This is a genomic window from Borrelia duttonii Ly, from assembly GCF_000019685.1.
Classification (GTDB): Bacteria; Spirochaetota; Spirochaetia; order Borreliales; family Borreliaceae; genus Borrelia; species Borrelia duttonii.
In genome coordinates this window covers 865,071-922,741 of the sequence record NC_011229.1, presented here as the reverse complement: position 1 = coordinate 922,741, position 57,671 = coordinate 865,071, and the positions used below count along the sequence as shown (strand labels likewise).

The 57,671-nt window shown below is 27.0% G+C and carries 42 protein-coding genes and 1 pseudogene (2 of these 43 cut by a window edge); 13 read left to right on the top strand and 30 right to left on the bottom strand.

Features of this window, described 5'->3' with window-relative positions; all coding sequences use genetic code 11:
- Together BDU_RS04255 and BDU_RS04250 are read left to right on the top strand one after the other, a co-directional pair.
- Positions 1–725: the end of a hypothetical protein gene (locus BDU_RS04255; protein ID WP_012538580.1), read on the top strand. It extends 850 nt beyond the left edge of the window; 725 of the gene's 1,575 nt are visible here — the last part of the coding sequence; its start codon lies beyond the left edge, outside the window; the stop codon is at positions 723–725.
- Between the two features lie 6 nt (positions 726–731).
- Positions 732–1,325 carry a ribonuclease H family protein gene (locus tag BDU_RS04250; protein ID WP_012538579.1) on the top strand — a complete coding sequence of 198 codons (594 nt, stop codon included), beginning with the start codon at positions 732–734 and terminating at the stop codon, positions 1,323–1,325.
- A 147-nt stretch (positions 1,326–1,472) separates the two neighbouring features.
- Here the strand turns inward: BDU_RS04250 and BDU_RS04245 are convergent, their stop codons facing one another.
- The 3 genes from BDU_RS04245 to uvrB are packed head-to-tail and all read right to left on the bottom strand — an operon-like array spanning position 1,473 to position 9,718.
- Positions 1,473–4,931, bottom strand: coding sequence for an LPS-assembly protein LptD (locus tag BDU_RS04245; protein WP_012538578.1), 3,459 nt, complete (start codon positions 4,929–4,931; stop codon positions 1,473–1,475).
- Complete coding sequence (gene uvrA, locus BDU_RS04240) at positions 4,886–7,726, bottom strand: excinuclease ABC subunit UvrA (RefSeq protein ID WP_012538577.1); 2,841 nt, start codon at positions 7,724–7,726, stop codon at positions 4,886–4,888. Before uvrA ends, BDU_RS04245 begins: the two co-directional genes overlap by 46 nt.
- Positions 7,727–7,753: 27 nt before the next feature.
- Positions 7,754–9,718: an excinuclease ABC subunit UvrB gene (uvrB, locus tag BDU_RS04235; RefSeq protein WP_012538576.1), complete on the bottom strand. Its 1,965-nt coding sequence runs from the start codon at positions 9,716–9,718 to the stop codon at positions 7,754–7,756.
- 115 nt (positions 9,719–9,833) lie between these two features.
- Here uvrB and BDU_RS04230 point away from each other — a divergent pair, with 115 nt between their 5' ends.
- Genes BDU_RS04230 through BDU_RS04215 form a run of 4 tightly spaced genes read left to right on the top strand, consistent with a single transcriptional unit; the run spans position 9,834 to position 17,725 of the window.
- Positions 9,834–11,543 (top strand): phospho-sugar mutase, encoded by a 1,710-nt coding sequence (locus BDU_RS04230; protein WP_012538575.1) that lies wholly within the window; start codon positions 9,834–9,836, stop codon positions 11,541–11,543.
- A gap of 16 nt (positions 11,544–11,559) precedes the next feature.
- Entirely contained in the window at positions 11,560–13,794 is a 2,235-nt protein-coding gene (locus BDU_RS04225; RefSeq protein ID WP_012538574.1) for an AAA family ATPase, read from the top strand.
- On the top strand, positions 13,779–16,913 hold the full coding sequence (gene ileS / locus BDU_RS04220) for an isoleucine--tRNA ligase (protein WP_012538573.1): 3,135 nt from the start codon (positions 13,779–13,781) through the stop codon (positions 16,911–16,913). The genes BDU_RS04225 and ileS overlap by 16 nt, the downstream gene beginning before the upstream one ends.
- A complete protein-coding gene (locus BDU_RS04215; RefSeq protein WP_012538572.1) occupies positions 16,901–17,725 on the top strand; it encodes a hypothetical protein in 825 nt (274 codons plus the stop codon). Before ileS ends, BDU_RS04215 begins: the two co-directional genes overlap by 13 nt.
- A gap of 68 nt (positions 17,726–17,793) precedes the next feature.
- On the opposite strand, the gene BDU_RS04210 is transcribed toward BDU_RS04215, so the two are convergent.
- From BDU_RS04210 to sbcD, 4 genes are read right to left on the bottom strand one after another with little or no spacing between them, the layout of a single operon-like run.
- Entirely contained in the window at positions 17,794–18,423 is a 630-nt protein-coding gene (locus BDU_RS04210) for a copper homeostasis protein CutC (protein ID WP_012538571.1), read from the bottom strand.
- Positions 18,424–19,362 (bottom strand): ROK family protein, encoded by a 939-nt coding sequence (locus tag BDU_RS04205; RefSeq protein ID WP_041177758.1) that lies wholly within the window; start codon positions 19,360–19,362, stop codon positions 18,424–18,426.
- A 47-nt stretch (positions 19,363–19,409) separates the two neighbouring features.
- Entirely contained in the window at positions 19,410–22,265 is a 2,856-nt protein-coding gene (locus BDU_RS04200; protein WP_012538569.1) for an SbcC/MukB-like Walker B domain-containing protein, read from the bottom strand.
- Positions 22,252–23,484, bottom strand: coding sequence for an exonuclease subunit SbcD (gene sbcD, locus BDU_RS04195; RefSeq protein WP_012538568.1), 1,233 nt, complete (start codon positions 23,482–23,484; stop codon positions 22,252–22,254). Before sbcD ends, BDU_RS04200 begins: the two co-directional genes overlap by 14 nt.
- A gap of 76 nt (positions 23,485–23,560) precedes the next feature.
- Between sbcD and topA the strand changes: the two genes are divergently transcribed.
- From topA to BDU_RS04170, 5 genes are all read left to right on the top strand, one after another.
- Positions 23,561–26,098, top strand: a complete 2,538-nt coding sequence (topA, locus tag BDU_RS04190) for a type I DNA topoisomerase (protein WP_012538567.1) — start codon at positions 23,561–23,563, stop codon at positions 26,096–26,098.
- A gap of 3 nt (positions 26,099–26,101) precedes the next feature.
- A complete protein-coding gene (locus tag BDU_RS04185; protein ID WP_012538566.1) occupies positions 26,102–28,588 on the top strand; it encodes a helicase-related protein in 2,487 nt (828 codons plus the stop codon).
- Positions 28,589–28,678: 90 nt separating this feature from the next.
- Positions 28,679–30,115, top strand: a complete 1,437-nt coding sequence (locus tag BDU_RS04180; RefSeq protein WP_012538565.1) for a PTS transporter subunit EIIC — start codon at positions 28,679–28,681, stop codon at positions 30,113–30,115.
- An 81-nt stretch (positions 30,116–30,196) separates the two neighbouring features.
- The gene (locus BDU_RS04175) at positions 30,197–30,709 is read left to right on the top strand and encodes a hypothetical protein (RefSeq protein ID WP_012538564.1); all 513 of its coding nucleotides are present in this window, start codon (positions 30,197–30,199) and stop codon (positions 30,707–30,709) included.
- The gene (locus BDU_RS04170; protein ID WP_012538563.1) at positions 30,702–31,511 is read left to right on the top strand and encodes a phosphodiester glycosidase family protein; all 810 of its coding nucleotides are present in this window, start codon (positions 30,702–30,704) and stop codon (positions 31,509–31,511) included. The genes BDU_RS04175 and BDU_RS04170 overlap by 8 nt, the downstream gene beginning before the upstream one ends.
- Here the strand turns inward: BDU_RS04170 and BDU_RS04165 are convergent.
- Positions 31,483–32,031 (bottom strand): TDE1717 family outer membrane beta-barrel protein, encoded by a 549-nt coding sequence (locus BDU_RS04165; RefSeq protein ID WP_012538562.1) that lies wholly within the window; start codon positions 32,029–32,031, stop codon positions 31,483–31,485. The genes BDU_RS04170 and BDU_RS04165 overlap by 29 nt on opposite strands.
- A gap of 77 nt (positions 32,032–32,108) precedes the next feature.
- Here BDU_RS04165 and BDU_RS04160 point away from each other — a divergent pair, with 77 nt between their 5' ends.
- The gene (locus tag BDU_RS04160) at positions 32,109–32,465 is read left to right on the top strand and encodes a hypothetical protein (protein WP_012538561.1); all 357 of its coding nucleotides are present in this window, start codon (positions 32,109–32,111) and stop codon (positions 32,463–32,465) included.
- Between the two features lie 155 nt (positions 32,466–32,620).
- On the opposite strand, the gene miaA is transcribed toward BDU_RS04160, so the two are convergent.
- From miaA to panF (BDU_RS04095), 13 genes and pseudogenes are all read right to left on the bottom strand, one after another.
- On the bottom strand, positions 32,621–33,523 hold the full coding sequence (gene miaA, locus BDU_RS04155; RefSeq protein WP_012538560.1) for a tRNA (adenosine(37)-N6)-dimethylallyltransferase MiaA: 903 nt from the start codon (positions 33,521–33,523) through the stop codon (positions 32,621–32,623).
- On the bottom strand, positions 33,510–33,707 hold the full coding sequence (locus tag BDU_RS04150; RefSeq protein ID WP_404801585.1) for a DNA-directed RNA polymerase subunit omega: 198 nt from the start codon (positions 33,705–33,707) through the stop codon (positions 33,510–33,512). The genes miaA and BDU_RS04150 overlap by 14 nt, the downstream gene beginning before the upstream one ends.
- A 22-nt stretch (positions 33,708–33,729) precedes the next feature.
- Positions 33,730–34,269: a (d)CMP kinase gene (gene cmk, locus BDU_RS04145; protein WP_012538558.1), complete on the bottom strand. Its 540-nt coding sequence runs from the start codon at positions 34,267–34,269 to the stop codon at positions 33,730–33,732.
- Complete coding sequence (locus tag BDU_RS04140; protein ID WP_012538557.1) at positions 34,266–35,135, bottom strand: YicC/YloC family endoribonuclease; 870 nt, start codon at positions 35,133–35,135, stop codon at positions 34,266–34,268. Before BDU_RS04140 ends, cmk begins: the two co-directional genes overlap by 4 nt.
- An 11-nt stretch (positions 35,136–35,146) precedes the next feature.
- Positions 35,147–36,553, bottom strand: a complete 1,407-nt coding sequence (gene murC / locus BDU_RS04135) for a UDP-N-acetylmuramate--L-alanine ligase (RefSeq protein WP_041177798.1) — start codon at positions 36,551–36,553, stop codon at positions 35,147–35,149.
- A 1-nt stretch (position 36,554) separates the two neighbouring features.
- Entirely contained in the window at positions 36,555–37,487 is a 933-nt protein-coding gene (locus tag BDU_RS04130) for a hypothetical protein (RefSeq protein WP_038366664.1), read from the bottom strand.
- Positions 37,465–38,439, bottom strand: coding sequence for an RluA family pseudouridine synthase (locus BDU_RS04125; RefSeq protein ID WP_012538553.1), 975 nt, complete (start codon positions 38,437–38,439; stop codon positions 37,465–37,467). Before BDU_RS04125 ends, BDU_RS04130 begins: the two co-directional genes overlap by 23 nt.
- Before the next feature lie 4 nt (positions 38,440–38,443).
- Positions 38,444–39,865, bottom strand: coding sequence for a sodium/pantothenate symporter (panF, locus tag BDU_RS04120; RefSeq protein ID WP_012538552.1), 1,422 nt, complete (start codon positions 39,863–39,865; stop codon positions 38,444–38,446).
- Between the two features lie 114 nt (positions 39,866–39,979).
- A pseudogene (locus BDU_RS07980) lies at positions 39,980–40,195 on the bottom strand (YicC/YloC family endoribonuclease); the annotation flags it as partial.
- 11 nt (positions 40,196–40,206) lie between these two features.
- Entirely contained in the window at positions 40,207–41,613 is a 1,407-nt protein-coding gene (gene murC / locus BDU_RS04110) for a UDP-N-acetylmuramate--L-alanine ligase (protein ID WP_041177798.1), read from the bottom strand.
- A 1-nt stretch (position 41,614) separates the two neighbouring features.
- Positions 41,615–42,547, bottom strand: coding sequence for a hypothetical protein (locus BDU_RS04105; protein WP_038366664.1), 933 nt, complete (start codon positions 42,545–42,547; stop codon positions 41,615–41,617).
- Positions 42,525–43,499 carry an RluA family pseudouridine synthase gene (locus tag BDU_RS04100; RefSeq protein WP_012538553.1) on the bottom strand — a complete coding sequence of 325 codons (975 nt, stop codon included), beginning with the start codon at positions 43,497–43,499 and terminating at the stop codon, positions 42,525–42,527. The genes BDU_RS04105 and BDU_RS04100 overlap by 23 nt, the downstream gene beginning before the upstream one ends.
- A 4-nt stretch (positions 43,500–43,503) precedes the next feature.
- The gene (panF, locus tag BDU_RS04095) at positions 43,504–44,925 is read right to left on the bottom strand and encodes a sodium/pantothenate symporter (RefSeq protein ID WP_012538552.1); all 1,422 of its coding nucleotides are present in this window, start codon (positions 44,923–44,925) and stop codon (positions 43,504–43,506) included.
- A 242-nt stretch (positions 44,926–45,167) separates the two neighbouring features.
- Between panF (BDU_RS04095) and coaBC the strand changes: the two genes are divergently transcribed.
- Positions 45,168–46,343: a bifunctional phosphopantothenoylcysteine decarboxylase/phosphopantothenate--cysteine ligase CoaBC gene (coaBC, locus tag BDU_RS04090; RefSeq protein WP_041177797.1), complete on the top strand. Its 1,176-nt coding sequence runs from the start codon at positions 45,168–45,170 to the stop codon at positions 46,341–46,343.
- On the opposite strand, the gene BDU_RS04085 is transcribed toward coaBC, so the two are convergent.
- The 9 genes from BDU_RS04085 to truB form a co-directional block, all read right to left on the bottom strand.
- The gene (locus BDU_RS04085; protein ID WP_012538550.1) at positions 46,337–47,770 is read right to left on the bottom strand and encodes a HEAT repeat domain-containing protein; all 1,434 of its coding nucleotides are present in this window, start codon (positions 47,768–47,770) and stop codon (positions 46,337–46,339) included. The genes coaBC and BDU_RS04085 overlap by 7 nt on opposite strands.
- Entirely contained in the window at positions 47,767–49,290 is a 1,524-nt protein-coding gene (gene murJ / locus BDU_RS04080) for a murein biosynthesis integral membrane protein MurJ (protein ID WP_012538549.1), read from the bottom strand. Before murJ ends, BDU_RS04085 begins: the two co-directional genes overlap by 4 nt.
- Positions 49,283–50,410, bottom strand: a complete 1,128-nt coding sequence (tgt, locus tag BDU_RS04075) for a tRNA guanosine(34) transglycosylase Tgt (RefSeq protein ID WP_012538548.1) — start codon at positions 50,408–50,410, stop codon at positions 49,283–49,285. Before tgt ends, murJ begins: the two co-directional genes overlap by 8 nt.
- 17 nt (positions 50,411–50,427) lie before the next feature.
- Positions 50,428–51,495, bottom strand: a complete 1,068-nt coding sequence (locus BDU_RS04070; RefSeq protein WP_041177757.1) for an LptF/LptG family permease — start codon at positions 51,493–51,495, stop codon at positions 50,428–50,430.
- The gene (locus BDU_RS04065) at positions 51,492–52,781 is read right to left on the bottom strand and encodes an LptF/LptG family permease (protein WP_012538546.1); all 1,290 of its coding nucleotides are present in this window, start codon (positions 52,779–52,781) and stop codon (positions 51,492–51,494) included. Before BDU_RS04065 ends, BDU_RS04070 begins: the two co-directional genes overlap by 4 nt.
- Positions 52,756–54,267 carry a hypothetical protein gene (locus tag BDU_RS04060; protein ID WP_012538545.1) on the bottom strand — a complete coding sequence of 504 codons (1,512 nt, stop codon included), beginning with the start codon at positions 54,265–54,267 and terminating at the stop codon, positions 52,756–52,758. The genes BDU_RS04065 and BDU_RS04060 overlap by 26 nt, the downstream gene beginning before the upstream one ends.
- Positions 54,268–54,276: 9 nt before the next feature.
- Positions 54,277–56,430: a polyribonucleotide nucleotidyltransferase gene (pnp, locus tag BDU_RS04055; protein WP_012538544.1), complete on the bottom strand. Its 2,154-nt coding sequence runs from the start codon at positions 56,428–56,430 to the stop codon at positions 54,277–54,279.
- Between the two features lie 13 nt (positions 56,431–56,443).
- Positions 56,444–56,710: a 30S ribosomal protein S15 gene (gene rpsO / locus BDU_RS04050; protein ID WP_014696616.1), complete on the bottom strand. Its 267-nt coding sequence runs from the start codon at positions 56,708–56,710 to the stop codon at positions 56,444–56,446.
- A 296-nt stretch (positions 56,711–57,006) separates the two neighbouring features.
- Positions 57,007–57,671: the 3' portion of a tRNA pseudouridine(55) synthase TruB gene (gene truB, locus BDU_RS04045; RefSeq protein WP_012538542.1), read on the bottom strand. Its footprint extends 181 nt past the window's final position; 665 of the gene's 846 nt are visible here — the last part of the coding sequence; its start codon lies beyond the right edge, outside the window — the gene reads right to left on this strand; its stop codon occupies positions 57,007–57,009.

The window sequence follows — 57,671 nt, the reverse complement described above, 5'->3', positions numbered from 1 at the left end:
AATTAAGATCTATTTTATCACATGGAGACATATTATTAATAAAACCAAAAATAGACTGGACTGACTTCTTTTATTTCTGGCAGCACACAGGAGTATTTGATGCTGACAAATATGATAATACAAAAAAAATCGCATTTGCAGGAAAAGATAGTTTTGATATAAAATCAGTAATTACAAGTAATCAAATTAAATTTGATACAGCTTCTGTCCAAGGATCGGGATATGAAAAACTCTCAACCTATATACAGTCAAGAATACTAAAAATATTCTCACCCATAACAAATAAAAGAACTATTCAAAAAGCAATGAATTTTGCTAGAAATAGATATATTGACAATAATTTTGGATATATGGTTCCCCTTTTATCTTCTAATATGTGGACTGATTCAATTAATCTTGAGGACATTTACCATAAAACTTACTGTTCCTTAGTAGTTGATAGAATATACAGAATAGCCGGTCTTAATGTTTCACGAAATTATGAAATATCTGGAATAATAACCCCCGGAGACATAAATGCAGCTGCCTATGATTTTTATATGTCATATACAATAGCAGGCATATTTCCCAGCACCTTACCAAATAGAATCATCAAGCCAACTCTTAGAGAAAAATTTATTGGATATAGCAAAGCAATAAAAGAATCCATAGAAACACAAAATGCAAATGAAAAAAAATTTGGTAAGTCTTGTAATATAACTAACCTCTGGTGCTTAGGGAGTTAAATTAATATGAAAAAATACTATGCATGCATATTAAACGATAAAAACGAAAAATTCATTTTTACATCTTGGGAAGAATGCAAAAACAAGATTATAGGACAAAAAAATAAAATAAAAAGTTTTAAAACAAAAGAAGAAGCAAATAAATGGCTCCTAGAAAACGGAAAAATTAATACTTGTCACCCAAAAGGTATATATTTCGATTCCGGCACAGGCAGAGGACAAGGAGTAGAAGTTAGAGTTGTCAATGAAAAAGGAATATCAATAATAGACAAAGTAGTAAAACAAAACTTTATTAACGATTATAACAACTACTATGTCAAAAATTTTAACGGAATTAGTAATAATTATGGTGAACTTTTGGGACTATACATCGCACTTAAAATAGCATTACAAGAAAATACAAAAAACATATTTGGAGATAGTAAGCTGGTCATAGATTATTGGTCTAAAGGTTTTTACAATAAAAACTTAAATAAAAACACTATCAAATTAATTCAAAATGTTATCAAATTAAGGAATATATTTGAAAAGAGTGGAGGACAAATAGTATTGATATCAGGTAACAATAATATTGCAGATCTTGGCTTTCATAAAAGATAAAGTCATACTTCACTTAAAAAACAAAATATATACTTAATATTAAATAATTAAAATTAAATAACAATACTGGTTATATTTTTTATATAAAATCAAAATAGACTTATAAATAAACACTTTCAATAAGTCACAATAGATATAACATTAAATTTAAAAAATTCTATCTTGTCTATTAGACTTTCTATTAATTAAAAGTTCATAGTTAGTACTTGAATTACTCTCAAACGATGACTTAACAGGCTCAAAGAAATTCCAGGAAATATAAATTGAAAAAGTATTTCTCCAAATTGAAGAATACCGATTGTTATCATGCTTTAAAATATCTGGACTTAAACTATACTCACCAACAAATTTCCAATCATAAAAATTAAATTTAAAACTTGTACTAATTTTTTTAATCTTAAATAATGAATCTTTTCTATCCTGAATATTAAAAAAATTAAATGACTTAAAGACATCTTCTAAAAAATTGACTGTTGCAAGATCAATTTGATTCATATATCCCCCAAAATATCTAAAAGTTTTTGTATTAATAGAACGAGTTGCAACATCCAATTCAAAAAATTTAGTATACTTAAACTTTAAAGTAAACTCAGCCCAAAATTCATTATCAACAAATTTTTGCAAATTCATTTTCCATCCAACATCTGTTCCAAAGCCAATTGAAAATTTTTCATCAAAAAACTTAAATTCATACAGATCTTTTTTATACTGAGCACTTAAAGAATACGGAACAAGCTTAGCCATAGATCCCACTTTTGCAAAATCACCAAGTGATTTATCATATTTATATTCAAAATCATTTTTCATTTCAAATGCAAATTTAAAGTCATAAGCATTAACCTTTAACGAAAGCTCAGATAATCCATTAATTAAAGGATCATAAGCAATTAAAAAGGAAAATTTTAAATAATCTAAATATCGTGGCTCCAACTTATAATATAAAGCAGGATTCATTTTTAGATGCTTATATGGATATATAGGTTTTAAGGGTGATGAATTAATAAGCGTCTTTTTTGAAAAGAAAGTTTTTTTAGTGTCTTCTTTAAATTTTCTATCATATTTAACACCAATACCCACTTCTTGTAACAAATAAGGAAATTCTAGAGAAAATTTAAATTCAGAAGAAGTATATATGCTTTCAAAAGTATTTTTCAGTACACTTGAAAAACTAGTAGTAAAGAATTTATAATCATAAATCAAATCAAAATTAAAATCTTGATAAAATGTTTCGGGACTTTTTAAAAAAACAGTATTACTCTTACCAGCTAAAATTTTAGAATTTACATCATACTTTTTATCAAATGAATAAAGAGTAATTTTATTTTCAAACTTAATACTACTACGAGAAAAATTAGGATACATCATAAAAGGTAACAGATTTAAAGTGGTCTTATGAATAATTGAATGCTCACCTTTTTTATCTTTTTCTATTAAATTATAATTTTTATCTAAGGGATTATATTCAATAGTATTAAGATACAAAATATCTTCAAAAGTAATTTGTCGATTATTAAAGTCAGCATAAAACTTTAAATCTATTTTATTTTTAATGTCAAACAAATAAGTCTTTACATCATATTTAAATTCCTGAGGAGATTTAAATTTAGAATCATCAAAAAATATATTGTTTTTTAAATAAGGATTAATACCAAATCTTATATAAAAAGAATCTTGTTTATTAAAATCATTAGAAACAATTGGATTAGGAACTAAATGAAAATCTTTAATTAAATCTTTTTTTTCCTTAAGTTTTTCTGAATCACTTTTATCTTTATCATCTTCAACACTATCCCCAATATCTTTAACTTTAGGTCCCATAATTACTTCTTTAGTTTTAGAATCAGAAGAAACAGTCCAATTATTATTATAAAGATCCTTTTGAAAATTTAAATCAATATAAGGCAAATGAATCCTCTCTAAATAAAACCATTTTCTAGTAGGATCCTTAATATTTTTCTTAGATTTGGCATTAAATATATTATCATAACTTGCTAATTTAAAAGTAAATCCCAAATTATTTAACCTATAATCAATAAGAGAATTATCATCAAAAGTACGATTATAAAAAGAAGATAAATTCCAATCAAATGTACTTATCATTTTTTCTATTTCTGATGAAGATTTCGGAGAACTTAAAAGAGATAAAAATGTTCCACTCTCTAATCTATCTTTAAAGTCAATCATCACATAAGGATCTGAATAATGTTCAAATATTACTGAAAAAAGTGCATCACTGATTAAAAATTCAGACTTAGATTTAAGTAAATATCTAAAAGGAACTTCAAAACCAAATATATTACCCTTATTTATATTATCAAAACTAAAAAGAGAATAATTAATACTATTACTATCAAAAGGACGATAAACTCCAGACAAAATATGTCTATGCACAGTTCTTGTGAAACCTATTCCAAAACTAACTTCAAAGGTCTTAAAAAGATCTAAGGTATTGCTTAAGTTCAGATCAATACCTGTATAAAATCCCAAATTAGAATAAATATCAAAAATCAACTTAACATAATCTTTATTCAACTTAGAGACAACATCCTCTGCAAAAAAATAAGTTAAATAACCATTCCTAATATAAGGCTCTTTAGATGAATCATACATTGAATGAAAATCAAAATCTAAAAAAGAAAACTTGTCACTATCAACAGACTTCTTCCCAAATAAATATACAGTATTAAAAAGAGTAAGACCTCGCTTGGGGAAATATCCTAAAGACGGATTAAAAAACAAACTATCACCTGGTTTAAAAAAGAACGGAATATAAAACATTGGTACTCTTCCTATATAAAACACAGCATTAAGAATACCAAAATCTCCAGATGGTAAAATCCATATCTTAGACGCTTTAATAGAATAATAAGGTTCTGGGATTTTACTGGTTGTAATAAAAGCCTGTTCTAAAATGCTAGCATCATTATCCAACCTTTTTAAAGATTTACCCCCAAATGAAACAATATGATCAACTAAATTTCTCTGTATTTTTTTCTGAATAATTCCATCTTTAAGAAGCAAATTTTTAGAATCAAAATCAACAAATAATTCATTACCATAAAAATATAATTTTTCATCAGAACTTAAATCAAGTTTATAATCAACATTTCCACTAGAAAAAAGCTTTTTGGTTTTTTTATTAAAAACAATCTTATCACCTTGAATATTATGTTTTTTATTCTCTTTAACATCTTCAATAATAAGTTTCACTCTACCTTTAAATACAATATTTTCATCTCCAGTAAGCTCATAGGTAAAATTTTCAAGATTATCTGTACTCTCAATAACTACTTTATATCTTCCTGCATCCTTGCCATCTTTTGAAAAAAGATCAGGAGATATGCCAAATTTTTCCAAAAGCAATGATTTTATCTTAGAAATGTCTTTCTCTTTGATTCCTTCTTTTAATGCCCACTTTTTCAAATCTTCATCACTAGAAAGCTCAAGTTCCCTTAAATTAGCTTTCTGCATTAAAGTCAGCTTATTTTTGATTTTATCCTTATCATTATCATTCTGAGAAAACAGGATAAAACAACTAAAAATATTTAATAAAATTAATATTACAAAAGATTTTTCAAAAACATTCCTGTATAGGAACTCTTGCATTTTGCAACCTCTTCAGGAGTTCCAGATACAACAATATTGCCTCCAGATACTCCACCCTCAGGACCTAAGTCTATTATATAATCCGCTTGTTTAATAACATCTAAATTATGTTCTATGAGAACCACAGTATTTCCATTTTTAACAAGTAATTGCAATACTTCTAATAATTTCCTTATATCATCAAAATGTAAACCTGTAGTCGGTTCATCAATCATATAAAAAGTTTTTCCCATACTTTTCTTACCAAGCTCAAATGCCAATTTAATTCGTTGAGCCTCTCCTCCTGAAAGGGTTGTTGATGACTGTCCCAGTTTAATATACTCAAGTCCAACTTGTATTAAAAGACTTAAATAATGACTAATCTTTGGAACACTTTCAAAGAAATCTTTAGCTTCAAGAACACTCATTTCTAAAACATCATAAATATTTTTTCCCTTATACCTAATTTCCAGAGTTTCTTCATTAAATTTTTTACCTTTACATAGACTACAAGGAACAAAAACATCAGGCAAAAAATGCATCTGAATATTTAAGTATCCATCCCCTTGACATTTTTCACAACGTCCACCCTTAACATTAAAAGAAAATCTACCTGCTTTAAACCCCCTTGTTCTAGACTCTGGAAGCTTTGCAAAAATTTCCCTAATCTCAGTAAAAAATCCAACATAAGTTGCCGGATTTGATCTTGGAGTTCGTCCTATTGGTTTTTGATTTATCTGAATAACCTTATCAATTTCTTCATAGCCAATAATATCCTCAAAACCATCAGAATAGATTTCATTCGCTTTTAACCTACTATCCAAAGCAGGATATAATACCTCATTAAGAAGAGTACTCTTTCCACTACCAGAAACCCCAGTTATTACAGTAAAAACTCCCAAAGGAATGTGAACATTAATATTTTTTAAATTATTTTTATTTGCCTTCAAAAGTACAATTTTGGATTTTCCTATTTGACGTCTTACTCTTGGAATTTCTATTTTAAGTTGTCCACTTAAATATTTACCAGTTAAACTATTTTCATTATTTAAAATATCAGATAATACTCCCTTAGCAACGATCTCTCCACCATAAATTCCAGCTCCAGGACCAACATCAATAATATAATCAGCAGTACGTAAAGTTTGCTCATCATGTTCTACAACAATTACTGTATTGCCAAGTTCTTTAAGATTAACAAGGGTCTTGACTAATTTTTCATTATCTCTTTGATGCAACCCAATGCTAGGTTCATCAAGTACATAAAGAACTCCAGCAAGAGCTGAACCTATTTGTGTAGCAAGTCTAATTCTTTGAGCTTCACCACCTGAAAGAGTTCCAGATATTCTGTCCAAACATAAATAAGACAGTCCAACATCAATTAAAAATTTAAGCCTATTTCTAATTTCTTTCAAAATCTCTTTAGCAATTTTTGTATCAAACTCATCAAGCTCAATATTTTCAAAAAATAAATAAGAATCCATAACAGATAAACTATTAAGCTCTTGGATATCTTTTCCAACCAATTTAACAGACAAAGCCTCGCAACTCAATCTCTTTCCTTTACAAAAATTACAAATTTTACGAGACATCAAACTTTCATAAAACGATCTAGCACTATCAGATTCAGTTGCAAGATAACGCCTCTTTAAAAGAGGAATAAGACCTTCAAATTCCTTAGAGTAATGAAAACCTCCACTAATTTCTTTAGCTTCCATTTCTCTAGACTTATAAACAAAATCTATCTTTACATTATCTCCATACAAAATCTTTTGAAGAACATCCTCAGGAATACGACTTATAGGAGTATTTAACTTAAATCCATAATGCTTAGACAAGCCTTTAAAAATCGCCAAGGCCCAAGGCGAACTTGATTTAAAGGTAATAAATGCATCCTCATTAAAAGAAAGTTGCATATCAGGACAAATTTTTTCAAAATCAAAATCAAATATAATACCAAGACCAGAACATTCACTACAAGCGCCAAACGGACTATTAAATGAAAAAAGTCTTGGCTCTATTGCGGGAAGAGAAAACCCACATAAAGGACAACTATTATGCTCTGTAAAAATTCTATCTATTTTTTTAAAATCATCTTCAATCTCTACACGTAAATAACCATTAGACACCAATAAAGCAGTTTCAATAGATTCTGCAAGTCTCACTCTTATATCATTACTCAATTTTATTTTGTCTATTATAATTTCAATATTATGCTTTTTATTTTTATCTAATTTTAAGTTAACGGCATCTTCTACTAAATAATCCTGAAAATCTATTCTAACCCTAGCAAATCCTTGATTTAATATTTTCTCAAGTTCTTTGTTATGAGTACCCTTTGCACCCATAACAATAGGAGCAAATAATATAACTTTGGAACCCTCAGAATAACTTAAAATAACATTAATTATATTATCTAAAGATTGCTCTTCGATTAAATTTCCATCATTGGGACAATATGGCTTGCCAACTTTTGCAAACAACAATCTATAATAATCATAAATTTCAGTAATAGTACCAACCGTTGATCTTGGATTATTGCTGATGGTTTTCTGTTCAATAGAGATAGCAGGAGAAAGTCCGCCTATATATTCAACATTTGGCTTTTTCATTACGCCCAAAAACTGTCTCGCATAAGAAGATACAGATTCCATATATCTTCTCTGTCCTTCTGCAAAAATTGTATCAAAAGCTAAAGATGACTTTCCAGAACCACTTTTGCCAGATATTACCACCAAACTATTTCTTGGAATATCAACATCAATATTTTTTAAATTATGTTCCCTTGCACCTCTAACAGTAATGTTTTCTTTCAAAAATATAAACTCCTCGTTATTAAAACATCATATATTAATAAGCTCTTTGATTTTATCTCTCAAAAAGATAGCATCTTCAAACCTCTCATCCTCAACCGCTTCATTAAGCTCAAATTTAAGCTTAATGATAAGATCTTCTCTAGATAAATTATTATCGGAAATAATTTTTTCAACATTATAATCAAGAGTTTCATTTTTAAATTCTTTTTCTAAAATACTTTGCACTTTTTTGACAATAGTTTTTGGAACAATATTATTCGCTTTATTATATTCAATTTGAATATTCCGCCTTCTACGTGTTTCTTCAATGGCCTCTTGCATTGCACAACTTATTTGATCATAGTACATTATAACACAACCATGCGAGTTTCTAGCAGCTCTACCAATAATCTGAATTAAAGAAGAAGCTGACCTTAAAAATCCTACCTTATCAGCATCTAGTATAATAACAAGAGAAACCTCGGGAATATCTAAACCTTCTCTTAACAAATTAATCCCCACAATAACATCAATCTCTGATTTCCTAAGAGATGTAATAATATTTACTCTTTCAATAGCATTAAATTCTGCATGTAAATACCTGGCCTTTATTCCAAGAGTCAATAAATAATCTGTCAAATCCTCAGACATTTTTTTAGTCAAAGTTGTAATTAAAATCTTCTCATTTAAAACTACTCTTCTTTGAATTTCACTATAAATATCTTCTATTTGTCCATCTGAAGGTCTCAAAATAATTTCTGGATCAATAAGACCTGTTGGACGTATTATTTGTTCAACAATAACACTACTCTTTTCAGATTCCTCAAGGCCAGGCGTTGCCGATACAAAAACAGCTTGATTAATCAAAGACTCAAACTCATAATACTTAAGTGGTCTATTCTTCAGCGCTGATGGCAATCTAAAACCAAAATTCACAAGATTTAATTTTCTTGAATAATCTCCATTATACATTCCTCTAAACTGAGGTAAAGTAACATGAGATTCATCAATAAATAGCAAATAATCTTCAGGAAAAAAATCGAAAAGACAATAAGGCCTATCTATCTCATCCCCGCCAAAATATGCAGAATAATTTTCTATACCCTGACAAGACCCTGTTTCCCTTAACATTTCAATATCATATTTAACTCTTTGTTTAAGCCTTTCAGCTTCAACAAGCTTATTATTTTCTTGAAAATAACGATATTGCATTTCTAAATCAACCTGTATTTCAGGCAAAGCATTTAATATTTTTTCATAAGGAATAACAAAATAAGATTTAGCAAAAAGCGTAAATTCATTAGCAAAACCTAATTTTTTTTTTGTAAGTGGACTAATCCTGTTGATCTGCATAATTTTATCAAAATCCAAATAAATTCTATATGCAAAATCACCATGTTCATTACTAGGCCATATTTCAACAACATCACCCTTAATAGAAAATTTATCATGTTCAAGATTTGTAAACGTCCTTTCATATTGAAGTTTAACAAAAACGTCTGCTATCTCCTTAATGGAAATTTTTTGTCCTACAAAAAAAACATTAGCAGCACTTTTAAAAAATATTGGTGAACCTAATGCATAAATTGAAGAAACAGTAGCAACAACAATAACATCTCGTCTTCTAGAAAGAGATGTTACTGTCCTTATTCTCTTTATTTCAATATCTTCATTAATAGTAGCTTCCTTTTCTATATATAGATCCTTTGAGGGAACATAAGATTCAGGCTGATAATAATCATAATAAGAAACAAAATACTCAACTGCATTATCTGGAAAAAAATCTTTAAATTCTCTATAAAGCTGTGCTGCTAAAGTTTTATTATGACTAATTATTAAAGAAGGGCGCTCTAAATCCCTAATAATATTAGCGATTGTAAAAGTTTTACCACTACCTGTCACACCTTTTAAAGTCTGATACCTATTATTACGTAAAATAGATTCCTTAATCTCTCTTATTGCTTTCGGTTGATCACCAGCAGGAAAATAATCAGACTTTAAACAAAATTGCATGAAAACCCCAAATAAAAAGATTATAAATCAAATATAATAATCAACTCTACAGTTATATTTTATTATTTTATAATTTAATTATAAATTCTCAAATAACAAAATAAAGGAAAATAATATGAAAAATAATAAACTTCAAAAAAAATTAAAACAATATATACAATTTGAAAAAAACAATTTTTTTAAAGATGAAGCTATCAAATTGCTTAAAGAAAATAATGAAACAGAAATATACAATAGATTTCACAAAGAACTAGAATTTGGTACTGCTGGCATGAGAGGTATAATTGGGGCTGGATCATGCTATATTAATACATACAACATCGCCAAAGCAAGTCAAGGAATTGCCAACTATATCCTTACAATAACACAAAATCCTAAAATCGCAATAAGTTATGACTCAAGACATTTTTCAAAAGAATTTGCATACGAAGCTGCGGAAATTTTTGCCTCAAATGGGATTAAAGTTTACATATATAAAAATTTAAGAACAACTCCACAATTATCCTACACAGTTAGAAAATTAAACTGCGATCTTGGAATAATGATAACAGCAAGTCATAATACAAAAGAATACAACGGATATAAAGTATACTGGAAAGGAGGTGCTCAAATAATAGATCCACATGATGCAAAAATAATATCGGAAATACAAAAAGTATCTAATATCAAACATACATTAATAAAAAGAGAAGGAATAAATAAAAGAATAATAATTGAACTTAAAAATGAAATTGATATTAAATACATACAAAAAATAAATGACGAATTTCCTAATTTCAATCAAAAAAGTAAAACTACAAATTTACGAATCGCATATACTCCTTTGCATGGAACAGGAGGAACAATAATAAAGAAATTATTTAAAGGTAGCAAAGTAGAACTTTTAACAGAACAAACACAAATAAATCCTGATCCAGAATTTCCTACAGTCAAATATCCCAATCCTGAAGAACATACAACCATGTCTAGAGTAATAGAACTTGCAAAGAAAACAAACTGTGATATTGCATTTGCAACAGATCCAGATGCTGATCGATTGGGTATTGCTTTCAAAGAAAACAGAAAATGGAAAATTTTAAATGGAAATCAAATTGCATGCATCTTAATGCACTATTTACTATCTAGAGAAAACAACCCCAAAAACACCTTTATAATAGCCTCTTTTGTCACAACCCCAATGTTAGATAAAATAGCTCAAAAATTCAACACAACATTATATAGAACATATACAGGATTTAAATGGATAGGAAACTTAATAGATAAGATACAAAAAAAAGAACCAAACAAAAAATTTATTTTTGGATGTGAAGAAAGCCATGGATACCTAATTGGCACTGGAACTAGAGATAAAGATGCATTTTCAGCCATAAAAGGATTTTGTGATTTAATGTTTACACTAAAAAAAAACCAAATCACAATAAATCAATATCTACAAACAATGTACAAAGAATTTGGATATTACGAAGATTTTACAATTAATAAAATCTTTAAAGAAACTAATGGTGATTTTTTAAGAGAAAAATTAATGTTACAATTTAGAAACAATATTACAAAAGAATTTGCAGGTCTTTTCATAATTAAAAAATTAGATTATAAAACACTAAAAGAAATCGATATGCATGGAAACATATATACAATAAAAGGCTATACACACACCACAAATGCAATAAAATTCTTATTAGAAAATAAAATCGAAATAACAATTAGGCCATCTGGCACGGAAGCAAAAATTAAATTTTATATATCCATATATTCAAGATACGAACAAAAAAATAGTATTTTTGATATAATGAACAAAATAAAGATGGAGATAGAAAAATATTAATATAACAGACAAATTAATGAACCTAGTTGAAATATCGTCAAGAGAAGTAGCTAGAAAAAATAAAAATAGAGAAGTCTCAAGTTGGCATTTATTAATGTCTATATTATTAATTCATCCTAAAAAATCTGAAATAAAAAATATAGAAACCAAAACTTTAAAAAATATCAAACAAGATACATTATATGAAATAGAAAAGCTAGAAAAAGTTTTAATTGGCACCAATGAAATTGTCATCCCAAAAATAAGCAGAGAAATCTTTACTCTTATTGACCAAACAAAAAAAGAATTTAAGTCCAAAACTTTAATAGGCATAAAAGAAATTTTTTATCAGATTTTAAAAACAAAAAAGCTTCTCAAAAAATATAAACTTAATAAACTAAGCTTTAACTTCGATGAAGATAATATAATAACAAGCATAGATAAAATAAGATTAATTGAAACATATAAAGAATTTGAAGATGAAACAAGACAAAACGACTACTTTGAAATTAACAAATACGTTAAAAATCTCACAACACTTGCAAAAGAAAAAAAACTCGATCCCCTAATAGGACGTGAAAAAGAAATTCAATCATTAATAAGCATACTTGAACGAAGAAACAAAAATAGCACAATTTTAATAGGAGAACCTGGGATTGGAAAAACAGCAATTGTTGAAGGACTTGCCATTAAAATTGCAAACAAAGAAATAAAAAGCCAATTACAAAATAAAATAATACTACAAATTGAAACTTCTGACTTAGTTTCTGGAACTAAATATAGAGGTGAATTTGAAGAAAGATTAAATAATATAATTAAGTCTATAAAAAATAATAAAAACATAATAATCTTTATTGATGAAATACACACTTTAATAGGAGCAGGAAATTCTGAAGGTTCTATTGACGCAGCAAATATCTTAAAACCTATTCTCTCTCGTTCTGCAATACAAATAATAGGTGCAACGACTTATGATGAATATAGAAAACACATATCCAAAGACAAGGCATTCACTAGAAGATTTCAAACAATATCAATCAAAGAACCTGATGAAAAAGAAACTCTCAACATAATCAACAGCATAATAAAAAACTTTGAAAACTATCACGGCGTCACTTATGAAAAAGAAGCCATAGAAAATGTTATTAGCTTATCATCACAATATTTAACTAATAGAAAATTTCCCGATAAAGCAATTGATCTAATTGACATTGCTGGAGCCCAGAAAAAACAACAAGAAATAAATACAAAAATAGTAAATGCCGAGGATATTAAAAATACAACAGATGAATTTTTTGGCATTAAGGTAAAACTTAATCTCACAGAAGAAATTGCATATCTTAAAGAAGAAACAATAAACATCAAAGAAAAAATAATTGGACAAGAATCTGCCATAGATGAAATCATTATAGAAATGGTAAAAACAAAACTAGGCATCAACAATAATATACAACCATTAACATCAATATTGCTCATAGGTTCAAGTGGAAGTGGAAAAACAATACTATCAAAAACAATATCAAAAATCATGATTAAAGATCAAAATTCAATACTACAGTTAGATATGTCAGATTACAGAGAAGAAACTTCTATATCAAAACTAATAGGAACAAATCCAGGATACGCAGGTTATACTGACGGTGGTATTTTAATAAACAGACTAAAATATAATCCTAGAGCATTCATCATATTTGAAAATATTGAATATGCGCATAATTCCGTAATGAGCATAATAGAACAAATACTTGAAAATGGAGAACTAATTGACAATAAAGAAGATAAAATATCTTTTAAAAATAGCATCATTGTTTTAAGTACATCTATTGGCAGTAAAATATTACTTGGAAAAGGCATCCTTGGATTTAATAAAACAGACAATAATATAGATATTAAAAGCACAATCAATAATGAACTTAAAACAAAACTTAAGTTATCATTAATAGATAAAATACAAAAAAAAATAATTCTTAATGTATTAACAGAAAAAGACCTCAGCATAATTTACGATAATTACTGCAAAGAACTTACTCAAAAATTTAGCCTAAAAAACATTCAAATAGAAATTGATGACTCTCTTAAAAATCATATAATAAAAAAATATTATGATAAAAATTCCGGAGCAAGAAGCATTTTAAATGCAGTAAAAGAAAACATAGAAGAAAAAATTATTAATCAAATATTTCACAATCCTAATATAAATCTAATAAAAATATATTTAGAACAAAACAATATAAAAATCAAACAAAAGGAAATTTTATGTTCAAAAAAGTAGAAAATAAAGTACATTTTCCCCAATTAGAAGAAAAAATATTACAATTTTGGAATGATAATAAAATTTTCGAAAAATCGATGAAACAACGAGAAGGATGTGAAGAATTTACATTCTATGATGGTCCACCATTTGCAACAGGGCTTCCCCATTTTGGACATTTTGTCCCAAATACAATTAAAGACATAATTCCAAGATATCAAACAATGAAAGGAAAGCATGTCAAGAGATATTTTGGATGGGATACTCATGGATTACCAGTAGAATATGAAGTAGAAAAATCTTTAAAATTATCTGGAAGATATGAAATAGAACAATATGGTATCGATAAATTTAATGAAGAATGCAGAAATATAGTTTTAAGGTACACAAAAGAATGGAAAAAAATAATAACACGACTGGGAAGATGGGTTGACTTTGAGAATAATTACAAAACAATGGATCTAACATTCATGGAATCCGTATGGTGGGTATTTAAAACCCTTTACAATAAAGGTTTAATTTATGAAAGCTACTATGTATTGCCATATTCTCCAAAACTTGCAACTCCTTTATCAAATTTTGAGGTCAATCTTGGTGAATACAAAGAAATTCATGATCCATCATTAACCATAAAATTTAAAATCAAAGATAAAAATGAATATCTGCTTGCATGGACTACAACTCCCTGGACATTACCCACAAATCTTGGAATTGCTGTTGGGAAAGACATAGATTACTCTAAAGTACTTGATCAAGAAAAAAATGAAATATACATAATAGGAACAAAAAGATTAAATCACTACTATCAAGATGAAAACAAATACGTAATAATAGAACAATTTAAAGGTGAACATCTCAAGGGAATAGAATATGAACCACTATTTGATTACTTTGTAAACCAACGGAACAAAGGAGCTTTTAAAATTCATACAGCAGAATACGTTACAACCGATGACGGAACAGGAATAGTACACATTGCACCATTTGGAGAAGAAGACTATCAAATACTTAAAAAAAATACTCAAACCGATATGATAACACCTATAGATGCCGAATGCAAATTCACAAGCGAAGTTAAAGATTTTGAAGGATTATTTGTTAAAGATGCGGATAATAAAATAATAGAAAAATTAAAATCAATGAATCTTTTATTCAAAAGAGAAAACTATTTACACAGATATCCATTTTGCTATAGAACAAACTCACCTCTAATTTATAGACCTATAAGCTCATGGTTTGTCAATATTGAAAAAATCAAAGAAAAACTTATAAGATCAAATGAACAAATAAATTGGATACCTGAACATCTTAAAAAGGGAAGATTTGGCAAATGGCTAGAAAATGCAAGAGATTGGGCAATAAGTAGAAATAGATTTTGGGGAAATCCAATACCGATTTGGAAATGTTCAAAAACAGGAAATAAAATATGTATAGGATCTAGGGAAGAATTAGAAAAATTATCAGGACAAAAGATTATCGATTTACATAAAGATAAAATTGATAAGATAACCTGGCCTAGCAAATATGGTGGCACATATGTTAGAACAAGTGAGGTTTTAGATTGCTGGTTTGAATCTGGTTCAATGCCTTACGCAAGCAAACATTATCCATTTAAAGATAAAGATAAATTCCAAAATATCTTCCCTGCCGATTTTATTGCAGAAGGCTTAGATCAAACAAGAGGATGGTTTTATACATTAACAATTTTAGGAACTGCTCTTTTTGAAAAAACAGCATTCAAAAATGTAATAGTTAATGGACTAGTATTATCTAGTGACGGCAAAAAAATGTCAAAATCACTCAAAAATTATACAGATCCAATACAAATAATAAACACATTTGGAGCAGATGCTTTAAGACTTTATTTGATAATGAGTCCAGTAATAAAAGCTGATGATCTAAAATACAGCGATGATGGGGTTAAAGATGTCTTAAAAAATATTATAATCCCTATTTGGAATGCTTACTCATTTTTTATAACTTATGCAATCATTGACAAGTTTACACCTAATAATCATGTAAATCTATATAAAACCAATATACTTGACAAATGGATAATTAGCGAAATTGAAAGTTTAAAGCAAATATTAAACGAAGAAATAGATAAATATAACTTAACAAAATCAATAGACGTACTTCTTACATTCATAGACAAGTTAAATAACTGGTATATAAGACGATCAAGAAGAAGGTTTTGGAAATCTGAAAATGACAATGATAAAACAGATGCTTATGAAACATTATATTATACTTTAAAAAACTTAATGCTAATGCTTGCACCATTTATCCCTTTTTTAACAGAAGAAATATATCAAAATTTAAAGACCAAAAATGAAAAAGAATCTATTCATTTAAATGATTATCCTCAATCAATTAAGGAACTTATTAATATAGAACTTGAAGAAAAAATGAATTTCACAAGAAAAGTAATAACAATTGCAAGAGCACTAAGAGCATCACACAATATAAAAATACGAAAGCCTATTAAAACAATATACATAATCACCAAAAATCATAAAGAACAAAATACTCTAAGAGAAATGACAGAAATCATACTTGAAGAGATTAATGCAAAAGAAATAAAAATAAAATCCAATGAAGAAGAACTTGTAACTTATAAAGCAAAAGCAAATTTTAAAGAACTTGGAAGCAAACTCGGCACAAATATGAAATCAGTAGCATTAGCAATAACAAAACTAAGCAATGAAGACATATTAGAAATAATAAATGGCAACAAACATACAATTACAATTAACAATAATACATATGATATAACACTAAAAGATATAATACTAGAAAGACATGAAAGAAAAAATTTAAAAGTAATTAATGAAGATTCTATAACAATAGGACTAGATACTTTAATTACAGAAGAATTATATCTAGAAGGACTATCACGAGAACTTATAAGAAAAGTACAAAATTTAAGAAAAGAAAGTAATTTCAATGTTACCGACAGAATAATACTATATACAAATAATGATGAAATACTTACAAAAATAATCAACAATTTTGAAAATTATATTAAAACTGAAACTTTGGCAATAACAATAGAAATTAATAATAAAAAAGCCTTAAAAACTTTAGAACTAGATGAGGAAATATCAGTAAATATAGGTATAGAAAAATGCTTAAATTAATTATTAATATTTGTATTGCTATGCTTTTAATAGGATGTGTAACTCTAACTTACCATCCACCTAAAAAAAATATATCTTCAATCATGTTATTAGACTCCTCATCAGATATATATGCTTATATAAATTTATCTAAAAACAGATTCATATATAGTGAATTCGAAATGAAATATAAAATAGGTCTTCATACTGTTGGTAATTTATATTTAAGCTATACAAAAAATCCAGAAACTTTTTCATTAATAATAACAGGCAATTTTCCCAAAAGCATATTTTGGAAAATAAACAATCATCCGAATTTTCAATCATGTGGAAATATATTTATGAACCCAAAATGGAAAATAAAAAATTCAAACATATATATAACCCCAACTAAAGACAAAAAAGGTATATTAATCAATCAAAAAGAAATAACTCATCAAAATACAAACATACTCATAACAAAATACATTGATATCATTGATCAACATGAAATATTCATTTTGATCAATGATATCACTAAACTCATTCCAAACAACATAAATAAAACAAATTTAATTCCCTTTAACAAAGGAATTTTCATTGCAAATAGTGCAAACGACAACGAATATAATTTTAAAGCTTATCTAAACACTAATAACCCCAAAATACTCTCTATTGCATCAAAAAAATTAATACCAAGTATCCTTAAACATACAACAAAAATAATAATTTCAGGACCTATAACATCTACAATACAAGATAAAAATACCATAGAACTTCAATTTAATGTTAATAAAATGAGTATCAAAGAATTTATAACAAATTTAATATATACTAAACATAATAAACATTAACTATTTATATATAAATTTAACAAACCTATTTCCAATACAAGTTCTAAATTCAAAAAAATGATAAGAAATCAAAATAAACTTAAATCACCAACAATAAGTCTACCATGATAAGCTTTTGCACCCAAAATAGCATCAATACTATCAATATTAGATTTATTAACTTTCCCAGCAACAACAATTTCTACCTTATTTCGACTCATCAATATTAAATCTTTAAGCATCATAAGTGAATCTTCTGCTTTAAGACCTCCTCCTGAAGTCAATATCCTGTGAACACCAATATCCAAAAGATTAGCCACAGAATCTTTAATATTATGAGTTTCATCAATTGCTTTATGAAAAGTAACCTTTAAAGGATAAGAAAAGTTCAACAAATATTTGGTTTTCTCTATATCAATTTCACCATTATCTCTTAAAATACCAAAAACAACCCCTTCAACCCCAAGACTTTTACAAATTTCAATATCTTCTTGCATAACCTGAAACTCTAAAGTAGAATACACAAAATTACCACCCCGTGGTCTAATCATCACAACAATAGGAATATCCACCAAAATTTGTTTCAAAATTTTTATGGTACCATAAGAAGGCGTAGTTCCTCCACAAAACATATTTTCACAAAGTTCAATTCTATCGGCACCAAGTTCTACAGCACGTAAAGCCTCTAATACATTAAAAACACATGCCTCTTTTACCATTTAAACATCCAAATTACACAATAATCTATTTATAGCAAAATAATGATATAACGCCCCAATTTTTCCAGAATCATTATTAAATTTAGCTATTTCAAGTTTGACAAGTTTTCTAATATCATTATCATAAATACGTGCCAATTCTAAAGACCATAAATTTTCTAACTTATCATATATTCTACTTGTTAAATCCGATCTTGAACTTATCCCACCTCCAATTAATATCTTTTCAGGATTTAAGACAAAAATTAAATTAAAAATACCAAATGATAAAGTTTCAAAAAAATAATCTATTTCATTTCTAACATGAATATTACCATTATCAGCAAGTTCAAAAACATATTCTCCAGAAACATTATCCAATTCCATTTCTAAACGACTAGCAACCCTTCGTCTTAAAGCTGCAACAGAAGCTAAAGATTCCCATCTACAATTAAAAGGAATATTATTATCAAGACCTCTGGTAATCATAAATCCAATTTCACCAGACATAAAAGAATATCCTCTTACAAGCTTCCCATTAAGAAATATTCCAGCACCAATGCCTGTTCCAAGCGTTAAAGCAATAAAATCATTAGAATGAACAGCATTACCTTTAAATTTTTCTGCTAAGGCCACACAATTAGCATCATTTTCAATTTCAACATTTACTCCTGTTAAATTTTCAAGCCTCTCTTTTAAAGGATAATTAGTAAAACCCTCAATGGCATTCACTCTAATAACAATCCCCCTAGGATCAACAAAGCCAGGAATACAAATTGCAACACCTTCAACATTATACTCTCTCTTGTAATAATTAATTATATCAACTAAAATATCAACTTGATCATCAGCAGTAGCACCCGATTTAACTTCGAATTTATCAAGAAAATTACCATCACCATCTGCAAGAGAATATTTAGTATTAGTGCCTCCAACATCAATCGCAATATAATATTTCATACAATTCTCCATATCCTAAAATATTCAAATAATTATACAATGAAAAATTAAAAACTCTCTATAGTAATTTTAGAAACTGTAGAAACTTTCTCTACAACTATTTGCGTCTTAATTTCTTCCTTTAAATAAGAAACATGAGATATTATACCTATTTGACGCCCATCGATACGCTGTAAATCAGAAATTTTTGGGATCACTACTTTTAAAGTGTCTTCATCAAGACTTCCAAAACCCTCATCAAGAAAAAATGCCTCTATTTTAAGATCACTATCCCTGATCATATCTGAAAAAGCTAAAGAGAGAGATAAAGATACAAGAAATCTCTCACCACCAGATAAAGTTTTAACATTACGAGTCATATTTCCATCCCTTTTACTCCTAACTAAAAAATTAAAATCTCTACTACCTGTATTAATTTCAAGCCCAAAATCAGGAAGAATAATGCTTAAATATTTCTTATTAGCTATACTAAGAATTTCATCAATCAAAAAACTTTGAACATAATATTTTAAACTAGGAGATACAGTAATAATTTTTTTTAAAATTTCAAGTTTATCATTACGTTCATTAATATTGATTAATTTACTATTGATATTCCTTAAATTAATCTCCTGTTCATTGAGTTCTAATTGAAGATTTTGTACACTTGAAAAAGCTGCATCATACTTACTAATCTCTTTAGAGAAAACTTCAATTTGAGACATAAAATTAGACTTTAATTTTAAAAAATGTTCCAAACTATTTTTGCTAGGAGTTAAAGAATCAAGAAAAACAATGGGATCTGTATCACAAGTATTACCTCGCATTGCTACTTTGAAATTCAAAAAATTAGAAGTAAAATTATCTAACTCATCTTTAAGCTCTATTTTAAAATCTAATATAGTTTGTTTTATAAATTCAATTTGACTCTCAAGTTTCAATTTTTCATTGTTTATATTGTCAAGACACACATTAAATTTCATACGATCATTTTCTATATTTCTTTGAGAAATTAAAAATTTTTCAAATTCTTCTTCTAATAAAGTAGGATCACTAAAATTAATGTTTAAATTAATATTAGACAGTAAATTTTTTATCTTATCCAAATTGTCTTTAATTTTTACATCGTTTAAGGAAATTTTAGAATTTAAATCATTAAGAATTAATTTCAATTCTGCAACTTTTTTAAATTTACTTTCAAAAACCAACATCTTATTTTTATCAGAATAATCTATATATTTATGAAATAAACTTTGACCAACTCTTTTTAAAATTTCTGAATCATTTTTCTTAAAATTTGCAACACAACCTTCCCATTTAATCTTATTTTCTTTATTACGCAAGATATCCAATCTCAAGATATCCAATTCAGATTGTAAAACTTGAAGCTTTGAATTTAATTCTAAAAGATCATTTAAATTACTAATTTTTAACTTTTCTTTTCCTTGATATGCTCTATACGCATCTTCAAGAAACTTAAGATTTTCTATATCTCTTTCAACCAATTCTTTATTTTTAATAAGATGTTCCAAAAATTTTTCATAAAAATCAATCTTAATATTCATGTTAACAACTTGAGAAAAGTCATTATTTTCATTATCCGAGTTTAACAATAACGATAATCCATTTTTATATTTCAATATTAGCTCTTCATAAAATCCTTTTAACAACTTTAATGCCTCATAATAAACATATTTATCAAAATCAAATGTTACCTCTTTTAAAGCAATACTTTTAATTTCAACATTCTTTTTCCTTTGTTTTTCTAACAATTTCTTTCTTTGAATTTCCAACTGTCTCTCTTTTACAAGCAATACATTATAAGCTTTCTCATCAAATCCTATTTCACAAAAAATAGCATTTTCATAATATAATTCTTTTACATAATCAAAATTAAAATTATCTAAATCCAAATATTTTAATTCTTCTAAATCTTTTTTAACCCTTGAAAATTCATAAACAAACTGATTCTTATCATTTAATAATTCAATATGCCTTCTAACAAAGTTTTTTAAATCCAAAAAATCATTAGAATGATAAAATGCAAGTCTTTGATCCAACTGAGATTTGATCTTTGACTGCAAATGATGCTCATGCTTTAATTTTTTTCGACTCTCAATCTTAAAAGACAAGTCTAATTTTAGATTATCAATTCTACACTGAATATTTAAATAATTTCTATTAAATTTTATTATCTTTTCACAGATAACTATTAACTTATAAACATTATCAAGATTTTTTTTCAAAAATTCTATATCAATTAAACTCAAAATCTCTTTTAATTCATTGATTTTCTTTTTATTAATACTAACTCTATTTTTTTCCTCAGTATCTAAAAATATCAATTTTTCCCGATTAAATTTTGTAAGATCTAATTCTTTCTTTAAAAAGATCTCTATATTATCATATTTTTTTAAATTAAAAATATTATCAATTATAGCTGCTTTACTCTTTGGATTTGAAGTTAAAAATTCCTGAAAATTTCCTTGGGGCAAGATAACAGTTTGGCAAAACTGCTCAAAATCTAATCTACAAAGACTCTTAATGTAAACCAAAACATCATCTCTGTTTTCAATAAAGTTTCCATCACTAAGACAATTTAGCACCATACTCCTTGGTGTTTCTTTTTGTTTTATATGAAGTTCAATAAACGATTCATATCTCTTCTCAGAAACAGTAAAAGTAAGCCTCACATAAGCACTATCAAAACCTTTTGAGATAAAATCTGAAATATTTTTATCAAGCCTATAAACACGTGCATAAAGAGCAAGCGTAATACAATCTAAAATTGTACTCTTTCCAGCTCCTGTATTCCCAGAAATTAAAAAAATTCCAGACCTTCTTAAAACAGACACATCAAAATTAATTTCATACTCACCTTTATAAGACGCAATATTTTTAAATATTAATTTATTTATCCTCATATTCCCCTGCTCTTCCCTTCAGTAATACCTCTTCAAAAAGAGCAATAAGTTCTTCTTCCTTAAATTTATTTCTTCTCTTAAAACCACCCACAATATCCCTTTTCAATTTTTCTTGAAAAAAATACTTCTCATCTCTATTTAACACTTCATCTCTACCAAGCAATTTACGCTCATTTTTAAAAGACTCTTCGCCTGAATCTTCCAAATTATAATAAACATCAAATATATTAATGAAACTTGACTTTATTAAATTATAAATTTGCTCCTCAAATTCTGAATTCACCCTATCATTAATTTCAATTTTTAAATAACAAAGATAAGAAATTTCATTCTTAATCCTATTTAAATTATTAATCACTTCTTGAAAAGAACCTTTCAAAAAATACAATTTACCAAATATAGGAAGTAAAACCCTATTTTGCTCAACCAATTTATTATCACAAAAAAATAAAACGTTTACATATTTTTTAACATCCTCATCAAACGAATACTGAATTGGAGAACCCGAATACACTATATTCTCTTTTAATCTTTTAAAATTATGAATATGTCCAAGTGCAACATAAGAAAAATCATTACCAAAAACATTAACGGACAAAATAGGGGTGTTAACAATAATATCAGTCATACCACCGCTAGAAAAAAAAGAATGTGCCATTAATATCTTAGGAACGTCAAAATAATCTCTAGAGAGCAATTTAAGAATATCTGTTATCCGAGTTTCATAAGCTTTTTCAACATTATCAAGAAATACATCATTATTCAAATCTATATTTTGATAATCTGAATCTAAAAGAAATCTTTCATTAACATAAGGCATACATACAATAACAAATTTAACATCATTACCATCTTTTAAAAGAATTAAATGATTATCAATGTCATCTCCTGTCACCAAAAAAAAATTAAATTTTGAAAGTATCTTCTTATGAATATTAAAATAATCTTTCTTATCATGATTTCCAGCAATAACTACACACCATTTACAAGATGTAAAAGACAATTCATAAAAAAAATCATTTATCAACTTTTGATCTTCAATGCCAGGCCTCTTTGAATCATAAACATCACCAGCAATAAGCAAAAGATCAATTTTTTCATTCACAATGAATTTCAATAAAAAATTTAAGAATTGTTGTTGTTCACCAATTCTAGAAAAATGCCCAATTTTTTTACCAATATGCCAATCAGATGTATGTAAAATTTTATAGATACTCATAAAATACCGTGCTATTTTTGTTGAAAAATTATAACAATTTATACATTATGTTATATTATATATATATAAGGGTTTTATGCAACAAAAAAGATTAATAATAGTAGAATCACCAACAAAAGCAACAACAATAAAAAAATATCTAGACAGCTCATTTTCTGTGGAGGCTTGTATAGGGCATATAAGAGACTTGCCAAACAGCGCCAAAGAAATACCAGAAGAATATAAAAAATTTGAATGGGCAAATCTGTCGATAGATTACCAAAATGATTTTAAGCCACTCTATATTATTCCAAGTAATAAAAAAATGATTATTGAAAAACTTAAAAAACTCATAAAAGACCAAGATGAAATATATCTTGCAACTGACCAAGACAGAGAAGGCGAAACAATAGCATTTCACTTAAAAGAAGTATTACAAATCAAAAATTACAAAAGAATGGTATTCCACGAAATTACAAAAAGCGCAATAATTGACTCACTAAATAATACAAGAGAAATTAATATGAATTTAGTTAATGCTGGTGAAACAAGAAGAATACTCGATAGACTTTATGGATATACTATTTCTCCTTTACTTTGGAAAAAAATTGCCTATGGACTTTCTGCTGGCAGAGTACAATCTGTAGGACTTCAATTAATTATAGAAAAAGAAAAATCAAGAATAAATTTTAAAAAAGCTAACTATTACTCAATTACACTTGAATGTAAACATAACAAAAACAATATACAACTTAAACCAACATTAGAAAAAATTGACAATAAAAATGTAGCCGAAAGTAAAGACTTTGAAAATGATACAGGAACTTTACATGAGCCTAATAAAACAATCCTTATAGACAAAATATTAATGAATTCAATCACAAAAGAGCTAAAACAAATAAACAATATAGAAGTAATTTCAATTGAAACAAAAGAAATCAAACTTACTCCTCCAAAGCCATTCATAACATCATCACTACAACAAGAAATAAACAGACGATTAAAAATAGGAACAAAACAAATTATGAGTTATGCACAAAAACTATATGAAAGCGGATACATAACCTATATGAGAACAGACTCTTATGAGATTGCAAAAACTGCAAAAGAAAAAATAAAAAACATTATAAGACAAAAATATGGAGAGGAATATATAGAAAAAAATGACAGAATGTATACCAAGGCTAAAATGGCTCAAGATGCACATGAAGCCATCAGACCTTCTGAAATGTTCACTCCTCCTGAACAAATACAAATTGAAAGCGAAACAGCTAAAGAAATATATAAAATAATATGGGATAGAACCATTGAATCTTGTATGAAAGATGCAATAAAAAAAATGGGAAAAATAAAATTTAAATATAAAAATTTAACCTTCAAAGCAAATTTTACAAAACTTATTTTTGATGGCTTCTTGAAAAATAATAAAGAATTTCATGAAGATAACATAATAGATTTTTCACTTATAAAAGAAGGAGATAAATTCACTATATTGAATATAAAACCAGAACAACATGAAACAAAACCCCCATTAAGATATACAGAAGCATCACTTGTACAAAAACTTGAAAAAGAAGGAATAGGTCGTCCTTCAACTTATGCAACAATAATATCAACACTATTTGAAAGAGAATATGTATTTAAACAAAATAACACATTAATACCAACAATAAAAGGAGCTGCAGTCATAAATCTTTTAAAAAAATATTTTCCAATACTAATTGAATTGCAATTCACATCTAATATGGAAGAAAATCTAGACAAAATTGCAATAGGCAAATTAGATAAAATACAATATCTAAATGCATTTTATAATGGAAAAGAAGGTCTCAAGAACACAGTAAGTAAAATAGAACCTATGATCAGTCCTGAAGAATTTAGAATGGTATATGAATATAATAATGACAAACAATTTAATTACAAAATTAATATTGGAAAATTCGGGCCATACTTAATTTTTAATGGAAATAATTATGCAATAAATTTAACAACACCTCTCGAAAATTTGTATAAAAAAGATGAAATACAAAAAATAATAACAGAAAAAGAAATACAACCTAATATATTAGGGGTTGATCCTGCAACAGGACTTAACATAATATATAAAAATTCAAAATACGGAGGAATTATCCAACTCGGCGAAGACATTTATGAACCACAAGGATTTACAAAAACAGGCAAACCAAAAAAACCTAAAATAATTAAAGCTAAAAAAGTTTCAACAAAAAACATAGAATATGAAAATATCACGCTAGAACTTGCTTTACAATTGCTCTCCCTTCCAAAAGTAATAGGCAAATATCCAAAAACCAATGAAAAAATAATTGCTACTACAGGAATCTTTGGAGACTATATTAAAACTGAAAACGATAGCATAATATGTCCACTAAAAAAAGACATGAAAGCATATAAAATCACACTCGAAGAATCAATTAAATTACTAGACACAAAATTAGCAAAAAACGGAATTATTGTAAAAATAATATCTCTATCTAAAAACAAAATTGGAAATAAAATCTATATTTACAAACAAAATGACAAATTTTATGCTAAAATTAAAAGGAAAAAGGTTGATTTGCCTACTAATATCGACCTTAATCAAATAGATGCAACTTATGTTTTTGGACTAATGTAGGATATGAATGATTTTGGACTCCCCATTTACAAATACAAAGATGACTTAATTAAAAAATTAAGCACAAATAGTGTCTTGATAGTAGAAAGTCCAACAGGAAGTGGAAAAACTACACAAATACCAAGAATAATATATGAAGCAGGACTTGCAAAGCTTGGCAAAATTGGTGTAACGCAACCAAGAAGAATAGCCACAATATCAATAGCAGAATACATTGCAAAACATATTGGTGTAAATCTTGGAGAAGAAGTAGGTTATAAGATAAGGTTCCAAGAAGTAATAAGTCCCAAAACAAAAATTAAATTAATGACTGATGGAGTCTTACTACAAGAACTCAAAAAAGACACATTACTTTACGAATATGATGTCATAATAATAGACGAAGCTCACGAGAGAAGCTTAAATATAGATTTTATATTAGGACTCCTTAAAGATATATTAAATAAAAGAAATGATTTTAAAGTCATAATTTCATCAGCTACAATAAATACAAAAATATTTTCAAAATATTTTAACAATGCCCCAATACTTAGCATAGAAACGATTACCTATCCTGTACAAATAATTTATAATCCACCATTACTTAATACATCAAAATCAATGATACTAAAAATAAAAGAAATCATTGCTGGAATAATCAAAGAAAAAAAAGAAGGGGATATTCTTATATTTCTATCTGGAGAGAAAGAAATAAAAGAAACAATAAAAGAAATTCATGCATTGAACCTCAAAAAAGATTTGATAATATTACCATTATATGGTCGTATGGCAAAAGAAGCACAAGAACAAATATTTATGCCTACACCAAAAAATAAAAGAAAAATTATAGTATCAACAAACATAGCAGAAACGTCAATTACAATTGAAAATATTAAAATAGTAATTGATAGTGGTAAGGTAAAAACAAATAAATTCCAGATGAAAACTCATACCTACTCATTACAAGAAGTACCTATTTCAAAATCATCTGCAACACAAAGAGCAGGAAGAGCAGGAAGGCTTTCAAAAGGCACATGTTACAGATTATACAAACGAGATGAATATCAATTAAGAGATGAATATCAAAAAGAAGAAATATATAGAACTGATCTCTCCGAAGTAATATTGAGAATGGCAGATATTGGTATTAAAAATTTTACGAAATTTGACTTTATTTCTAAACCCTCAATTAAATCTATCCAAACAGCAAGTGATATATTAAAATCTCTAGATGCAATAAATGAAAAAAATGAACTTACAGAGATTGGTAAGTACATGATAATCTTTCCCTTAATCCCAATACATTCAAGAGCTTTAGTAGAAGCAATGATGCACTACCAACAAGCAATATATCCAACAACAATTGGACTATCATTTCTGTCAACAAGTGGAATATTTTTACTACCTCAAAATGAAGAAATAGAAGCCAGACAGGCTCATCTTAAATATAAAAATCCCCTAGGAGATTTAATAGGATTTATTAATATATTTGAAGATTATAGAAAAGCCATTAACAAAGAAGACTTTGCAAAAGAAAATTATTTAGATTTACAAGGACTTGAAGAAATTAATAATGTACAAAGACAACTTGAAAATATTGTAAGCAGTTTTGATATACCAATTGTACATAAAAATGAAATTGATCACGAAGGATACTTAAAATCCATAATGAGAGGAATGAAAGACTATATTTGTTTTAAAACTTCAAAAAATAAATACAAAACAATAAAAGCTCAAAACGTAGTAATTCATCCTGGTTCACTTATTAACACAGATTCAGTAAAATACTTCGTAGCAGGAGAAATTATAGAAACTAGTAAAAGGTATGCTAGGGCAATTGGAGTACTTAAAAAAGAATGGCTTAATAATATTCAATTCGAAGAAAATAAAAACATTCCTCAAAAAGAAAACAAACAATCACATCATTCCCACAAAAATAATATATTACACAAAGAAAATAAGGATTCACTAAAAAAAGAAATCAAAATTGGAGGAAAAAAATTTTATATTCAAAATGAATATAAAAATCAATTAACATTTAGCTTAAAAGAAATTAAACAATTAATTTCAAAAGGTTTAAAAAATGAAGAAGAAAAAGCAATAAAAAATGTCCTCGCAAAACTAACATATGAAAATTTAATAATATTCAAAAATAAAAAATTAATAGAAATAATGCGTATAGTGAATGGTATGGAACCAAACTGGACACTGCTTAAAACATACGAAAATACAAATGTCAATATAAACGAAATTGACAAAATAAAAAACATCTTAGAATGTACTATGAACTTCATTCAACATTCCAATAAAAAATCTGTTCTTTTTTTATCACTCAGAAGTGATTATGCTGATAATTTTTGGTTAAAACCGCAAAAAAGCTTTATAGTAGCAATTGAAGAATCAATGGATAGTATTAAAAGCTTAATTGACAACCAAGACAATATTACAAAACTAACTTCTATCAAAAAAACAATAAATAAAGTTTATAAAAAATTAAATTTCTTTTTTTAAAAAAAAAGTAAATAAATATTATTTAAGCTAGAATCATATTGAAAGTTGATCTACACTATAACTAACAAATAACATATTAATGGGGGTCATATGCATAATTTAATGAAAAATATGCAAAATCTTGGCAAAGCACTACAAACTCCTGCTGCCGTTTTACCAATTGCTGGTCTTTTACTCGGATTTGGATATCTTATAATATCTCTTACACAACCTTTTGAAATACTAGGCAAAATTGGCAAACTAATGGAACAATCAGGTAGCGCTATTCTTGGCAACTTACCAATACTATTTGCAATTGGAACTGGAATGGGATTATCTAAAAATAACAAAGCTGCTGCTGCACTAGGAGGAGCCGTAGGATATCTAATTCTAAACGCAGGATTATCTACATTTACAATAATTATCAATGAAAAAACCGAGCCTGTTAACATGTCTGTATTAGGAGGTATCATTACAGGAATAAGTTCAGCTATGCTTAGCGATAAAGTAGTAGATTATAAAATACCACAATTTTTAGGATTTTTTTCAGGACAAAGATTAGTACCAATAGCCAATGGAATCTTTTCTGTAATATTTGCTATAGTATTTGGCTTTTTATGGGCACCAATACAAATAACCATTAATCAAATTGGAATATGGATGATAGAAGCTGGCAATTTGGGACTATTTGTATTTGGATTCTTAAACAGATTACTCATAATAACAGGATTACATCAACTCTTAAATACATTGGTGTATTTTGTATTTGGAGAATATACCACAAATGAGGGAAATATAGTACAAGGAGAAATCACAAGATATTTAAATGGAGATCCAACAGCTGGAGGATTCACATCGGGAATGTATCCAATAATGTTATTTGGACTACCAGGTGCAGCTCTTGCAATGTACTTAACAGCTAAAAAAGAACGCAGACAAGAAATAGGAGGTATCCTGCTCTCAGCATCACTAACCTCATTTTTAACAGGCATTACAGAACCAATAGAATATACATTCATGTTAATAGCACCACTGCTTTACCTAATACATGCTATTTTAACTGGAATATCACTAATCATTACCAATATATTTGGAATACGCATAGCATTTGCACTCTCAGCAGGAATCATCGATTATTTTTTAATGTTCCCAAAATCAACGAACGCACTATTAATACTTCCAATAGGACTGACAATTGGTATCATTTACTTCACCATATTTTTCACACTAATTAAAGCATTTCAAATAAAAACTCCTGGCCGTGAAGATGATATTAATCAACAAAATTTTAAACATATTCAAAATATATCTCAAAATGATACTTTTGAGGTAATAATTCAAGCTCTTGGAGGCACTAACAATATAATAAATATAGACTCATGTTTCACACGACTCAGAGTAGACGTAAAATCGCCCGAATTAGTCAATCAAGATTTAATGCATAATCTTGGAGCCACTGGAACAATTATCACACCAGGAAATCAGGCTCAAATAATATTTGGTGCAAAATCAGAACAAATTGCAAATTACATAAAATCTAAAATTTAAAAAATAAAAAATACAAAGAAATAAATTTATTTCTTTCTTTGTATTTCTACTAAAAGGATATGATGCTTAGGATAAAATCAAATGCCTTTAACATTATCTAAAATATTATTAACTTTACTAATAACTAACCCTCTTGCTCAAACAAATAACACAGACAAAAATAATTTTGAAAAATTATATAAACTATACATGTTATATGACTTAAATAACAATCTACCAAAAGAACTTGAGACCATAAATGCAATCAAAAGCTTAAACTCAGAATATTATTATTTACTTATGGCCAAATACCTACTTAAAATCAAAAAATATGAAGAAGCAAATAATTTTTTACAAAAATTACAACCACCCAAAGACCAAAATACAAAAAATGCAATTCTGCTATTAAAACTAAAACTTAATGAAGACAACATAAGTGAAGAAGAAATTAATGATCTTTTACAAAAAGATAAAGAAATAGATATAAAAATTATTTACTTGTTATATAAAATAACAAAAATCAAAAATGACAAAATAGCTTTAAAATTAAAAAATATAATATTAAAAAACTATCCTAAAAGTATTTATTCTTATAAAATAAAAAGAAATGAATAAAATAATACCATTTATAATAACATTAATTTTACCATTCAATACACTATTATCACAACAATTACCCTATCCAAATAATTTACAACCAAAATATGAAATAATTAAAGGATCATTTCAGGAAAGTAATTATGTTATTGTTAAGATTAAAAACAAAGATTTAAAGTTTATAATATCAAAACCTATTTATGATAAAAAAATGAATAATTATTATTTTAAAGGACAAACAACAAGTCAATTTTTAATTTCTAATAAAGTAGATATTGCAATCAATACTAGTCCATATACAATTAAAGGAACTATGTTTTATCCCAATGGTATATATATATATAATAAAAAACTAATCTCTCATGCAAAAAAAGATCAGGGTATCATTATAATAAAAAATAACCAAATCATATTAAATCCCAAACACAATGAAATTAAAAACTCTGATTACGGTTTTGGTGGCTTTTTTTCATTAATTAAAAATGGAAAATATACTAAAAATTTCAAAGAAAATAAACATCCAAGAACAATAATAGGTACTGACAAAGAAAACAAGCACTTATATCTAATCACAGTAGAAGGAAGAGGCACTAATAATAGCAAAGGAATTTCATTAAATGAAGCAATAGATTTATCATTAAGTTATGGCGTTACCAATTCTATTAATCTAGATGGCGGTGGATCAAGTACACTTGTAACAAAAGTTGATAACCTTCCTTATAAACTAAATACCACATCCAATCTTTTTGGACAAGAGAGAATAATACCTTGTCACTTAGGAATAAAACTACCTAATTTAAAAACTTCCAACCAACATTAACTCCAAAAGTAATTTCCGTAGTCAAACAAGAAACACTTCCCGAAGAAAAAGAAGTAGGTGAAATTGAAAGTATAAATAGAGGTCTAATATACAAACCTTTAACTTCAGGAATAAAGAGATCTGTAGCAAATCCCAAAGACACAAATACCAAATTTTGCCTTATAGAACTTAAATCAATCGTATATTTAATTCCAATAAGAGGAAATAATGTTCTAACATATTCTTTAAATACAATAGGATAAATTCCATAAAATCCAAAAGAAAAATATCTACTATGATGACTAGCCAAAAAAGCATCTTTATAAGAGATATCAAAAATAACATAATTAGCATCAAAGTATAAATTGAAATTTATTCCATTATCTATTCTAGTATCATTTTCTAACAATATATCCTTATTACTTTTGCTAGTATAATTAGTAAATTGATAAGAAAAACCCCCTCCAAAAGACAATGGATATGCAAATATTAAATCACCCAAAGGAAAAAATAAAAATAACAAAAAAACATATTTTTTCATTGATAATCCTTAAACTTTCTAAAAAAACATTATATTATTATATGTAGTTATATATCAAGAATATCTATAATAATATTATGAAAATAAAATTATTACCCTTAATTATATTTTTTTTAACATGTAAAATAAAACAAGAAGTTTCTTTAACAAAAGAATTTAAATTGCCCAAAAGCAGCATCCTAGGATTTCCCCAAAAAGTAGGAATCATAACAAAAAATTATACCATTTTAAATAATACAATTCAAATACAAAAAATTAATTATGATTATCTAACAATAATTAGAAAAGACGAAATAGTTAGAATTGAAAAAATTATGCAAGATACAGAACAGCATGGCATTAAAGGAAAATGGGTACTAGCAACCTATAAAGGAAATAAAGGATACATCTTTAGCAAAGATATCAATATAATAGATAATATAATCATTGAATAAACTAATAATATAAAGATGTTAGTTAGCAAAACTAACATCTTTATTATTTATTTTTCTTTTTATGTCTATTCTTTCTTCTTTTTTTCTTTCGCTTATGAGTAGATATTTTTTTTAATTTTCTTTTTCTTCCACAAGGCACGCCTCATATCTCCTTATTAAACAAAAATTAAATCCAAAATGTTCTTTAAATCATCATCTGGATGAAACCATAAAACATTAGGAAGTTTATTAAAAAAAGTCATTTGCCTTTTTACATACAAAAATGAATTTTTAACTATTAGATTAATTATATCATTTAATAGATAACAAGGTCTACTCCTCCACAATAAAAATTCACGATATCCTATTCCTTTAAAAGCTGGTGTTTTTTCATCATATCCTTTTCCCAATAAGCTTTTAATCTCATCAAGCAATCCACAATCAATCATATTTTTCACTCTAGAGATTATTCTAGATTTCATCTCGTCCATAGGTCTTCTCAACCCAATAGCTACAATATTTTCAAACATATTCTCTCTTTGTAAAAATTGACTAATTGGAATACCTGTTTGATAATAAACTTCAAGAGATCTCTTAATTCTATAAATATCATTTTGATTAATTGATTCATATCGTTTAAAATCAACTCTCCTAAGTTCCTCCAAGAGATAATCTTTACCCATTTTAATAAAAAGGTTATTAATATAAAGTCTCACCTTCTCAGAAACAGGTGGTGCACTGGGTAATCCATATTTCAAATGTTTAAAATAAAAAGCAGATCCCCCTACAAATATAGGTATTTTTTTTTGCTCTCTTAAACTTTCTATTATTTTGCATGATTCCTTATAAAAGATTCCAAGATTATACTCATAAATAGGCTCTAAAAAATCAACTAAATGATGTCTTATATGAGATCTCAATTCTATACTAGGCTTACAAGATGCAATATCAAATTCCTTATAAACTTGAATAGAATCAACACTAATTACTTCTGCCACACCTTTTGGAAAGTGAAAGAGAATATCACTTTTACCTACAGCTGTAGGACCAAATATAAAAACTATTTTATTTGTCTTCAATTGAATATAAAAATCGCTCTGCAAAAATATCATTAAAAGCTTGACTGACAACTCTTTCATCAGCAATACTATGTTCTGCCAAATAAATTTGCTCAATAATTTGATCTGTACGAACTATTACAGCCATCACAAGCTCATAATAATTCCCATCAAAATCTTGTATTTTTTTTAACGGAATTTTCATTACCTTAAAAAACCTCCTTAATTTATTTAACATATAAATTTCTTTTCTCTATTTCATTTTTTATCAACTCAAAAACTCTATTTGCAGATTGATCTGTAGTATCAACTATAAAATCAGCTACATCTAAATAATTATCAATATTTATATTATACACAGATAAATATCTCTTAGAATCATTAAAATCTCTATTAAAAGTACTAACCAAAATATCAGAATACATACCACCTTCTCTATTTATAATTCTTTCTGCCCTAATTTCTATCTTAGCATAAAGATATATTTTTAAATCGGCATCTTTTGAAAGCCAAATAGCAAGACGAGACGCAAGAATTGTATTATCTTCTTTTGAAAGCTTTAATAATTTATTGTCAAGATATTCATCCCAATAATAATCATTTCTGCCCATGATTTCTTTCTCATAAAATGTATCAAAAGGTATATTTTTTTCCCGAGCAATATCATGAAAGGTATAATTAATGAGCTTTAAACCATAATATTTTGCAAGCATACTACTAACAGTTGTATTCCCACAACCACTTTTGCTAGAAATGGCTATTCTCATTCAATATTCCTCAAATGTTCCTTTATTTTTTCTAAATTTAATTTCATATTTAAAACTAAATTCCTAATATCAAGATCAATAGCTTTATTACTCATAGTTGTAACCTCTCTATGCATCTCCTGAGCAATAAATTCTAAAACCTTTCCACATACCTCATGTTCAATATTTCTATAAAAATTATTTATATGTGAATATAATCTTACTATTTCTTCATTAATATCTAATCGAATTGCCATTTTAGCAGCCTCTTCTGCAACATTGATATCACTAAAATCATCCATCAATTTTAATAGATTCTCTTTAATACTTGAAAAAAGTTTATTATTTATACTGTCATGAGATTTTTTTAATAACTCTAAATCTTTCTCTATTAATACAAGCATTGAAATTATATCTTGTTTAATATTTTCACCTTCAAAAATTCTACTCTTATCATAATTCAATAACGTCTCTCTCAAAACTTCTTTAAAAACATCATAAATTAATGACTGCTCAACACTTACATCATCAACAATTAAAGCCCCTCGTAAAGATAAAAAATCACCAAGGCTCAACTCATCCTTAATATTTAAATTACTATTTTTTAATAAATTATCCCTAAGGCGAGTAATAGCCTCAACATAATGAGGATTTAAATTGAAATTAACATTTGGCATTATTTCCTTATATCCTACATATAAGAAAACATTACCTCTCTTCACATAAGTTGCAATAAAATTCCTTATATCAAGCTCATAAGCATATAAAACTTCGGGCAATTTAAATTTAAATTCTAAAAATTTACCATTATAAGATTTCAAATTAACACTAAACATATAATTTGAAATAGCTTTTTCTAAGTGAAAAAATCCTGTCATACTTTTCATTTAAAATACCTTCATAAAAAATCATGTAATATAAAATTATCACCAGCTCCCATTGTAACAAATAAATCATTTCTCTTTAACAGACCTTTTATAAAATCAACAGAATCACCTATCTCTGCAAAAAAATAAACATTCTGATTTAGATCTCTTAAGGATAAAAACAAATCTCTAGAGAGTCTCTTAGGATCAAAATCTTCTCTAACTGAAAGATATATATTATGAAGAATTAACACATCAACATTACTTAAAACCCTCACAAATTCATCAAATAGAACTTTTGTTCTTGTAAATGTATGTGGCATAAAATCTAAAACAATACGTCTACCATCATAAAATTTCTTAAGACCTAAAAGAGTACTCTCAATTTCTTTTGGATGGTGAGCATAATCATCAAGATATATAACACCATCTTTTTCCATAATAAATTCCATTCTTCTTTTAATGCCCATATACTCTCTAGCTACTATTTTTATTCTCTCATCAAAATTCCAAACTAATTTTTTATGCTCTTCTAAAAACAACTTCAAAGCCAAAAGTGCTACTGAAAAATTTAAAACATTATGAATTAAAGGGGTTTTAAGCCTGATATCAATACTTCCCAAAAAATCAAATTTTAAAAATCCATCTCCAATCTCAAAATGTTCAATTTTAAAATCAGACAGAGAATTAAATCCAACACTAAATACCCTAATATCTTTTCTTATAATCTTATTTTTAATATTAAACAAATTACTTTCATCAGCATTTATTATCAATATCCCATTTTTCTTTAAGTTATTGACATATTGCAAAAAAATATCTTCAACCTCTTCATAATTTTTAAAAAAATCAACATGTTCATAATCAATATTGGTTAAAACAATTATATCTGGCGAAAAAGACAAAAAATGTCCCTTATACTCACAAGTCTCTGCAATAAATACATTGCTTTCCCCAACAAGACTAGATTTATCTTCTAAATTTTTCACACTAGAACCCAATATCAAATTAGGCTGCAATCCTAAACTATGAAATAAGATACCTAAAAATGCTGCCGTAGTGGTCTTGCCATGAGAACCCGCCACCCCAATACTATAATATTTTTTAGAAATTTCGCCAATAACTTCAGGATAAGAGAGAACTGGGATACCAAGTTCATAGGCTTCTAATAAAATAGGCAAATTATCCTTATTATAAGCTGATGAATATATTAAAGCATCATAAGATCTATTACATATTTTTAGTGAAAACTCATAAATATTTTCATAATATGTTATATTCTTGCTCTTTAATATATCTTCGGTATGAAACTTTAAAGGAACATCAACCCCTTCTATAAAATATCCCTTATCACTTAAAAAACAAGCAAGTGAACAAAGCCCAGAACCTTTAATTCCTACTAAAAATATATTGCTCCAATTATCCAAATCAATTTTCATCTTATTTATCCAAATTACCTTTTTGCTCATAAAATTTATGTATAATAACATCAATACCAGATATATTAATTATTGTATACTTAAGTACATTATTAATAATATACTCTCTAAGCATTTCCGCATCATCAAGTAAATTACTTCCAAGTGGAATATCTAAAAATAGCTTAAAATAATAACTCCCATGGCTTTTTTTTATTTTTAAATTATAAACAATATAATCTTTATTATATTCAGAAACACAATGTTCAATCACTTGTCTTACAGCATTTTTGGAAACAGATAAAATACCTCCCTCATCATGAAAATTAGGTTTTACAATAGAACGAATATAGTTCCTTTTCTTTGATAAAAACCCTTTACGTTTAAAAAAAACTCGAATTGAATCCAACAATAAATTTGGCTTAATAGATGTTATCTCAAAAGCAGCTGCTGGAACAACATGTTCACCCATCTGCCTTGAAATTTTTGCCTTTTCTATTTCTTTTTTAGTAGAAATATCTGTTATATAAATAATCTTAGAAGAATTTGGTAAAAAAAGCCTAGATGTTATTTTATCTATCATCCGAACACTTGTTCCCAATATTAATATTTTATTAAAATTTTCTTTACGAAGAGCTTCAACAATTTCATTCCTATGAACATCATCTTCAAAAATAGAACGCCTTATTGCATCAAACACATTATTTTCAAACTTAGCAGAAGTCCCAGCAATAATCTTCATGTTCTTAATTAAAACACCATCATCAATAATTAAAGGAATAGAATATTTATCTGCAATTAAATGTGATCTAAAACTTTTTCCAGTACCAGCAACACCTACTAAAGAATAAACCTTAATCTTTACAAATTTATGTTTAATAACAATTGAAATGTCCTTAATTGCACCTAAAGCATTTTTAAATGTGAGCTTCTTAAATAAATTCTTTAAAGTCATAAACACCAAAAATACTATTTATCCGTTTCACAAAATCTGAACTAGGTTCAACAAAAAATTCATTTCTTAAAAAGAAAGAATGGTTAAAGTTTATCAAAAAAGAATGTAAAAAGTAATTATTTTTTTTAAATTTAGGATTATATTTTTTATCATCAATTAAAGCATGATTATTAAAAGCACACTGTGCTCTTATTTGATGCGTAAATCCTGTCTTAATTGACACTTCAGCAAGTGTAGCAAACTTAGACACCAAAAGTGGCTTAACAATAGTTATAGCATTAAATTTATTTATATTACTATTTAAATTATCCATAACAAAAGTTTTCTTTACAATTTTATCCCGATACAAAAAGTTCTTATAAGTTAAAGATTTTCTAATCTCACCATCAAGTAAAGCTAAATACCTTTTGGTAACAATACCACTACTAAATGCTTTACTTAAAATTCTTGCAGAATATATATTCTTTGCAAAAACAATAAGACCTGAAGTATTTCTATCCAACCTATGTACAGCAGAAGGCTTAAAACTAAGAGATGCAAGATTTTCATCTAAAAGATAAGCATTAACCAAAACATCAAGTGAATACCCATCTCCATGAACTAAAACCCCCTTTCTTTTATTAATTACAAGTAAATCCTTATCCTCATAGACCAATCTACTCTCTACATCTCTTAATATATCGGTTTTATTTTTAATTACAACACCATTTAAATTTAAACCTTGCACTAAAGGCTTATACAAATAAATTTTATCATCCTTTAAAACCCGTTGTGAAAAAGAAACCTTAAGATTATTTAAACGAATATCACCATTTCTAATATGTTTTATTACCTTTGATTTAGGAAGTTTTAAAAATTTTATTAAAACTACATCAAGTCTTTTACCATCGTCATTATTTAAAACATTAATAACATTATACTTCCCAACGCTCTTAACATCCCCTAACAACATACAACTAAATTTTACTACATTTTTTACAAATAAAATTAACTATCAAAAATGAACATATCGAAATAAAAAATGAAGGAACAATAGGATGAACATCATATATACTTGCTTTATCACAAAAAATTATCAACAAATAACTCAAAAGCCCTGCAAACTGAGAAATAAAAGCTGATATCTTACTTACAAAATTAAAATAAAGACCAAAAACAATAATAGAAAAAAATGAAACTTCCAAAGCTCCAATCGCAAAAATATTTACAAAAAACAAAAAATCAGGTGGAGTTAAAGATAACCAAACTATTATTGACATAAAACAAACATTAGAAATAATGGTAATCCTTTTAACTCCTATTTTATCACCAATATTTTTACTTAGTAACAATATTACCTTAACTAAAGTAGAAGACATTAAAAGAAGTCCTGAATCTATTGTAGACATTATAGCTGACACAAGTCCTACAAAAAAAAATATAAATACATGGGGATTTAACACTTTTAATGCTATATCCAAAATAACTTTATCATTTGCCGCTAAGTTAGGAAAAATAACAAGTGAAAAAAAACCTATTAAATGCATAATAACAATTAAAAACCCTATCATAAAAGTAACAATAGGAAGAGAATATCTAATTGCTTTTACATCTTTAAAGGCTATAAAATTATTAACAAATTGTGGCAATCCCAACATCCCAACTCCTATTAATATCCAAAAAGAAATTATATAGCCTATTTTTAAATCCAAATTTGATGGTAATAATAAATCCTCCCTCAGTCCTAACTGAGCCATCCTAAAAAGATCACCAATCCCATCGCCCAAATCAATTAATTTTGCAAATAATAACACAGATGATATGACCATTAAAATTCCCTGTATCAAATCCATATATGCTATCATCTTAAATCCACCAAAACACACATATAAAAAAACAAAGAGAGCAAAGCAAATAAGAGAATCAATATAATTAATTTGAAAAAAAACCTCTAAAAGTTTAGCTCCTCCCATAAGTTGAGCCGAAATTAAAAACAAAGAAAAAAAAATTAATATAACACTACTAATTACAACTAAAGAACGACTAAAATATCTATACCCAATATAATCAATAATATTTATAGCATTAATTTTTTTAGACTCCAAGTTTAATTTCTCTCCAACAATAACAAATGAAATTAAACTTGTAGGAATTTGAATAACTGCTAAGAATATAAAAGACAATCCATATCTATAAACAGCCGAAGGTCCTGAAATAAAACTGCTAGCACTAACATAAGTAGATGCAACAACCAATGCCATTACAAAAAAATTCAAACCGCGATTTGCAAGAAAATAATCACGTAAAAATACTTTTTCCTCTTTTTTCCCTCGAAACAAAAAACCATACAAACAATATAAAACTAAAAAAACAAAAAATAAAACACATGCCTTAGTCATTTCTAAAAATAATTACAAAAATACATACCAATAAAAAACTAAGAAGAGGAAAAAAAATACATAATAATAAAAACCAAATAGGAATATTAAATATAGCAATAAAAAAATAAGATAAACAAGATGCAATACACCACCAGACAAATAAAAATAATTACCTCTCTTCACATAAGTTGCAATAAAATTCCTTATATCAAGCTCATAAGCATATAAAACTTCGGGCAATTTAAATTTAAATTCTAAAAATTTACCATTATAAGATTTCAAATTAACACTAAACATATAATTTGAAATAGCTTTTTCTAAGTGAAAAAATCCTGTCATACTTTTCATTTAAAATACCTTCATAAAAAATCATGTAATATAAAATTATCACCAGCTCCCATTGTAACAAATAAATCATTTCTCTTTAACAGACCTTTTATAAAATCAACAGAATCACCTATCTCTGCAAAAAAATAAACATTCTGATTTAGATCTCTTAAGGATAAAAACAAATCTCTAGAGAGTCTCTTAGGATCAAAATCTTCTCTAACTGAAAGATATATATTATGAAGAATTAACACATCAACATTACTTAAAACCCTCACAAATTCATCAAATAGAACTTTTGTTCTTGTAAATGTATGTGGCATAAAATCTAAAACAATACGTCTACCATCATAAAATTTCTTAAGACCTAAAAGAGTACTCTCAATTTCTTTTGGATGGTGAGCATAATCATCAAGATATATAACACCATCTTTTTCCATAATAAATTCCATTCTTCTTTTAATGCCCATATACTCTCTAGCTACTATTTTTATTCTCTCATCAAAATTCCAAACTAATTTTTTATGCTCTTCTAAAAACAACTTCAAAGCCAAAAGTGCTACTGAAAAATTTAAAACATTATGAATTAAAGGGGTTTTAAGCCTGATATCAATACTTCCCAAAAAATCAAATTTTAAAAATCCATCTCCAATCTCAAAATGTTCAATTTTAAAATCAGACAGAGAATTAAATCCAACACTAAATACCCTAATATCTTTTCTTATAATCTTATTTTTAATATTAAACAAATTACTTTCATCAGCATTTATTATCAATATCCCATTTTTCTTTAAGTTATTGACATATTGCAAAAAAATATCTTCAACCTCTTCATAATTTTTAAAAAAATCAACATGTTCATAATCAATATTGGTTAAAACAATTATATCTGGCGAAAAAGACAAAAAATGTCCCTTATACTCACAAGTCTCTGCAATAAATACATTGCTTTCCCCAACAAGACTAGATTTATCTTCTAAATTTTTCACACTAGAACCCAATATCAAATTAGGCTGCAATCCTAAACTATGAAATAAGATACCTAAAAATGCTGCCGTAGTGGTCTTGCCATGAGAACCCGCCACCCCAATACTATAATATTTTTTAGAAATTTCGCCAATAACTTCAGGATAAGAGAGAACTGGGATACCAAGTTCATAGGCTTCTAATAAAATAGGCAAATTATCCTTATTATAAGCTGATGAATATATTAAAGCATCATAAGATCTATTACATATTTTTAGTGAAAACTCATAAATATTTTCATAATATGTTATATTCTTGCTCTTTAATATATCTTCGGTATGAAACTTTAAAGGAACATCAACCCCTTCTATAAAATATCCCTTATCACTTAAAAAACAAGCAAGTGAACAAAGCCCAGAACCTTTAATTCCTACTAAAAATATATTGCTCCAATTATCCAAATCAATTTTCATCTTATTTATCCAAATTACCTTTTTGCTCATAAAATTTATGTATAATAACATCAATACCAGATATATTAATTATTGTATACTTAAGTACATTATTAATAATATACTCTCTAAGCATTTCCGCATCATCAAGTAAATTACTTCCAAGTGGAATATCTAAAAATAGCTTAAAATAATAACTCCCATGGCTTTTTTTTATTTTTAAATTATAAACAATATAATCTTTATTATATTCAGAAACACAATGTTCAATCACTTGTCTTACAGCATTTTTGGAAACAGATAAAATACCTCCCTCATCATGAAAATTAGGTTTTACAATAGAACGAATATAGTTCCTTTTCTTTGATAAAAACCCTTTACGTTTAAAAAAAACTCGAATTGAATCCAACAATAAATTTGGCTTAATAGATGTTATCTCAAAAGCAGCTGCTGGAACAACATGTTCACCCATCTGCCTTGAAATTTTTGCCTTTTCTATTTCTTTTTTAGTAGAAATATCTGTTATATAAATAATCTTAGAAGAATTTGGTAAAAAAAGCCTAGATGTTATTTTATCTATCATCCGAACACTTGTTCCCAATATTAATATTTTATTAAAATTTTCTTTACGAAGAGCTTCAACAATTTCATTCCTATGAACATCATCTTCAAAAATAGAACGCCTTATTGCATCAAACACATTATTTTCAAACTTAGCAGAAGTCCCAGCAATAATCTTCATGTTCTTAATTAAAACACCATCATCAATAATTAAAGGAATAGAATATTTATCTGCAATTAAATGTGATCTAAAACTTTTTCCAGTACCAGCAACACCTACTAAAGAATAAACCTTAATCTTTACAAATTTATGTTTAATAACAATTGAAATGTCCTTAATTGCACCTAAAGCATTTTTAAATGTGAGCTTCTTAAATAAATTCTTTAAAGTCATAAACACCAAAAATACTATTTATCCGTTTCACAAAATCTGAACTAGGTTCAACAAAAAATTCATTTCTTAAAAAGAAAGAATGGTTAAAGTTTATCAAAAAAGAATGTAAAAAGTAATTATTTTTTTTAAATTTAGGATTATATTTTTTATCATCAATTAAAGCATGATTATTAAAAGCACACTGTGCTCTTATTTGATGCGTAAATCCTGTCTTAATTGACACTTCAGCAAGTGTAGCAAACTTAGACACCAAAAGTGGCTTAACAATAGTTATAGCATTAAATTTATTTATATTACTATTTAAATTATCCATAACAAAAGTTTTCTTTACAATTTTATCCCGATACAAAAAGTTCTTATAAGTTAAAGATTTTCTAATCTCACCATCAAGTAAAGCTAAATACCTTTTGGTAACAATACCACTACTAAATGCTTTACTTAAAATTCTTGCAGAATATATATTCTTTGCAAAAACAATAAGACCTGAAGTATTTCTATCCAACCTATGTACAGCAGAAGGCTTAAAACTAAGAGATGCAAGATTTTCATCTAAAAGATAAGCATTAACCAAAACATCAAGTGAATACCCATCTCCATGAACTAAAACCCCCTTTCTTTTATTAATTACAAGTAAATCCTTATCCTCATAGACCAATCTACTCTCTACATCTCTTAATATATCGGTTTTATTTTTAATTACAACACCATTTAAATTTAAACCTTGCACTAAAGGCTTATACAAATAAATTTTATCATCCTTTAAAACCCGTTGTGAAAAAGAAACCTTAAGATTATTTAAACGAATATCACCATTTCTAATATGTTTTATTACCTTTGATTTAGGAAGTTTTAAAAATTTTATTAAAACTACATCAAGTCTTTTACCATCGTCATTATTTAAAACATTAATAACATTATACTTCCCAACGCTCTTAACATCCCCTAACAACATACAACTAAATTTTACTACATTTTTTACAAATAAAATTAACTATCAAAAATGAACATATCGAAATAAAAAATGAAGGAACAATAGGATGAACATCATATATACTTGCTTTATCACAAAAAATTATCAACAAATAACTCAAAAGCCCTGCAAACTGAGAAATAAAAGCTGATATCTTACTTACAAAATTAAAATAAAGACCAAAAACAATAATAGAAAAAAATGAAACTTCCAAAGCTCCAATCGCAAAAATATTTACAAAAAACAAAAAATCAGGTGGAGTTAAAGATAACCAAACTATTATTGACATAAAACAAACATTAGAAATAATGGTAATCCTTTTAACTCCTATTTTATCACCAATATTTTTACTTAGTAACAATATTACCTTAACTAAAGTAGAAGACATTAAAAGAAGTCCTGAATCTATTGTAGACATTATAGCTGACACAAGTCCTACAAAAAAAAATATAAATACATGGGGATTTAACACTTTTAATGCTATATCCAAAATAACTTTATCATTTGCCGCTAAGTTAGGAAAAATAACAAGTGAAAAAAAACCTATTAAATGCATAATAACAATTAAAAACCCTATCATAAAAGTAACAATAGGAAGAGAATATCTAATTGCTTTTACATCTTTAAAGGCTATAAAATTATTAACAAATTGTGGCAATCCCAACATCCCAACTCCTATTAATATCCAAAAAGAAATTATATAGCCTATTTTTAAATCCAAATTTGATGGTAATAATAAATCCTCCCTCAGTCCTAACTGAGCCATCCTAAAAAGATCACCAATCCCATCGCCCAAATCAATTAATTTTGCAAATAATAACACAGATGATATGACCATTAAAATTCCCTGTATCAAATCCATATATGCTATCATCTTAAATCCACCAAAACACACATATAAAAAAACAAAGAGAGCAAAGCAAATAAGAGAATCAATATAATTAATTTGAAAAAAAACCTCTAAAAGTTTAGCTCCTCCCATAAGTTGAGCCGAAATTAAAAACAAAGAAAAAAAAATTAATATAACACTACTAATTACAACTAAAGAACGACTAAAATATCTATACCCAATATAATCAATAATATTTATAGCATTAATTTTTTTAGACTCCAAGTTTAATTTCTCTCCAACAATAACAAATGAAATTAAACTTGTAGGAATTTGAATAACTGCTAAGAATATAAAAGACAATCCATATCTATAAACAGCCGAAGGTCCTGAAATAAAACTGCTAGCACTAACATAAGTAGATGCAACAACCAATGCCATTACAAAAAAATTCAAACCGCGATTTGCAAGAAAATAATCACGTAAAAATACTTTTTCCTCTTTTTTCCCTCGAAACAAAAAACCATACAAACAATATAAAACTAAAAAAACAAAAAATAAAACACATGCCTTAGTCATTTCTAAAAATAATTACAAAAATACATACCAATAAAAAACTAAGAAGAGGAAAAAAAATACATAATAATAAAAACCAAATAGGAATATTAAATATAGCAATAAAAAAATAAGATAAACAAGATGCAATACACCACCAGACAAATAAAAATAAATATATGACACTTGCAAAAAATACTTTATTTATCAATAAAAATCCTTTTAAAAATATTAAATACAATTATATAATATTCTATAAAATAAATATGAAAAAACACAAAAATATATTAATAGGAGTATGCGGGGGAATCGCAGCTTATAAAGCAGCTTATATTATCTCAAATTTAATTAAAATGGGATATAACGTTAAGGTCATAATGACAGAAAATGCAACTAAATTCATTACACCCCTCACACTAGAAACTCTTTCTAAGAGTAAAGTTATTACAAACCTGTGGAATACCAATCATGAAGAAGTAGAACACATAAACTTAGCAAGATGGGCTGATTTAATATTAATTATTCCAGCAACATATAATTTTATCTCTAAAATTGCAGCTGGAATTGCTGATGATATTTTAAGCATAGTATTATCCGCAAGTAAAGCACCAACTTATTTTGCAATAGCAATGAACAACATAATGTATCAAAATCCCATTTTACAAGAAAACATTAAAAAATTACAAAAATACAATTACAAATTTATTGAACCCGATAAAGGTTTTTTGGCATGTTCTTTAAATGCTATTGGACGCCTTAAAAACGAAAATGATATTTTAAGTATCATATCAAATTCACCCATGACAAAATTACCATTAAAAAACAAAAAAATATTAATAACTGCTTCAAGAACCGAAGAAGAATTAGATCCTATTCGTTATTTTTCTAATAAATCAACAGGACAAATGGGTTTCAATATAGGTATTGAAGCACAAAATCTTGGAGCCAATGTTACAATCATTACAGGGCCAAGCAATGAAGAAACACCTTATGGAATAAATGTCATTAGAATAAAAACAGCAGCAGAAATGTACAAGGCAACAATAGACATATACAAAGAATTTGACATAATAATTGGAACCGCTGCTGTAGCAGACTTTAGACCTGATAAAATTTATAAAACTAAAATTGAAAAAAATAATATAGAAGAACTTAATATTAAATTGGTCAAAAACTTAGACATAATTGAACACATAGGAAAAAACAAAACTAAAAACCAAATTGTCATCGGATTTTGCGCTCAAAAAGATGAAATTTTAATAAAAAAAGCCAGAGAAAAATTAGAAACAAAAAATTTAGACTATATTATTGCAAATGACTTAAAATATTTTGGATCAAATGTAAATAAAATTTACATAATAAATAAAGATAAAGTTGAAAAATTTCCAGAAATGTCAAAAAAAGAAACAGCAATAGAAATCTTAAAAATTTTATATCAATAATTTACTAAAAGCTTTTTTAAATATTCTGAATTAGTTGTTTTTTTAATTTCTTTAAGTCTATCTAAAAGTAATGCTGATTTATTATAAACAGCTCCCTTAATTGCAAGATTCATTAAATTCATATTTTGACTCTCAATAATTTTAGAATAAAAATCATCAAAATTACCCTTCTTAGATGCAAATAACATAGCAATATTTACAAGAAATTTTGAAGGTTTATTAATATTTTCTTTATTCAAAAGATCTAAAGCAATAGAACGAGCAGAATGTATATCTTTATCTAGAAGATAACTAAAAACAATAAACTTAAAGTTACTCTCAACAGAAAAATCAAACACTATTTTTTGTATAGCCTCATAACCAGAACCCATATCCACTAACGCTTTACCAGAAGCTTCTCTAACTTTTGAAGAAGGATCACTTTTTATTTTATAAATTAACACCTCTTTTGAATCAATATCATTATGCTCCTTAATAGCCTCAACAGCACGAATTCTAATGTTTGCATCAGAATCTCTTAAAAAATCATGCAAAATATCTTTTGATTTTAAAGACACATCTCTTGAAAGTGCTTCTATAATAGCAAGCTTAATATTGTGATTATTATTATTATTTTGAAGATATAGATGGGCATTTTCTGTTATTTTCTCAGGAGCAAGATATGATAATGCTTTAATAGCTGAAGCCTTAATGGACGGATTTTCATAACTATCAATAGAAATTTCATAAAATCTGTCTGCATAATCAATAACATTAGATTTACCAAGAGCAATCAGTATTGCTGATTTAACACCATCATTATTAGAATACTTATCGTAAACATTCATCATCTCTCTAGAATACTCAGGGGAAGAAAGTTCACCAAGATAATAAGCAGCAATAGCTACAATATTTCCTTCTTTATTTTCAAGAATATCAATAAGAGTTTTCTTTAAGTCATTCTTATCACCTAACTTTTTAAGATATAAAATTGCCAAATTAATCAAATCATTAGGATATCTATTACTTTCATAATTATTAAGAATATCATTTGAAGCATCAATACCACCTTCATACTGAAGTGACAAAAATAAGTCAAGAATTGCCCGTTTAAGATCAATATTAAAAGTTTTTTGTAATCTCTTTTCAAGTAAAGCATTGTATTCCCCATCACCTGATTTTTTAAGACTATCAATAATTTCAATAACCTGAACATCAAGTCCATAGGAAATAACATCATTTACCTGCTTTATATTCAAATCAATATCTCTAGACGTAGACTTTTTAGATGAATCACTCTCTAAAGCATCTTTTACTTTATCTTCATTTATTTTAGTTTCAGGCCTTAAAGGCAATAAAGACCTATTTGACAATGCTGGTGACTTATTCACAGAAAAAGCATTAATAATAATAATACAAAATAAAAGAATAAACCGTAAATATATCATGTAATATCCCTACTAATAAATTTAAAAACCCTAATAACACCAAGCAAATAATAACATAATATCAAAATAATAATGTTAACTATGCCTATAACGCTTAATAAGTAAAAATTATTAAAACTAAATCCTATATCCCACTTCAAATTTTTTAAAAAAAAATAAAATAAATATAAAGGAATAATAGAAATAAATGACTTAATAAAAACTATTATGCTTTTATTAAGTTCAAGATTCATGTCATGCCTCAACCCAATAAAATAAAAAATAATAATGCATATAATAAAAGAAACTGATTGCGCAATAGGCAAAACATTTACCGTTTGATAATACTTAATACCAAAAACTGAAATAATAATATCAATAATAGAAAAAAGAAGATTAAAATATAATGGTATTTTGGAATTACGTATTGCAAAATAATATTTTTGAAATAATCCAAAAATTGAAGAAAATAATAATCCTAATAAAAAATATTGCAGCACACCAACGGTCCTTTGAGTATCATATACAGAAAATTTACCACCTGTAAGTAATAAATTCAAAATAGGAGCAGCCCAAACATACATTAAAAAAGACATTGGAACTAAAAGAAAAATTAACATATTAATTCCCTGATTAAAAATTGCATTCAAACGTTCTTTATCACCCAAAGAAGCATATTCAGACATCTTAGGAAAAATAACCGTAGCAATCGAGACATAAAAAATCCCCACAGGAAGCTGATAATAAACAATTGCATTACTTAAAACAGAAACACTTCCAATATCCAAGGTTGATGCTAGAGCAAATGAAACTTGTTGAGTAATAATTGCAAATAAGGCTGATAAAATCATATGCGACCATCTCTTTAAAAACATTAAAAATGAAGAATCATTAAAATTCAATATTGGTCTATATATAAGACCAATACAAATACAATTTATCATCTGAATTAGAAACTGTAAAATCCCACCAACAATAACCCCAATAACAGCACTATATATACCATATTGGCTATAAAAAAAATATATGCTTAATATAATGCTACAAGAAAGCATAACAGGAGAAAAAGACGGTATAAAAAAAACTTTATAAGAATTTAAAACCGATGCAAATATAGATGACAAACTTATTAGCAATATATAGAGTATTAAATAATTAAATATATAACTGGCTAAATCCAAATTACTATCTCTGTAAGAAGATACTAAATACATAATTTGCTTAGAAAAAAAAACCATAACACAAATAATAAAACTAATAATTATAATATTAAAAGTGATAACCCGCCTAAAAAAAACAATAGCATGCCTATCAGATTTCTGTTTTTCATGAGTAAATTCAGGCATAAAAGCTGAAGTCATAGCACCCTCAGATATGATCTTTCTCAAATTATTGGGAATATTAAAAACATAATTAAAAATATCTGCTTCAATATTTGCACCAAAATAATAAGAAAACACTTTTATCTTAATAAAACCCATTACACGAGAAAAAAAAATTGCAATCATAACAACAACTGTTGAAATAACATCTCTACTCATTCAAATTACCTTCATCATACTTATCCAAATAAAGCTTTCTAAATTTTACAAAATTATCATTCATAATTGCATTTTTAGCCTTGTTAATTAGTCTAAACATATAATGAATGTTGTGCTCACTAGCTAACATAACTCCAAGTGCTTCTTCTGATTTAAATAAATGCCTTAAATATCCCCTTGAATATCTCGTACATAACGTACAAGAACATTCTCTTTCAACAGAACAAGTATCAAAACGAAATTCAGCTCGATTAATACGAAGTATTCCATTATCAGTCAAAAGTGAACCATGTCTAGCAATTCTTGTAGGATTAACACAATCAAAAATATCAATCCCATTATATATTGCATCTAATATATAATGAGGAGTACCAATACCCATTACGTACTTTGGTTTATCTTTAGGTATTAGTGAAGAATTATATTCAAGAATTTCTAAATATCTATCTCTTGGTTCCCCAACAGATATCCCACCAATCGCAATACCAGGACTATTTAATTCCAAAATTGATTCAGTGCTTCTTTTTCTTAGATCTTTAAAAAAATTACCCTGCGTTATTAAAAATAAAAGACCCTCATACCCCTCTTTTCTATTTTTATAAGCACACAATGTACGACGAGCCCAAGAAGTTGTAATATTTGTATACAAACTTGCCTCATCATAATCAATACCATAAGGACTACAAATATCAAGAGCCATAATAATATCACTCTCAAAAGTCTCTTGCATACTAAATACACTCTCAGGTGTAAAATAGTGTCTAGACCCATCAATATGAGATTTAAAATCTACCCCTTCATCCTCAATTTTTCTAAAATTAGATAAAGAGAAAACTTGAAAACCTCCAGAATCTGTCAAAAAATTTTTATTCCAAGTCGTAAAATTATGCAAATTTCCATATTTTTTTATTACATCAATACCAGGTCTTAAATACAAGTGATAAGTATTTGCAAGCATTAAATCACATCCCAATTTTTCAAGCACATCATGCTTTAAAGCCTTCATAACACCCAAAGTACCAACCGGCATAAAACATGGCGTTGCAACATTCCCATGAGGAAGTTCAAGTATACCAAGTCTTGCATTAGAATTTTTATCATTTTTGATAATATTAAACATAAAATCCTTAAACCCTATTATTTACATATAAGATTATAAATAACAAAATTAATAATAATAAACAAAATAGTAGGTAATGAACTTGCAATAAATATGGATAAATAACCAAGATCTGCTAAAAAATTAAAGACCATAATTGAAATAACATATACAACTGCAAATGCAATACTATTTAATAAACTCCATATAAAAATATTTTTCTTCAAAAAAAGACTCACAAAACTCACAGTAAAACTTAGTAATATTAATCTAAATGAAAAAAATATTCTATTCAATAAATCAAATAACGCATCAGAATAATTTAAATTTTCTTTTATTAAATCTCCAATCCAAGTAACAAGCTTTGAAAAATTCAATGTTTTGGAAGAAAGCATAATTATTTTAATATATCCTGGCTCTAAATTTACAATATTCTCTCCATCAAGAACTTCATAAAATTTTTCTATAACATCTAATTCTACTTTATAAAATTCTCTAACACCATAAAGCATCCACTTAGAATCAACCCACTCAGCTTTACTGATATCATATCTTTTTTTAAAATTATCATCTTGATCTTTCAAAATAATCATCAAATTAGTAATAATATGAGTTTCAACATCAAAACGTTTAATATTATAAATTTCTCTTGCAAAATCCTTAATAATTATATTTCTATCATTTGCACCTTGATTACCAATATTATTTTTAAGGAATGCATCTCTTTCTGCAACAGTATCTACAACTAAATAATTATCAAAAAAAAAGAGTATCACTGAAACAAAAACACTAAGCATAATTATTGATCTCAATATTCTAGCAATCGAAATACCACAACTAAAGAGACCTATAATTTCATTTCTCATTGAAAGATTACCAAGAAGATTAGAAACAGCAAAAAGAAAAGATAAAGCTACACCATCTGAAAAACATTTGGGTAAGTAAAGATAATAAATATAAATAATATCATTAATACTAAGATTATGTTCAAGATAATTTAAAAGGTTAGTTAATAAATCAAAAAGCACAATTAAGATTACAAAAAGAAAATTCATAAATAAAAAAGTCAGTAATATGTTATTTACAAAAATTTTATCTACTTTCATCTCTTTAGAAGTCTCAAAAATAGTATTAAACCTGCAACCATTAAAAGAATATTTGGCAAGATAATAACAAGAATAGGGTTTGGAGCATGTTGAACTGTATACACCTTTCCACCCATAAACATCGCCCAATAGAAAACACAAATAAGAATTGAAATAACAAGTTCAAGGATAATAGAATATTTTTTATTTGAATACATACCCATGCCAAAAGCTAAAAAAATAAAAAATAAAACAGATAATGGCAAACTAATCTTTTGATAAAATTCCAAATAAAAAAAAGCATAACTTCTATTGGCAATAAGATCTTCATAAGGAGCATAATTTACACTCAAATTATAAACATAATTTAAATTTTCAATAATAGAATTCTCATCAAAAATATTATTCTTATCATATAAATAATTTAAATAAATATTTGCAAAATTCATATTTAAAAGATCTTCTTCCAAATAATTTTTTGTATTTAATTCTTCAACTAATTTACTTTGTCTGACAACAAGTTTAAAAACATCTCTCATACTCATCTGAGATGGGGGAACATAAGTTAACACCCAACCATCACTAAAAGTAACTTGATCTATTGAATATTTCATACGATCAGCATAAAAATAATCATAAAAGCCCTTTTCATCTTCTGTTAGAGCAATTGACAAAACATTATTTAAAATAAAATATACTTGATGATTTTCCTTTTGAATATTGAGTTCTTTTGCCATAAATATTCTGTCATAACCTTTAAGTCTAGTATTATCAAAAAAAGTCACATTTTTATAACCTGTTTCAGATTTCTCCCCCGATACAAATATCAAATCTCCATATTGCTTACTTGAATAAGGTTTCAATATTAAATGAGGTATTTCTTCTTTAATATCATTAAAAATTTTCAATCTACCAATAGATCCAAGAGGCAGTAAAAAATCATTAAGAATAAAAGAAACTAATGCAATAATTACTCCCAATTTTAAAAAAGGAGTCAATAAATTACTAATAGATATTCCAATTGATCTAAAAGCCAAAATTTCATTATTAAGTTTAAATCTATAAATAGTAAGTATCACAGAAAGCAATGCTGCAAAAGGTGGAGATAAAGCAACTACCATAGGAAGCGAGTATATAACAAAAATAAAAGCTTTAAAAAATGGCACATAGTTTTGAAGAAGTATTCTCATAAAAAAAAGTATTTGATTTATGAAAAACACAAAAAGAAAAAACAAAAAAGTAATAAAAAAATACTTGCAAAATTCAGTAATTATATAAGATTCATAATTGTTTTTTAATACTCTCATTTATAAAAACCAAACCATTATTTAAAGTCCCAAGTATAACATAATCATCAAAATTTAAAATCTTGATTAAATTTAAACTAATAAGCCCATCACCAGGACCTAAATAATCCCAACTATCACTCATCGTATCATAAATTAATAAACCATGCTCAAAAGTTGCAAATAATAGTTTATTATCCCTAATTTCCATATCAAGAAAATATCCAATGCTAGAATCATTATTAATGTCATATCTTATATAAGTATGATTATCTAAATTGAGTCTAAAGAGCCCACCACCATAAGTTCCAATATAATAATAATTATTATACTTTTTGATAAAATTAATATTTTTTTCACTCTCCAGTTTACTAAAAAAATTTAAATGTTTAACATTATTAAAATCGGTTAGATCAACGCTATAAATAGATTTATTCATTGTTCCAACAAATAACAAATTTTTTTCCTCATCTAAATATAATGATGAAATTCTATTAGAATTAAGCTTAATATAAGTCCACTCCCCTCTATCAGAATAAAACCATAATCCAGAATCTAGAGTCCCAACAAAAATGCCATCTTTAGCACCTAGCAAAACCTGTATACTACCTAAATTAATTTGTAAAGGTTTTTCAACTTGTTTAACAGACCCTTCCAAATCATCAATATAATAAAGAACATTATTGCCGCCAATATATATAGAACCTCTATGCTCTGTAAAACCTTTAAGACCATTTAAAAAAATACTTTTCTTATCTTTAATATAAACTTTATATTCATTATTTTTAATATCATATCGTAAAAGACCACCAAATATATTTGCAACAAAAACATTATTTTCGAAAACAAACATATCAAAAATACTATTATCTAAAAATCCCAAAGTCTCTAAATTTAAATAATTTATTCCAAACTTATTATTTAAAAAGTTATAAATTCCAAGATCATAATCCGAATTAAGAGAAGTCTGATCAACCTCTTTCAATGCAGATATTGCACCTAATCTATCCTTAACAAAATATTTAAGTTCAGCAACTCTAAGACTCGCATGAGAATATTTATAATTTTTTAAAAAATTATCAAAATTATATTCAGAGAGATCATAAATTCCCATACTATAATTTAAATATCCAAAAAATAAATTTGCCTTTGCAACTAATTCTTTAGGATAATTTTTTTCATCAGTTACTATTTTATTCAAATAGTAACTGGCTGCACCAAAATCTTGTTTAGCATAACTCTCCCTAGCACTTTTAAAATAAGAATTCTCTTCTTGTAAAAAAGCATCACTCAAAAAGAAAGATTCATTATCTCTAAGTCCCAATAAATAATCCCTCTCCTCAATCTCTAAGTCATCAATATTCGAATCTTTATTATCAACCATCAAATCAAAAGAAATTTCAACACCACCTTTCTCAAGAGAAATTTTAATATTTTCATTAGTAAGACATGACACAAATAAAAACAAACTTAAAAAAATAATGTTTATGTGATTTACAAATACCATAATATCCTATTAATCTCTAGCTAATTCAAGTTCAATTTTTCCAAATTTATCAATATCAGATATTCTAACTTTAACTATCTGCCCTTCTTCTAATCTTGGGAAACGCATACTAAAGCTACTTCTATTATCTCTCCCATATCTAGAATTTCTATTACTATACCTAGAATGCCTAATATCACTACCATACCTATCATCTCTAGATCTTGACCTATTACTCAAAAACCCTTCCTTAGTAGGAGTAAGTTCAATGAAAGCTCCAAAACTGTTAATTTTTTTCACAATGCCATCATAAATTTCACCAACCTTAGGTTCCCTAACAATACTCTCTATTTTTGCCTTAGCTTTTTGCATCTTTAAATTATCAGTTCCAAAAAGAGTAATTCTACCATCTTGTTCAATTTGAACTCTAACTTCAAATTCATCTGTAATTGCTTTAACCGTCTTACCAGTAGAGCCAATCACAAGAGAAATTTTATCAATATCAATTTGCAATTGAACGATTTTAGGCGCATTAACAGATATATCACCTCTTGAACTTGAAATAACAGAATCCATAATAGATAAAATATGCATTCTTCCAATTCGTGCCTGTTCAAGAGCATCTCTCATTAATTGTTTTGTAACATTTGAAATTTTAATGTCCATCTGAAAACCAGTAATCCCATTTTTGGTTCCTGCGACTTTAAAATCCATATCACCTAAATGGTCTTCTTCTCCAAGAATATCACTCAAAATAACATATTTATCATCATTACTAATAAGTCCCATAGCTATCCCTGCAACTTGTTCTTTAACAGGAACTCCAGCAGCCATTAAAGACATACTTCCAGAACACACGGTTGCCATTGATGATGAACCATTTGATTCTAATACTTCAGATACCACTCTAATGGTATATGGAAAATCATCTTTTTTAGGTAACATAGCTTCAAGGGATCTTTGAGCTAAATGCCCATGTCCAATTTCACGTCTTCCTGTCATAAGTCTACCTGTCTCGCCAACAGAAAATGGAGGAAAATTATAATGAAGCATAAAATTAAGACGCTTATCACCATCAATATCATCCATTACTTGCTCATCAATACTTGTACCTAGCGTTGTAACAGCCAATGCCTGGGTTTCACCTCTTGTAAAAAGAGCAGAACCATGGGTTCTCTTTAAAAGATCAACTTCAGCAATAATATCTCTTATTTGTGTAGGAGTACGACCATCGGTTCTAAGATTATCCTCTAAGATTGATTTTCTAACAATTTCTTGTTCAAAATCATCACAAGCTTTATAAAAAAGAATTTCATTTTCATCATTGATCTGCTCAAGAGAAGAAAAATGTTCATAAGCTTTCTGTTTAACTAACTTTATAGCTTTATCTCTATTAAGTTTCCCCCTTACAAAACACGCATCTTTAAGTTCAGAATAAATTAGACTTCTAAGATCATCCTTAAATTCAAAAACCTTTTCCTCATAAGCAAGTGGTAACTTTTCTCTCTCACCTATTAAATATATAAATTCTTTTTGTAAATCACAAATTTGCTTAATATAAGCATAAGCCTTATCTATAGCATCAAGCAAAATTTCTTCACTAACTTCATTAGCACCACCCTCAACCATTGTAATTCCATCTAAACTTCCAGCAACAACAATATCTAAAACAGAATCTTGTATCTCATCAAAAGAAGGATTTACTATAAATTCATCATTTAAATAAGCTATCCTCACAGCTGCAATAGGACCATTAAAAGGAATGTCTGACAAAAAAACAGCCGTAAAAGCAGCATTCATCCCCACAATATCAGGAGGATTCATTTGATCTGTAGACAAAGTTGTTGGAACAACCTGAATTTCCCTACCAAACCTTTTATCAAAAAGTGGCCTCATAGGTCTATCTATCAATCTAGAAACAAGCACTTCTTTATCTTTTGGCTTACCTTCCCTTTTAATAAAACCTCCAGGAATCTTTCCAGCAGCATAATATTTCTCATTATATTCAACAGATAAAGGAACAAAATCTAAATTTTCTCGAATTGAATCTGAACAACAGACTGTAGCAAGAACAGTAGAACCACCATAAGTAGCAAGAACTGCTCCATTTGCTTGCTTAGCTAACAAACCTGTCTCTAAAATTAAATCTTCTCTGCCTATTTTCAATTTTAAAATTTTTCTCAAAACCTACCCCTTATTACTTTCTAAGTCCAAGTTTAGATATTAAGGTTCTATAAGCTTCCAAATTCTTTTTTTGATAATATCTCAATAAACTTCTTCTCTGCCCAACTAACTTTAATAAACCTCTCTTAGAGCTATGATCTTTCTTATTATTTTTCAAATGCTCTGTTAAATACCTTATTCTATCTGTAATTAACGCTATTTGTACTTCAACTGAACCTGTATCATTCGAATTCTTTCCAAACTCTGTAATTATTTTTTGTTTCTGTTCTTTACTAATCATAAAAACGGCTCCTATACCATCATAGCAAAGCCTACAATAGACCATCTTGCTATAATTAAAATCTTCATCAGTCAATTATAATATTTTTTCACTCAAATAACAAAAACAGTCTAAAGACTTTTTTGCTAAAAATTACATAAATCTAACTAAATCAAGTTCATTATCAATAATAACGCTAAAGAATAATATATTATAAAAACTTTATTTCAATCTTACTTATCTAAAGTACTGCAATAAAGAGCAATAATCTTGTAATCAAATAATAAAATCAACAATTATTATTTATAAATCAAATATTAAAAAATAATAATATACCTATATTTATTTAAACCAATACCACAAATTACTGCTAATATTTTCTCATTCTGAGACTTCAAAATTTTAAATTCGCCATCATTAATAGCAATATTTATATAAATACCATTTTGTATAAACCTAATCATACTATCATCAACATAAATTTTCTCAAAAAAATTTAAAGATTCTATACCAAGTAAAGAGTTATCATTAAGATTGTCAAAACAATAAGCATCACCTAATTTAAAATCACCAATTTGGGTTCTCTTAAGGCTCTTTACATAAGCACATGATCCTAAAGCACGTCCTAAATCTCTTGCTATACTTCTAACATAAGTACCCTTAGAACATTTGATCTTTAATTTTAAAATACGAAAATCAATGTTATAATCTAAAATTTCAATATCATATATATTTATCTTCCTAGCTTGCAAGTCAAAAGACTCTCCACTAAGAGCAAGCTTGTAAGCCCTTTGACCTTTAACATGAATTGAAGAAAACTTAGGTGGAACCTGAAAAATCTCACCTATTAAAGACTTAACACCAAGAACTACTTCATTAAAATTGGGAACATAATCTGTTGTATTTACTATTTTACCATTAGGATCAAGCGTATCAGTCTCAATACCAAACTCAAATTCTGATATATACTCTTTATCTAAAG

Bases quoted from the DNA above. Each gene is read 5' to 3' on its own strand.
- murJ (WP_012538549.1), bottom strand. From the start codon at position 49,290: ATGAGTAGAGATGTTATTTCAACAGTTGTTGTTATGATTGCAATTTTT.
- BDU_RS04210 (WP_012538571.1), bottom strand. From the start codon at position 18,423: ATGGTAAAAGAGGCATGTGTTTTTAATGTATTAGAGGCTTTACGTGCT.
- BDU_RS04245 (WP_012538578.1), bottom strand. From the start codon at position 4,931: ATGCAAGAGTTCCTATACAGGAATGTTTTTGAAAAATCTTTTGTAATA.
- BDU_RS04100 (WP_012538553.1), bottom strand. From the start codon at position 43,499: ATGTTGTTAGGGGATGTTAAGAGCGTTGGGAAGTATAATGTTATTAAT.
- tgt (WP_012538548.1), bottom strand. From the start codon at position 50,410: ATGTTTAATATTATCAAAAATGATAAAAATTCTAATGCAAGACTTGGT.
- BDU_RS04070 (WP_041177757.1), bottom strand. From the start codon at position 51,495: ATGAAAGTAGATAAAATTTTTGTAAATAACATATTACTGACTTTTTTA.
- topA (WP_012538567.1), top strand. From the start codon at position 23,561: ATGCAACAAAAAAGATTAATAATAGTAGAATCACCAACAAAAGCAACA.
- rpsO (WP_014696616.1), bottom strand. From the start codon at position 56,710: ATGATTAGTAAAGAACAGAAACAAAAAATAATTACAGAGTTTGGAAAG.
- BDU_RS04185 (WP_012538566.1), top strand. From the start codon at position 26,102: ATGAATGATTTTGGACTCCCCATTTACAAATACAAAGATGACTTAATT.
- panF (WP_012538552.1), bottom strand. From the start codon at position 44,925: ATGACTAAGGCATGTGTTTTATTTTTTGTTTTTTTAGTTTTATATTGT.
- BDU_RS04205 (WP_041177758.1), bottom strand. From the start codon at position 19,362: ATGAAATATTATATTGCGATTGATGTTGGAGGCACTAATACTAAATAT.
- BDU_RS04160 (WP_012538561.1), top strand. From the start codon at position 32,109: ATGAAAATAAAATTATTACCCTTAATTATATTTTTTTTAACATGTAAA.
- BDU_RS04165 (WP_012538562.1), bottom strand. From the start codon at position 32,031: ATGAAAAAATATGTTTTTTTGTTATTTTTATTTTTTCCTTTGGGTGAT.
- ileS (WP_012538573.1), top strand. From the start codon at position 13,779: ATGTTCAAAAAAGTAGAAAATAAAGTACATTTTCCCCAATTAGAAGAA.
- BDU_RS04225 (WP_012538574.1), top strand. From the start codon at position 11,560: ATGAACCTAGTTGAAATATCGTCAAGAGAAGTAGCTAGAAAAAATAAA.
- BDU_RS04085 (WP_012538550.1), bottom strand. From the start codon at position 47,770: ATGATATATTTACGGTTTATTCTTTTATTTTGTATTATTATTATTAAT.
- BDU_RS04105 (WP_038366664.1), bottom strand. From the start codon at position 42,547: ATGACTTTAAAGAATTTATTTAAGAAGCTCACATTTAAAAATGCTTTA.
- panF (WP_012538552.1), bottom strand. From the start codon at position 39,865: ATGACTAAGGCATGTGTTTTATTTTTTGTTTTTTTAGTTTTATATTGT.
- BDU_RS04200 (WP_012538569.1), bottom strand. From the start codon at position 22,265: ATGAGGATAAATAAATTAATATTTAAAAATATTGCGTCTTATAAAGGT.
- BDU_RS04250 (WP_012538579.1), top strand. From the start codon at position 732: ATGAAAAAATACTATGCATGCATATTAAACGATAAAAACGAAAAATTC.
- murC (WP_041177798.1), bottom strand. From the start codon at position 41,613: ATGAAAATTGATTTGGATAATTGGAGCAATATATTTTTAGTAGGAATT.
- murC (WP_041177798.1), bottom strand. From the start codon at position 36,553: ATGAAAATTGATTTGGATAATTGGAGCAATATATTTTTAGTAGGAATT.
- BDU_RS04175 (WP_012538564.1), top strand. From the start codon at position 30,197: ATGCCTTTAACATTATCTAAAATATTATTAACTTTACTAATAACTAAC.
- sbcD (WP_012538568.1), bottom strand. From the start codon at position 23,484: ATGAGTATCTATAAAATTTTACATACATCTGATTGGCATATTGGTAAA.
- BDU_RS04215 (WP_012538572.1), top strand. From the start codon at position 16,901: ATGCTTAAATTAATTATTAATATTTGTATTGCTATGCTTTTAATAGGA.
- coaBC (WP_041177797.1), top strand. From the start codon at position 45,168: ATGAAAAAACACAAAAATATATTAATAGGAGTATGCGGGGGAATCGCA.
- BDU_RS04230 (WP_012538575.1), top strand. From the start codon at position 9,834: ATGAAAAATAATAAACTTCAAAAAAAATTAAAACAATATATACAATTT.
- BDU_RS04060 (WP_012538545.1), bottom strand. From the start codon at position 54,267: ATGGTATTTGTAAATCACATAAACATTATTTTTTTAAGTTTGTTTTTA.
- BDU_RS04170 (WP_012538563.1), top strand. From the start codon at position 30,702: ATGAATAAAATAATACCATTTATAATAACATTAATTTTACCATTCAAT.
- cmk (WP_012538558.1), bottom strand. From the start codon at position 34,269: ATGAGAATAGCCATTTCTAGCAAAAGTGGTTGTGGGAATACAACTGTT.
- BDU_RS04125 (WP_012538553.1), bottom strand. From the start codon at position 38,439: ATGTTGTTAGGGGATGTTAAGAGCGTTGGGAAGTATAATGTTATTAAT.
- BDU_RS04150 (WP_404801585.1), bottom strand. From the start codon at position 33,707: ATGAAAATTCCGTTAAAAAAAATACAAGATTTTGATGGGAATTATTAT.
- BDU_RS04065 (WP_012538546.1), bottom strand. From the start codon at position 52,781: ATGAGAGTATTAAAAAACAATTATGAATCTTATATAATTACTGAATTT.
- BDU_RS04140 (WP_012538557.1), bottom strand. From the start codon at position 35,135: ATGAAAAGTATGACAGGATTTTTTCACTTAGAAAAAGCTATTTCAAAT.
- BDU_RS04180 (WP_012538565.1), top strand. From the start codon at position 28,679: ATGCATAATTTAATGAAAAATATGCAAAATCTTGGCAAAGCACTACAA.
- BDU_RS04130 (WP_038366664.1), bottom strand. From the start codon at position 37,487: ATGACTTTAAAGAATTTATTTAAGAAGCTCACATTTAAAAATGCTTTA.
- uvrB (WP_012538576.1), bottom strand. From the start codon at position 9,718: ATGCAATTTTGTTTAAAGTCTGATTATTTTCCTGCTGGTGATCAACCG.